This is a genomic window from Variovorax sp. IB41, assembly GCF_016405905.1.
Lineage (GTDB): Bacteria > Pseudomonadota > Gammaproteobacteria > Burkholderiales > Burkholderiaceae_C > Variovorax.
In genome coordinates this window covers 54470-110566 of the sequence record NZ_JAEFCB010000020.1, presented here as the reverse complement: position 1 = coordinate 110566, position 56097 = coordinate 54470, and the positions used below count along the sequence as shown (strand labels likewise).

Here is a 56097-nt window from a genome sequence, read left to right as displayed (position 1 = left end):
TGTCGATGAGGGCCTTCAGGCCCCTGTCCAGCTCGGCCTGCGGCGGCTGCGCGGCGGGCGCGGGCTTGCAGAGCGCCAGGAGCGGCGCGAGGTCGGTGCCCGCGTCGCGCGTGGCCGCGGCGACGTGCGCGGCGATGGTGGCTTCGGAAGGCGGCTGCTGCGCCGGTGTCTGCGCGCAGCCCTGGATGAAAGCGGCAACCGCTGCCAGGGCGGTTGTCTTCAGCAGCAGGGTGCGCGGGTTCTTGCGGAATGCCATCGGTGTCTCCATGCCGTCGTCGCGGCCCGTTGTGGAGACACCATTCTGCGACGCGAAGGCTTATTCGATGGTCGCGCCCGAGGCTTGCACGATGCCCTTCCACTTCTCGTAGTCGGTCTTCAGGAGCGTGCCGAACTGCTCGGGCGTCATGCTCTCGGGCTCCGCACCCTGGCCGATGATGGCGGCCTTCATCTCGGGCGTGGCCAGGAGCTTGTTGACCTCGGTGTTCAGCGTGGCGACGATGTCCTTGGGCGTGTTGGCCGGCACGAAGATGCCGTACCAGGTGCTCACGTCGAAGCCCTTGTAGCCGAGCTCGGCGACGGTGGGCGTCTCGGGCAGCGAGGTGCTGCGCTTGGCGGAGGTGACGGCCAGCGGACGCAGCTTGCCGGCCTTGATCTGCGCCATGGCCGAGGGCACCGACGACACCATCAGGTCGACGTTGCCCGCCAGCACGTCCATCATGGCCGCGTTGGAGCCCTTGTAGGGCACGTGGCGCATCTTGATCTTGGCGGCGCTGTTGAAAATCTCGCCGGCCAGGTGGATGGTGGTGCCGTTGCCCGGCGAGCCGTAGGTGATGGTGTCGGGCACGGCGCGCGCGGCCTTGACCACGTCGTCCAGCGTCTTGAACTTGGAGTTGGCCTGCGTGACGATCACCACCGGCGTATAGGCCACGTGGGCCACGGCCGTCAGGTCCTTCACCGGATTGTAGCTCAGGTTCTTGTAGAGCCAGGGCGCCACGACCATGTTGTCCTTCTGGCCCATCACGATGTCGTAGCCCGTGGGCGCGGCGCGTGCGGCCTCGGCGATGCCGATGGTGCCGCCGGCGCCGCCGCGGTTGTCGGGCACCACGGTCCAGTGGTTCGCCTCGGTGAGCTTCTGCGCGACCAGGCGCGCCAGGATGTCGGTGCCGCCGCCGGGTGGGAAGGGCACGATCATGCGGATGGGCTTGGTGGGATAGCTCTGCGCATGCGCGGCGGTGGCGAACGCGAGGGGGAGTGCCAGCGCAAGGGCCAGCGTGCGGGTGAGTTTGCGGATCATGGGTTTGTCTCTGTGTCTGGACGAATCGGGGTTGCAGCAGTGGCGATGGAGGTCTTTTGGCCTCACTGCACCGAGGGTGCAGTGTGCCGGAAGTGGCGCGGCGCTGTTTTCGTGGTTCGCGATGGGTCCCGTATCAGACGGCGGCGACTTGACAGGGCCTCTCGGGCGTCGAACATGAAATGTCGATCCACACACAGCAAGCAACACAGGAGACAAACCATGCTCGGAAACATCGATGCGACGGCCAACCTCGCGGTGAAAGACCTCGCGGTGGCCCGCCGCTTCTACGAAGACACGCTGGGCCTCGCGCAGGTCGATGCGGAGGGCGACGAAGTCGTCGTCTACCGCAGCGGCAACACGCGCATCAACGTGTACCGCTCCGAATTCGCCGGCACCAACCAGGCGACGGCCGTGACCTGGCAGGTCGGCGCGGACATCGGCCGCCTCGCCGCGGCGCTCAAGGCCAAGGGCGTGCGCTTCGAGCACTACGACATGCCCGATACGAAGCTGGAAGGCGACCTCCATGTCATGGGCGACATGAAGGTCGCGTGGTTCAAGGACCCCGATGGGAACATCCTGAACCTGATCAACGGCTGATCGATCAGCCGAAGTTCTTCGCGGCGAAGTCCCAGTTCGCGAGCTTGGCCAGGAAGGTCTCGACGAACTTGGGGCGCAGGTTGCGGTAGTCGATGTAGTAGGCGTGTTCCCAGACGTCGACGGTCAGCAAGGCGGTGTCCGCGGTCGTCAGCGGCGTGCCGGCGGCGCCGGTGTTCACGATGTCCACCGAACCATCGGCCTTCTTCACGAGCCACGTCCAGCCCGAGCCGAAGTTGCCCACGGCCGACTTGACGAACGCTTCCTTGAACGCGTCGTAGCTGCCCCACTTGGCATCGATGGCCTTGGCCAGCGCGCCGGTGGGAGCGCCGCCGCCCTGCGGCTTCATGCAGTTCCAGAAGAAGGTGTGGTTCCAGATCTGAGCGGCGTTGTTGTAGATGCCGCCGCTGGCCTTCTTGATGATCTCTTCGAGGGTCATCGATTCGAACTCGGTGCCCTTCTGCAGGTTGTTGAGGTTCACCACATAGGCGTTGTGATGCTTGCCGTAGTGGTACTCCAGGGTCTCTTGCGAGTACTCGGGTGCCAGCGCGTCCAGGGCGTAAGGCAGGGGTGGGAGCTTGTGTTCCATGGTGGTTCCTTTTCGGTTGTGGGTAAGAGTTTTCAGGCGCGCGGCTTGGGGCTGACCTGGTAGGCGCAGCGCCGCGCGCCCGCGAGCACATGCTCGACGCGGCTGACGGTCACTTCGGGCCCCAGCACTTCGTCGAAGAGTTGCAGTTCACTGCGGCAAAAGCCTGTGCAGGCTTGCGCCGCGGTGCAGATGGGGCAGTGGTTCTCGATGAAGAGAAAGCCGTCGCCCTCGGGCCGGAACTCGGCCATATAGCCCTCGCGGCTGCGGATTTCCGCGAGCCGCTCCAGCCGCGTCTTGAGGCTGCGCGCGCCGCGCATGGCCTCGGTGTAGGTGGCGCGCATCGCGTTCTCGCGCGCGCCGATCAGCTGGTCCATGCCCTTCTCGCCGAACACGCTGATGACGGCGCTGATCATCTGCACCGTCATCTCCGCGTGCGTGTCGGGAAAGCGCTTGTGGCCCTCGCCGGTGAGCCGCCAGATCTGCGTCGGCCGGCCGCGGCCGCTCGGGCGGCTCTCGGCATCGACCAGGCCTTCGGCCTCCAGCTTGGCCATCTGCTGGCGCACCGCTTCCACCGTGACGTTCAGCACCTTGGCGATGTCGGGAATGCCGAGCGCGCCGCGGGTCTTGAGCGTGGAGAGGATGCGGTCTGCCGGCTGGTGCGGCATCCAGGTGGGCACGGTCGGTTTCGTGGGGCGGATGTCCATGGGCGATTGCCGTTTATCAAGCAAACGCTTTGATTATTAGATGCGCGTGTCCGTGCTGTCGAGCGCGGCGCGGCAATGACCCCCGGTGCACCGAGGCCATCCGCGGCCCGCGTTTTTACGCTTTCTTTATGCGCCCCCGCCGACTCTGTTCCCCGTTTTTACGGACGTCTGCCGAGACTGAAGGCCTTGTGTTTCGCTCCAGGAGCAATTGAATGGACATCGTCTGGATGGGCGCCTTGCTGGCGCTATGGGTCGTGGTAGCGGCCATGGTCGTCGGGCTGAACAGGCTCGAGGGACCGAATCCGCCGAACGCCGGTCATGCCGGCAGCACCGGCAACAGCGCCAACAACCGCAACGGAGACGCATCGTGATCAGCCTGGAAGTCCTCTACGGATTCGGCGCGCTCATCGCCGTGATCCTGTTCGCTTATCTCGTCTTCGCGCTGATCTGCGCCGAGGAATTCTGAAATGACCGCGTCCGCCTGGGGCCTCCTGGCCCTCTTCCTCGCCGCACTCGCCGTGCTGGCCTGGCCCGTCGGCAAATTCCTCGCCGCGCTGTGCAACGAGCGCGTGCCGCGCTGGATGCAGCGCGTCGAGGCGCCGCTCTACAAGCTCGCGGGCACCGCCCCCGAGCGCTCGATGAACTGGCGCACCTATGCGCTGGCGCTGCTGGCCTTCAACCTCGTGGGCGCCGTCGTCGTCTACGCGCTGCAGCGCCTGCAGGGCGTGCTGCCGCTGAATCCGGCCGGCATGGGCGCGGTGTCGTCCGACTCGGCCTTCAACACCGCGGTGAGCTTCGTCAGCAACACCAACTGGCAGGGCTACGCCGGTGAGTCGACCATGAGCTATCTCACGCAGATGCTCGGGCTCACGGTGCAGAACTTCTTCTCGGCCGCCACCGGCATCGCGGTGGCCTTCGCGCTGGTGCGCGGCTTCGCGCGTCGCGGGAACGGGGGCGACGGCAAGGGCCTGGTGGGCAACTTCTGGGCCGACATCACCCGCGTCACGCTGTGGGTGCTGGTGCCGCTGTCGTTCGTGCTCGCGGTCTTCTTCGTGGGCCAGGGCGTGATCCAGAACTTCGATGCCTACAAGTCCGTGGACACCGTCGAGACCACCGCCTTCCAGCAGCCCAAGGCGGGCGCGGACGGCCAGGCGCTCAAGGACGAGAAGGGCGCCCCGGTGATGGAAGACGCCACCACCAAAACGCAGACCCTCGCCATGGGCCCGGTCGCCTCGCAAGAGGCCATCAAGATGCTCGGCACCAACGGTGGCGGCTTCTTCAACGCCAACTCGGCGCACCCGTACGAGAACCCGACGGCGCTCAGCAATCTGCTGCAGATGATCGCGATCTTCCTGATCCCCGCGGCGCTGTGCTTCACCTTCGGCCGAGTCGTTGGCGACATGCGCCAGGGCTGGGCTGTGCTCGCGGCGATGACGATCATGTTCGTCGTCGCGGTGATGGTGATCACGCCCGCCGAGCAGGGCGGCAACCCGCTGTTCGCGTCGCTCGGCGTCGACCAGGTGTCCAGCGCATTGCAGAGCGGCGGCAACATGGAAGGCAAGGAAGTGCGCTTCGGCATCGACGCCTCGGCCCTGTTCGCCGCCATCACCACGGCCGCCTCGTGCGGCGCGGTGAACGTCATGCACGATTCGCTCACGCCGCTCGGCGGCATGGTGCCCATGGTGCTCATGCAGCTGGGCGAGGTGGTGTTCGGCGGCGTCGGCAGCGGCCTCTACGGCATGCTGATCTTCGCGATGCTCGCGGTGTTCATCGCGGGCCTCATGATCGGCCGCACGCCCGAGTACCTGGGCAAGAAGATCGAAGTGCGCGAGATGAAGCTCATCTCCATCGCCATCCTGGTCACGCCCGTCCTGGTGCTGGCCGGCACCGCGGTGGCGGTGATCGCGGGCGCCGGCAAGGCCGGCATCGCGAATCCGGGCGCGCACGGCTTCTCGGAAATCCTCTACGCGTTGACATCGGCTGCCAACAACAACGGCAGCGCCTTCGCGGGCCTCTCGGCCAACACGCCCTTCTACAACGGCCTGCTCGCGCTGGCCATGTGGCTCGGCCGCTTCGCGATGATCGTGCCGGTGCTGGCCATCGCCGGTTCGCTGGCGGCCAAGAAGCGCCTGCCCGTCACCAGCGGCACGCTGCCCACGCACGGCCCGCTGTTCGTCTCTTTGCTGATCGGCACCGTGCTGCTGGTCGGCTTGCTCAACTACGTGCCGGCATTGGCCCTGGGGCCGATCGTCGAACACCTGGTGCTCTGGAAATAAGGAGCCCACCATGACTGCCAACACCAAAACCTCTCTCTCGCTGTTCGACGCAGCGCTGGTCAAGCCCGCCCTCTGGGGCGCCTTCGCCAAGCTGAACCCGCGCACCCAGTGGCGCAACCCGGTGATGTTCATCGTCTACATCGGGAGCATCCTCACCAGCCTGCTCTGGGTGCATGCGCTGAGCTTCCCGGGCGACACCGGCATGAAGCCCGCCTTCGTGCTCGCCGTGACCATCTGGCTGTGGTTCACCGTGCTGTTCGCGAACTTCGCGGAAGCTTTGGCTGAAGGCCGCAGCAAGGCGCAAGCCGCGTCGCTGCGCGGCCTTCGCAAGGACACCTGGGCCAAGAAGCTGCAGGAGCCGCACCACGGTGGTCAATGGCTCCCTGAACAGGCGCCCAACCTGCGCAAGGGCGACGTCGTGCTGGTCGAGACCGGCGACGTGGTCCCGCTGGACGGCGAAGTGATCGAAGGCGTGGCCTCGGTCGACGAGAGCGCCATCACCGGCGAATCGGCGCCCGTGGTGCGCGAATCGGGCGGCGACTTCTCGGCCGTGACCGGCGGCACCCGCGTGCTGTCCGACTGGCTGGTGGTGCGCATCTCGGTGAACCCGGGCGAGTCGTTCCTGGACCGCATGATCGGCATGGTCGAGGCGGCCAAGCGCCAGAAGACGCCCAACGAGATCGCGCTCACCATCCTCCTGGTCGCGCTCACGCTCGTGTTCCTGATGGTCACCGTCACGCTGCTGCCGTTCTCGGTGTTCAGCGTGGAGGCGGCCGGTGCGGGCACCGTGGTGTCGCTCACCGCGCTGGTGGCGCTGCTGGTGTGCCTGATCCCGACCACCATCGGCGGCCTGCTCTCGGCCGTCGGCGTGGCCGGCATGAGCCGCATGATGCAGGCCAACGTGATCGCCACCTCGGGCCGCGCGGTCGAAGCGGCCGGCGACGTCGATGTGCTGCTGCTGGACAAGACCGGCACCATCACGCACGGCAACCGCCAGGCCAGCGCCTTCCTGCCCGCGCCGGGCGTGCCGAAGGGCCGGCTCGCGCGCGCCGCGATGCTCGCCTCGATGGCCGACGAAACGCCCGAGGGCCGAAGCATCGTCGAGCTCGCGCGCCGCGACGGCCTGGAGGTCGCCGCCGTGGAGATCGCGCGCTACGTGCCCTTCACCGCGCAGACCCGCATGAGCGGCGTGGACCTGCCGGCCGCGCCCAACAGCCTGGACACCGACGTCGTGCTGCTGCGCAAGGGCGCGGTCGATGCGATCCGCCGGCATGTCGAATCGCTGGGCGGCAGCATGCCGGCCGAGATGCTGCGCGCCGCCGAGGAAACCGCGCGCCGCGGCAGCACGCCGCTGGCCGTGGCCGAGGGCGACCGCGTGCTCGGCGTGGTCGAACTCAAGGACATCGTCAAGACCGGCATCAAGGAGCGCTTTGCCGAACTGCGCCGCATGGGCATCAAGACGGTGATGATCACCGGCGACAACAAGCTCACCGCAGCGGCCATCGCCGCCGAGGCCGGCGTGGACGACTTCCTGGCCGAAGCCACGCCCGAGGACAAGCTCGCGCTGATCCGCAAGTACCAGTCCGAAGGCCGCCTGGTCGCGATGACCGGCGACGGCACCAACGACGCCCCCGCGCTCGCGCAGGCCGACGTGGCTGTGGCCATGGGCAGCGGCACGCAGGCCGCGAAGGAGGCCGGCAACATGGTCGACCTGGACTCCAACCCGACCAAGCTGCTCGAGGTGGTGGAGACCGGCAAGGCGCTGCTCATGACGCGCGGCTCGCTCACCACCTTCTCGATCGCGAACGACGTGGCGAAGTACTTCGCGATCATTCCGGCGATCTTCGTCTCGACCTACCCGCAGCTGGGCGCGCTCAACGTGATGCGGCTGGCGAGCCCGTCGTCGGCGATTCTCTCGGCGGTGATCTTCAACGCGCTCGTCATCGTGTTCTTGATTCCGCTCGCGCTCAAGGGCGTGCGCTACCGGCCGGTGGGCGCTGCCGCGCTGCTGCGCCGCAACCTGGCCATCTACGGCCTGGGCGGCCTCGTCGTCCCTTTCATCGGCATCAAGTTGATCGACTGGCTGCTCGTCGCAGTCCACCTGGTCTGAGGAGCATTTCTCATGAACAAGAATGGCAGCATTTTTCGTCCCGCAATCGTGCTCTTCGCACTGCTGAGCGCGCTCACCGGGCTCATCTATCCGATGGCCGTCACCGGCGCCGCGAAAGCGGTGTTTCCGAAGGAGGCGGCGGGCAGCCTGATCGTGCTGGACGGCACGACCGTCGGCTCCAAGCTCATCGGCCAGAACTTCAGCGACCCCAAGCACTTCTGGGGCCGCCCGTCGGCCACCGCGCCGCAGCCCTACAACGCGAGCGCCTCGGGCGGCGCGAACCAGGGGCCGCTCAACCCGGCGCTCACCGACGCGATCAAGGCGCGCATCGAAGCGCTTCGCGCCGCGGACCCGGGCAACACCGCGCCGGTGCCGGTCGACCTCGTCACGGCTTCGGCCAGCGGGCTCGACCCGGACATCAGCCCCGCCGCCGCGCACTACCAGGCGGCCCGCGTCGCGCGCGTGCGCGGGGTGCCGGTGGAACAGATCAACGCGCTCATCGAGAAGCACACCCAGGGCGCGCTCTGGGGCCTGCTCGGTGAATCGCGCGTCAACGTTCTCGCACTGAATCTCGCGCTCGATGCTTCGGCTGCGCGTTGAGGAGAAAAAACCATGGCCTATGCCGCTTACCGTGAACACCCCGGCACAGAACGATCTGCCCCCCGGCTTGCCACTTCGTGTGCTTCGCCACCCCCCAAGGGGGAGGCTCGGCCGCCGTGGGGCGGCCCGGCGGTGGCCGGCCGAACGCACGCGTCCATGACCGCCACCAGCCCGTTCTACGTGCTCGATGTCACCGTCTGCTGCGCCGACGCGCTGCGCGTGCGCCGCAGCATCGCGGGCTGCCCCGATGCGGGCGTGGTGCGCTGCGAGCCGCTGCTGCACGCGCTTTGCTCGCAGGAGAGCGACGCGCCCTGCGTGCGCCTCATGATCCGCCTGCCCATCGCCAGCTACGCCGAGGTGCTGCACCGCCTGATCGAGTGCGTGCCATCGGGCGAGATCGGCCGGCTCGTGAGCTGGCGCGAGCACCTGGCACGCTGCGGGCTGCGCGATGGTCACTGACCTCTTTCACGCGCTGCTGGCGCTCGCGGCGCTGTTCGTGCCGCTGGGCTTTGCCTGGTGGGTGCTCTCGCGCACCGCGCGCCGGCACGAGGCCAGGCGCCGCAAGGGCGGCCCGATGCGATAACCTGCGCAGCCATCCCACGCCGTCCATGCCCGACACCCGCCCCGACCCCGACGCCCTGATTGCGCAGCTGCGCAATGACGAGGCGCGTGCGCTGCGCGGCAAGCTGCGCATCTACTTCGGCGCCAGCGCCGGCGTCGGCAAGACCTGGGCGATGCTGAGCGCCGCCCAGCGCGAGCGCACCGCGGGGCGCGACGTGCTCATCGGCCTGGTCGAAACGCACGGCCGCAGCGAAACCGCCGCGCTGCTCGCGGGGCTCGACACGCTGCCGCTGCGCGAGCTGGCCTACCGCGGCCGCACGCTCGCCGAGTTCGACCTCGATGCGGCCCTCGCACGCAAGCCCGCCGTGCTGCTGGTCGATGAACTGGCCCACACCAACGCCCCCGGTTCCCGCCATGCCAAGCGCTGGCAGGACGTGCAGGAGCTGCTGGCCGCGGGCATCGAGGTCTGGTCGGCGCTCAACGTGCAGCACCTGGAGAGCCTGAACGGCACGGTCGGCGCGATCACCGGCGTGCGCGTGCACGAGACGGTGCCCGACACCGTGCTCGACGAAGCCGACGAGGTGGTGCTGGTCGATGTCACGCCCGACGAGCTCACCGCGCGGCTCGCGGCCGGCAAGGTGTACCTGCCGCAGCAGGCCGAGCGCGCCGCGCAGAACTTCTTTCGCAAGGGCAACCTGATCGCGCTGCGCGAGATTGCGCTGCGCCGCACCGCCGAACACGTGGAAGACGATGTGCGCGGCTGGCGCGTCGAGCAATCGGGCGCGGCCGGCAGTGGAAATGGCGGCGCGCTGCAGGCCTGGAACACCTCGGGCGCGATCCTCGCGTGCGTCGGCCCGCACGAAGGCGCAGCGCAGACGGTGCGCACCGCGGCGCGGCTCGCGGGCCAGCTCAATGTGCGCTGGCATGCGGCGTATGTCGAAACGCCGCGGCTGCAGCGCCTGGCCGCCGCGGAGCGCGACCGCATCCTCGCGGTGCTCAAGCTGGCCGAGGAACTGGGCGCCGCCACCGCGGTGCTCACGGGCTCCGACGTGGCCGAGCAGCTGTCCGAGCAGGCCCGCCGGCTCAACTGCGCGACGCTGGTGATGGGGCGTTCGGAGCCGGCGAGCGGATGGCGCCGCTGGTGGCCCGCGTCGCCGGTGCCGTTGCCACGGGCGCTCGCGCAACGCGCGCCCGCACTCGACATCCTGGAAGTCGGCCGCGCCGACAGCGCGCGGCGCCTCGCGCGCACGCCGTTCAACACCCCGCGTGCCGACGACGACGATCACGAGAAGGCGCCGATCCACTGGCCCGGCTACGCCTGGGCCACGGCCACCAGCGTGGCGCTCACGCTGGTCTGCACGCCGCTCGCGGGCGTGCTCGAACTCTCGAACATCGTGATGCTGTTCCTGCTCGGCGTGGTCGGCGTTGCGATGCGATTCGGGCGCGGGCCGTCGGCGCTCGCAGCCTTGCTCAACGTCGCGGCCTTCGACTATTTCTTCGTGCCGCCGCGCCTGTCGTTCGCGGTGAGCGATGTGCAGTACGTGCTGACCTTCGCGATCATGCTGGGCGTCGGCCTGCTGGTGGGGCAGCTCACCGCGGGGCTGCGTTTCGCGGCCGGCGTATCGACCAGCCGCGAGCGGCGCGCGCGCTCGCTGTTCGAGCTCACGCGCGAACTCTCGGCGGCGCTGGAGAGCACGCAGGTCGTCACGCTAGGCGCCGCCGCGGTGCAGGGCCACTTCGGCGGCCGTGCGCTGGTGCTGGTGACCGATGCGGCCGACCAGCTCGTGCTGCCGAAGGAGCCGCCCGAGGGCTTCGATGCGCAGGTGGCCGACTGGGCCTTTCGCCACGGCCAGCCCGCGGGCCTTGCGACCGCCACGCTCGCGGCGCAGCCGTGGCACTACGTGCCGCTGCAGGCGCCGATGCGCGTGCGCGGCGTGCTGGCGCTCGCGCCCGCGCAGCCGCGCTGGCTGCTGATCCCCGAGCAGGCGCAGCAGCTGGACACGCTCGCGCGGCAGATCGCGATCGCGCTGGAGCGCGTGCACTACGTCGAGGTGGCGCAGCAGGCCGTGGTCGAGATGGAATCGGAGCGGCTGCGCAACGCGCTGCTCGGCGCGATCTCGCACGACGTGCGCACGCCGCTCACCGCATTGATCGCATTGGCCGAATCGCTGCAGACGCTGCCGCCCGAGGAGCACGGCAACGCGGCGCGCGCCATCGTCGCGCAGGCGCACGAGCTGCATGCGCTGGTCAACAACCTGCTGGACATGGCGCGGCTGGAAAGCGGCATCGCGGGCGGCGCGGTGAACCTGCGGCGCGACTGGCAATCGGTGGAGGAGGTCGTGGGCTCGTCGATCCGCGCGGCGCGCACGTCGCTGGGCGATGCCGTCGTGCAGACCGCGCTCGATGCGGAACTGCCGCTGGTCGAGTTCGATGCGGTGCTGATCGAGCGCGTGCTCGTCAACCTGCTGGAGAACGCCACCAAATACGGCGCGCCGCCCATCGTGGTGGGCGCGCGCGCCGAGCCCGGCACGCTGGTGCTCACGGTGCGCGACCACGGCCCCGGGCTGCCCGCAGCGCTGCTGGGGCGCGAACAGAAGCTGTTCGACAAGTTCACGCGCGGAGAAGCCGAGTCGGCCACGCCGGGCGTCGGCCTGGGTCTCGCGATCTGCCGCGCGGTGGTGAGCGCGCACGGCGGCGAGATCACGGCCGCCAACGCGCGCGACGGCGGTGCAGAATTCACCGTCACCCTGCCACGCCGCGAGCCGCCCGAACCGGCCGAAGCGCAACTCTGAAGCCATGCCATCCCCCACCGCCATCGTGATCGAGGACGAGCCGCAGATCCGCCGCTTCGTGCGCGGCGCGCTCGAGGCCGAGGGCTGGCTGGTGCACGAGGCCGGCACGCTGCGCGACGGCCTCGCCGCGGCCGGCACGCGCCAGCCCGACCTGCTGGTGCTCGACCTGGGCCTGCCCGATGGCGATGGCGTCTCGTTGATCCGCGACGTGCGCGGCTGGTCGGCCGTGCCGATCATCGTGCTGTCGGCGCGCACCGACGAAGCCGACAAGATCGCCGCGCTCGACGCCGGCGCCGACGACTACCTCACCAAGCCCTTCGGCACCGGCGAACTGCTGGCCCGCGTGCGCGCCAACCTGCGCCGCCCGCGCGCGGCCGGCGGCGGCAACGACGAACCGGCCGAAGCCGTCTTCCGATTCGGCGAGATCGAACTGGACCGCGCCGCGCGCATCGTGCGCCGCGCCGGCGCCGAGGTGCACCTGACGCCGACCGAGTACCGGCTGCTCTCGGTGCTGGTCGCGAACGCAGGCCGCGTGCTCACGCAGCGCCAACTGCTGCGCGAGGTGTGGGGGCCGTCGCACACGGACCAGAACCACTACCTGCGCATCTACATGGGGCATCTGCGGCAGAAGCTGGAGGCCGATCCGGCGCAACCCAGGCATCTGCTGACCGAAACGGCGGTGGGGTATCGGCTGGTCGTCTAGGCGGACGTCCCACCCCCCCCAAGCGGGAGATCAGGCCGCAACGCCCTTGTTCGGATTCAGCAGGAACTTCTCCCCCGTCGCCTGCTTGCCATACACCCCGATCGCATCGAGCTGCAGCGCTTCGAGCAGCGAGATCTCCCGCGTGTAGTGGCTTGCGAACGTCGTCTTCAATTCGGACACGACGCGCGCCTTAAGCCGCTGCGTCCCCTCGGCCCCCAGCTTCTGCAGGAACGGAAACAGCAGCCATCCGCCCATGCCCCACGACATGCCGAAGTTGCGCACGAACTCGGTGGGATTGCGGTCCAGGCCGCCGTAGATGTAGACCTGCTTGTGCGTGGTCGAGCCGTAGCGGCTGTATTCCTTGGCGGTGCGGTTCAGTGCCGCTTCCATGCAGCCGAGAATCTGGCCCGCGAGCTTGCCGCCGCCCGTTGCATCGAAGGCCAGCGTCGCGCCGGTGTCGACCAGCGCTTGCGTCAGGTCTTCGAGGAAGGTCGGCGAGGTTGCGTTGCACACGTACTTCGCGCCGAGGCCGCGCAAGAGCGCTTCCTGCTCGGGCTTGCGCACGATGTTGACCAGGTCGATACCGTCCTTCTGGCAGATCTTGTTGAGCATCTGCCCCAGGTTCGATGCCGCGGCCGTGTGCACCAGCGCCTTGTGGCCTTCGCGCCGCATCGTCTCGACCATGCCCAGCGAGGTGAGCGGGTTGACGAAGCACGAGGCGCCTTCGGCCGGCGTCGTGCCGGCGGGCAGTTCGAGGCATTGCGCCGCGGAGATGGCGCGGTACTGCGAATACATCGCGCCGCCGATGGCCGCCACGGTCTTGCCGAGCAGCGCTTGCGCGGCCGGCGACGAGCCGGCCTTGACCACCACGCCCGCGCCTTCGTTGCCCACGGGCATCGACTGGTCGAGACGCCCCGCCATCGAAGGCCGCGCGCGTTCGGGAACGATGGCGGTGACGACCGGGCGGTCCGCGGTGCCCGATGCCTTCGCGGTGGTCATGTCGGCCGCGCCGAACAAAAGGCCCAGGTCCGACGGATTCATCGGCGACGCCTCGACGCGCACGATCACTTCATCGGCCTTGGGTTCGGGGATCGGTTCGTCGTGCAGCGAGAGTTCGAGTTCGCCGCTCGAGCGGACGAGGGAGCGCAGTTGGAGTGCCATGGAAGAAGCCTCTTTGAAGGTCGTTCGGAGATGGCCATCGGCCACGGGGCGGCCAGTATAGGAGCGGGTCGTGAAAGCTGCAGGCGCCTTCAGGACACCACCGGAATCACCGGGGCATGGGCCAGCGCATGGCGCATCCGCAGCGGATCGAGCCGCTCGATGTAGCGCGGAATGTTGCGCCACAGCGTGTGATAGCCGTAGCCGCCGCGCAGCATCTCGTGGCGTGCGCTGTCCTTGTCCCAGTCTTGCACCGCCATGCGGTAGACGGCGGCCACCACGCCGGTGCGGTCGGCGCCGTGCATGCAGTGGATCAGCACCGGCCCGTGCTTCTCGGCCTCGCGGATCGCGACCAGCGCGCGCAGCACCTTGGCATCGTCGATGGACCAGGTATTGATCGGCACGCGCACGAGGCGGATGCCGCTGCCCGCGAACACCTTCTTGTCGTCGTTGAACGACCGCAGGCTCACGATGGTGCGGATGCCCAGCGACTGCAGCGCCGCGACGTTCGCGCGCCGCGGCTGCGCGCTGCGGTACAGCGTGGGCGTGATGCGGTGCAGGTTCTCGACCTGCAACTCGTCCAGCGGATCGGCCCAGTGGCCGGGGCGCAGGTCGTCGGCCTGGGGTGTTTTCGCTGCCGTCATCGCGCGCGCCGGCGCCAGTGGCGCACCGTGAGGATCAGCGCCGCCACCGCGAGGCCGCCCCAGTAGTCCACGGGTGCGCCCCACAGCCAGTGCTTGTGCCAGAACGCATCGACCGGGTTGAAGCGCGCCCAGCCGAAGGCCGGGTTGATGATGAACCACAAAAAGTCTTCGCAGACCCAGAACACGATCAGCCCCGCGAGCGCGAGCCCCACGTCGCGCCAGGTCCAACGGCCATTGAAGGCCAGCGGCGCGAAGAACACCAGCGCCATGAAGGTGAACACCCAGGCGTGATATCCGGTCATCGCGCGGCCGCCCCAGAACAGGTCCAGCCAGATGCTGTTCTCGATGCGCCATGTCGGCAGCGACGTGGCCCAGCCCGCGCCGCCTTCGATCTGGATCTCGGCGTTGGCGAAGAAGAAAGCCATCACGACCACCCACGCGAGGTAGCCCAGCGTTCGGCCCACGCCGGTCTTTTCAGTCGCGCCGCTCACGCTGTCGCACCCAGCACGTGTTGGAGCACGGCCCGCGCCGCCTGCGGCTTGCCGAGCGCGCGGCTGCGCGCGGCCATGTCCGCGAGCTTGGCCGGGTCGGCCATCAGGCGCGCCACCTTGTAGTCCAGGCCGATCGCGTCGTAGGCCAGCCACGCGGCGCCTTCTTCCATCAGGAATCCGGCGTTGTGTTCTTCCTGCCCGGGGATGGGCGAGATCAACAGCATCGGCTTGCCGAGCGCGAGGCACTCGGACACGGTAAGCCCGCCAGGCTTGGTGACGACCAGATCGGCCGCGGCCATCATCTTGTGCATCTCGTTGGTGAAGCCCACGGCCACCACGCGGCCCGGGTGGCGCGCCGCCAGCGCCTGCAGCTTGCCGTGCGCCTCGACGTTGCGGCCCGCGACGGCGATGACCTGGAAGTTGCCCTGTTCCCCGTCATGCCCGCCGAGGCCGAGCACGCGCTCGACCATGCTCGCAAGGTCGCCCACGCCCGCACCGCCCGAGGCCATCAGCAGCACGGGCCGCGACGGATCGAGCCCGAGTTCGGCAGCGCAGGTGTTGCGCGCGAGCGCCGGCGCGTCGGGCTCGGAAAACGCCGGCATCACCGGAATGCCGGTCACGTGGATGCGGTCCGCGGGAATGCCGCGCGCGCGGAGGCGAAAGGCCACTTCCTCGGTGGCGGCCAGATAGCCCGCCATGCCGGGAATCAGCCACATGTTGTGCAGGTCGTAATCGGTGATCTGCAGCCACACCGGGTAGTCGATGCGCCCGCGGTTGCGCTCGCGCATCAGCAACTCTGCCGGCAGGAAGTGCGTGCAGATCACCGCATCGGGCTTCTCGCGCCGGATCTCGCGCACCAGCGCGCCGGTGCTCAGCCGTTCGATGCCGCGGCGCAGGCGCTGCGAGGGCGCGTGGTGCGGCGTGGTGTCGGTGCGCTGGTGCAGGTACGACCACAGCTCGGGCGCGCGGTTCACCAGCTGGATGTACCAGTCGGTGTAGACCTTGCGAAAGCCGCCGGCCACATGGGCCATGGCGTCGGTGTGGACCGCCGTGCAGGGCGGGGCGAGGGACTGGGCGGTGGCGGCGAGCGCCTGTGCTGCACGCACGTGGCCGTTGCCGGCGCTCACGCTGAGGATCAGGAGTTTGGTCATGGATTCGGCTGTCTGGGCGGATTATGGCCATGGCCTGTGGCAGTGTTTCGGGCCTGTCGATTCGGGGCGGCACACCCGCCGACGGTGGGCTCTGTTTCGCGAATGTCCCCCGGCCTGCGGCCTCCCCCTTGATTTCGCGAAACAGAGCCCACCATCGGCGGGAGCGCTTTCAGAGCAGTCGTTGATCGCCGATCACCAGCAGCGTGCCCACGTGCGCAGGGCATCGGGTGCTCCCCGCAGCGAAATCAAGGAGGAGGGCGAAGCCCGGGGGACATTCGCGGAGGGGAGTACCCGGTGGCCTGTGCACCCGCCCTGAAAAATCTTCAGAGCGGCGCCCGCGAAGTGACGAACTGATTCACCCCAATGGCCGCCCGTTCGCGAATCGCATCGAACGTGGTGTTCGAAACGATGCGCCCGTTCTCGAACACCGTCTGCAGCAGATCGGCTTGACCATCCGCAAGCGCTTCTTCGCGCAACGTCTGCACCTCTCCGCGTGCATTCCGAACCAGCGCAAGACGCCCCTTCTTCGAAGCCTTGCTCACATCCCCCACCGGCGACTTGTAGACATCGCGCCACTCGCCGTTCACCTGCATCGCCGAGCACTTCATCGCCCACTGCATGGTGTCGCGGTTGACCTGCTGCAGCAACCCGCCGCCCATGCCGAAGGAAATGTTCTCCGTCGAAAACCCGTTGTGGAAGAAGTTCGACAGGCACAGCCGCAGCGAGTCGAGGTTCACGCCATCGCCCTGGATGATCCGCACATTGTTCAGCACGCGGAAGCCCTTCGCGTTGGTCGTGGTGCCGAAACGATCGGCCAGGATCTGCGCCACCTTGAGCGTGGTCTCGGCCGGGTCGCCCGAGTCGGGCCGCACCACCAGCGTCGCGCCCGAGGCCACCACCTTGGCCTTGAGCTCGCCGCCCCAGATCCGCGCGCAGGCATTGAAGATGTCGTAGCTGTCGCTCACCACCGCGAAGGTCGCGCCGGGCTTGCCGAACTGGTCGACCATGTTGCTGTACGCGTCGGATTCATGGTCGCGGCCCCAGCCCGTGATGGTGCTGTGCTCGGCCGCGGGAATCGAGAAGCCCGCCACGTCGCAGTCGTAGTAACGGCGTGCCGCGACCAGCGCGGCCAGCGTGTCGGTGCCCATGAAGTTGACCAGGTGCGCCATGCCGCCGAGCGCCGCCGATTCGAGGCTCGACACCCCGCGCGCGCCGAAGTCGTGCAGCCTGAAGGCGATCTGGCCTTGCGGGTCGTCGCAGGTCGCTTCGAGGTACCGAAGCAGCGTCGTGCGCGCGGCCGCGGAGAGCGTGGCCACGGTGGTCGGGTACCAGATCGCGCGCAGCAATTCGGTTTCGAGAAAGCTCGTGACCCAGAAGAATTCGGGGTCGGTGTTCTCGATGGTGGCCAGCACGTTGTGCACCGGCAGCACGCTGCCCTCGGGCACCGCGCGGATGCGCACCGGCATCAGCCCGCCGTGCTTCTCGATCAGCCGCAGCCACCCTTCGCGATTGAAGGGCTCGCCGTGCACGGCCATCATGGCCGCGGCTTCGTCGACATCGGCCAGCGTCACCGGCGTCTGCAGGTATTCGCGCAGGTACGCCTGCAGGCCGAAGAAGAGCGAGTGGCTGAAGAGCCCGCCGCGCGATTCGATGTAGCTGTGCACGGTCTGCGTGCCGGGCGGATATTGCATCCAGTGCGACACCTTGTAGGAGTCGGTGCGCAGCAGCAGGTTGTTGCCCAGGGGCGAGGAGGTGAGGTTGCGGTTCATTGTGAAAGCTCCTTTCACGTGGGCCCCGTCAACCGGCGCCCGTTCTTGCTGACAAAGCCTGGTCGTTCAGTTCTTGCCCAGGCCACCCAAAAAATGATTCGCGATGAAGTAATGATCCTCGTAGATGCGGTCTGGCATACCGAGGAACTCGGCGATCGGCACCCAGCGCACCTCGGCCGCATCGTCGTCGGCGCGCACGTCCGACAGGCCCGTCCACTGGTTGTGCGCCAGTTCGAAGAAGAAGCCGTGCGTGATCGTGCGGCCGCGCTGCGAGCGGTCGGGCGCATCGAACACGTGGCTGGCCTTCATGCTGCCGTTGAGCACGGGCACGGGGACCTTCAGGCGCGTTTCTTCCTTCAGCTCGCGGATGGCCGCGTCCTGCAGCCGCTCGTGCTGGCCGACGAAGCCGCCGGGCAGCGCCCAGGTGCCCTTGCCGGGATGGAACTTGCGCTGCACCAGGAGGATGTGTCCGGCCTCGACCACGATCGCATCGACCGTGGTGTAGATCGGCGGAAAGTCGCTGCCCGCATAGCGGTACTTGTCGCGGTAGTCGACGAGGAAGGCGCGCTCCTCGCAGAGCTCGGCGTAGTCGGCCGTGTGCGTGAACTGGTCGAGAAAGGCCGCGGTGCCGTCGGGCAGGTCGGCCGGTGCGAGCTGGCCGCGGTTCTCGGGGTCGAAGTAGAGGCTGCGCACGTCGGTGGCGTTCAGGCTCTCCACGCTGTGCTGGCCGACGAACTCCCAGTGCGGAAAGAGCTTGAGGTAGTAGCTCGAGGCGTCTTTCAGGTGCCCCACCAGCGCGACCTTGGCCTGCGCGGGCACGTGGCCGTCCTGCTGGATCAGCCGCTCGACGGCCGACTGGATCGACGCGATCCAGATCTGGTCGTTGTAGGGCGAATCGCCCACGCCGACGACGCTCACGCGCATCTGCTCGGTGCCGCGCAGGCAGGCGCGCACCATGCGTTCGCGTTCGTCGAAGGTGAAGGGGTTCTTGACGCTCCGAGGCTTGCGGTCGGAGCCGACCACCACGATGACCCGATCGGCGGCGCGCAGGCCCTCTTCGATGAGTCGCTGGTGACCGAAATGGACGGGCTGGAAACGCCCGATGACGATGGCGTACTGGTACTTGCGTGTGCTCACTTGGGAATCCCCCAAAATTGGCGCAATCAACTTGCGCTTGGGTTCAGGATAGCATCGGTGCCGCACATTGATCAACCCCCGATGACCGAGCCCTCCACCTCCCCCAACGCGCCCGTGCGCCTGAACAAGCGCATGGCCGAACTCAAGATGTGCTCGCGCCGCGAGGCCGACGAGTGGATCGCCAATGGCTGGGTGAAGGTGAACGGCAAGCCAGCCGAGATGGGCGTGAAGGTCACGCCGTCGGACCGCATCGAGATCGACAAGGCCGCCAAGGGCCAGCAGGCGAACCAGGTCACCATCCTCATCAACAAGCCGATCGGCTTTGTGAGCGGGCAGGCCGAAGACGGCCACGAACCCGCAGTCACCCTCTTCACGCCGCAGAACCGCTGGGCGGACGACAACGCGCGCTTCTTCTTCAGCCCCCAGCAGCTGCGCGGGCTCGCCCCATGCGGGCGTCTGGACATCGATTCGATCGGCCTCCTGGTGATGACGCAGGACGGCCGCATCGCGCGCCAGCTGATCGGCGAAGACTCGGTGATGGAGAAGGAGTACCTGGTGCGCGTGGCGTACCACGGCCTGGGCCAGCCCGCGCCCACGGGTCAGCTCATCCGCATGGACGACGACGACCCCGTCACGCAGAACGTGCAGGCGGTCTTTCCGCCGGCGATGCTCGCGAAGCTGCGCCACGGCCTGAGCCTGGACGGCCAGGCGCTCAAGCCGGCGCGTGTCGAATGGCAGAACCCCGAGCAGCTGCGCTTCGTGCTCACCGAGGGCAAGAAGCGGCAGATCCGCCGCATGTGCGAACTGGTCGGGCTGAAGGTGGTGGGCTTGAAGCGCGTGCGCATCGGCAAGGTGATGCTGGGCAACCTGCCGGTGGGGCAGTGGCGCTACCTCGGGCCGCACGAGAAGTTCTGAGTCTTTGCCGATGGCCGCCCTGCTGAGCCGGCGTGCGCTGAACCGGGCGACGCTCGCGCGGCAGATGCTGCTGGCGCGGCGCAAGGCGACGGTCGCACAGGCCATCGAAAAACTCGCAGGGCTGCAGGCGCAGGCACCGAACCCGCCTTACATCGGCCTGTGGAGCCGGCTCGAAGGCTTTCGCCGCGAGCAACTGTCCGAGGCGCTGAAGAGGGGCCGCATCGTGCGCATGTCGACGTTGCGCGCGACCCTGCACCTGATGACGGCACGCGACGCACTGGCATGGCGTCCGCTGCTGGAGGCCGTGCATCAGCGCGGCCTGTCGGGCGAGCATTCGCGGGCCCTCGAAGACATCGACCGCGCGGCCGTGGTGAAGGCCGGCAAGGCCTTGCTCGACGAAGGCCCGCTCACCGGCACCGAGCTCGGGCAGGCGCTCGCGGCGCGCTGGAAAGACCGCGCGCCCGCGTCGCTCGCCGCACTCATCCGCAACAACATGCCGCTGGTGCACCTGCCGCCCGCGGGCAGTTGGAACTCGCATCAGAACGCACGGCTGCAGCCCATCGGGCAGTGGCTCGGCGAATCCGCCCCTGATGCCGCTTCCGCAACGCAGGACGACCTGCTGCTGCGCTACCTCGCCGCCTTCGGCCCCGCGACGCTCGCCGATGCCGGCGCATGGTCGGGCCTCACCGGCTGGAAGGCCGTGGCCGAGCGCCTGCGGCCGCAGCTGCGCGTGTTCACGGGCGAAGAGGGCCAGGAGCTGTTCGACCTGCCGCGCGCGCCGCGCCCCGACCCCGACACGCCCGCGCCGCCGCGCCTCGTCGCCGAATGGGACAACCTGCTGCTCTCCCACGCCGACCGCGGCCGCGTGCTGAGCGAGGCACATCGCGCCCGCGTGTTCACCATCAACGGCATCGTGCGCGGCACGGTGCTGCTCGACGGTTTCGTGGCGGGCACCTGGAAGATCGAGCGCGCGAAGCACGCGGCCACGGTGGTGCTGGCGCCCTTCGCGCGATGGTCGAAGGCGGACCGGCTCGGCGCGCAGGAAGAGGCGATGCGCCTGCTGGCGTTCGCGGCGGACGGCGAGGGCGAGCGGCACGACGTCCGCGTGCTGTGACCCTGGTGCCTGCTCGGCGGCTAAGGCACGCTTAAGACTTCGCCCCTACGCTGCGCCGCGGCGCAAGGCACTACCGATCATCCCGATCACGTGCTACCTTGCGGCCCAAGGAGTCGTTGCAATGCGCGTGCTTTTGGTGGAAGACGACGAAATGATCGGGCGCAGCCTGAAACAGGCGCTCGAGGGCGCGGGCTGGTCCGCGGACTGGGTGCGCGACGGCGAGCTCGCGCAGAGCGCCTTGGGCGACGGCGGCTACACCTGCGTGCTGCTCGACCTGGGACTGCCCAAGCAGGACGGCACCGACGTGCTGCGGCGCGCCCGCGAACGCGGCGATGCGACGCCGGTGCTGGTGCTCACCGCCCGCGACGGCCTGGACGACCGCATCAACAGCCTGGACCTGGGCGCCGACGACTACCTGCTCAAGCCTTTCGAGTTCCGCGAACTGCTCGCGCGCATGCGGGCCATCGTGCGGCGCCGCGATGGCGCGGCGCATTCGCTGGTGGGCAGCGGCGTGCTGCAGCTGGACCTCACGACGCGCGAGGTGCTGGTGAACGGCGCGCGCGAGGCGCTCACCGCGCGTGAGTTCGCGCTGCTGCATGCGCTGCTCGAACGGCCGGGTGCCATCCTTTCTCGCGAGCAGTTGGAAAACCGCATCTACGGCTGGGGCGAGGAAGTGACGAGCAACGCCATCGACGTGCTGATCCACGGCATGCGCCGCAAGCTCGGCGCCGAGTCGATTCGCAACGTGCGTGGCCTGGGCTGGCGCGTCGCCGCGTGATGGAGGGCGCCGCGCAGCCCGGCCGCTGGTGGCGACCGCGCTCGCTGCGCCGGCAGCTCCTGCTGTGGCTGATCACGCTGCACCTGGTCGGGGCGGTCGCGACGGCGTGGTTCTCTTTTCTGGCGTACGGCAACCTGGTCCACAACGCGCTGGACGACCAGATGCGGCTGGTGGCCGAGTCGTACACCGGCAACGATCCGCCCAAGGCGCCTCGCGCGGTCGATGGCGAGGCCGCGTTCTCGCGAGGGGCCTTCGTCGTGCAGATCTGGAGTGCCGACGGCACGACGCTGCGCGCGAGCTCGTGGCCCGCGCTGTCGGTGCCGCTGCAGTCCGGCGAGGGCTTTCGCAACGTGAACGCGGGCGCCCATGCGCATTCGAGCTGGCGCGTGTTCACCGCCGAGCCCGGCACGCGCGCGGACCAGCCGCGTGTGCAGGTGCTGCAGAACGAGGACTACCGCCGCCGCCGCGCATTGCGCCGCGCCCTGCTCGAAGGCCTGCCGATCGCGCTGCTGCTGCCGGCGGCGCTGCTGATCCTGTGGATCATCGTCTCGGCCGCCTCGCGCTCGCTGCGCGGGGTGGCGCGCGACGTGGCATCGCAGGACGAGCGCAGCCCCACGGAGCTTTCGCTCGCGCGCGTGCCCGACGAGATCGCGCCGCTGGTGGGCGCCTTCAACAACCTGCTCTCGCGCGTGCGCAGTGCCTTCGCCACTCAGCGCCGTTTCGTGCAGGACGCGGCGCACGAGCTGCGCACGCCGATGGCCGCCATCGGCCTGCAGATCGAGAACCTGCGCGCGCACGTGCCGGCCGGCGAAGCCACCGACCGCTTCAACCAGCTCGAGGCGGGCGTGACGCGCGCGCAGCACCTCATCGAGCAGTTGCTCAGCCTCTCGCGGCAGGACGCACCGCAGCGCGCCATGGTGCGCGAGGCCATCGACATCGAGGTGCTGCTGCGCGAGAGCGTGAGCCAGCTGATGGTGCTGGCCGATGCGCGGCGCGTGGACGTGGGCTTCGAGGGCAGCATCACGCCGGTGGTGTCCGCGCCCGCGGCCGAGTTGCGCAGCGTGTTCGACAACCTGATCGACAACGCGCTGCGCTATGCGCCCGAAGGCGGCGTGGTCGATGTGCGGCTGCACGAGGTCGACGGCCATGCGGTGGTCGATGTGCTGGACAACGGAGCGGGCATTCCGGAGAGCGCCATGGGGCGCGTGTTCGACCGCTTCTTTCGCGTGCCGGGCGCGGCGGCCGGCGGCAGCGGGCTCGGGTTGGCGATTGCGCGGACTGCGGCCGAGCGCAACGGGATGCGCATCGAACTGCACAACCGCGTCGACGGCCCCGGGCTCATGGCGCGCGTCCATCTGCCGTCATCGTCCCCCTAAGCCGCAGCTAACTCTTCGCTCATCCTCACCTCAGTCGGGCTGCCTAGAGTGCGTTCAGGTCCTGCCACGCGCAGTTCGCGCGATGGCTCGAGACCGGAGACAACCTGCCCTCAGGAGCACACACCATGCGCACTTCCTTCAAGCTTCTCGCCATTGGTTCCTTCGCTGCGCTCGCAGCGCTGGGCACCGTCAATGCATCGGCCGAAACCACCGATGGCTCCGACTTCCATCCGCTGCAGATGAACTCGGCCGAAAAGCCCGAGGTGCAGGCCGGCGCGATCGCCGCCGCGCATCCGAGCGGCACCGAGTCCATCGGCCAGTCGACCAGCGCGCCCGCGATGCTGTCGAAGATCTCGGACACCGAAGTGCAGGCCGGCGCCTATGCCGCCTCGCACCCCACCGGCACCGAGTCGATCGGCCAGTCGACCTCGCTGCCGCTGGTGAAGTCGGCCAACGGCAGCTGACGCGAGGCAACGGTAGCGACGACGCTCAGTCGTCGTTGCCGTTGCTGAGCAAGGCGCGGTAGATCACCGCGCCGATGATTGCGCCCGCGATGGGCGCGACCCAGAAGAGCCACAGTTCCGACACCGCATGGGACGGCCCGAAGAGGGCCGGGCCCGTGCTGCGCGCCGGGTTCACCGACGTGTTGGTCACCGGGATCGAGATCAGGTGAATCAGCGTGAGGCACAGGCCGATGGCCATGCCCGCAAAGCCGCCCGCTGCGCGCTTGGCCGTCGAGCCCAGGATCACGATGAGGAACACGGCCGTCATCACCACTTCGCACAGCGCCGCGGCGTACAGGCTGTACTTGCCGGGCGAGTGCTCGCCGTAGCCGTTGGTGGCGAAGCCGCCGATGTCCGCGCCTGGTTTGCCCGTGGCGATCAAATAGAGAATGCCGGCCGCCGCAATGGCGCCGAGCACCTGCGCCACGATGTAGCCCGCGAGCTGCGAGGCCTTGAAGCGGCCCGCGGCCGCGAGACCGATCGACACCGCCGGATTGAAGTGCCCTCCCGAAATCGGCCCCAGTGCATAGGCCCCCGTCACCACCGTGAGACCGAAGGCCAGCGACACCCCGAGCAGGCCGATGCCCACACCCGGAAAGGCCGCGGCCAGCACTGCGCTTCCGCAGCCTCCGAGCGTGAGCCAGAAAGTACCAATGAACTCGGCCGACCATTTTTTGTAGGTACTGTGTTCCATAACGCCCCATCTGAAGTTTGAAAAAGCGCGCACGACCGAGGCCAGGCGCGGGCGCATTCTGAGACGAGAAATGGAGCGCGTCGAGCATCTCGTTGCGGCGAACGGAACCTCTTCACGGATCGCGCAATTTTTGAACGCTGCTGCAACTGCGTTGCATGTGAACGGAAGGCCTCAATACTTCAGAGCGTGATGACGATCTTTCCGAATGCGCCGCGTTCCAGGTGATCGAGCGCGGCGGGCAGCGCATCGAAACCGTACTGCGCCGCGATCACCGGCTTGATCGCGTTGACGTCGATGGCGCGCACGAGATCTTCGAGCGCGCGCCGATGGCCGACGCCGATGCCCTGCACCGTCACGCGGCCGAGCACCATGGCATAGAACGACGCGCTCAGCGTCTCGCCGCCGAGCATGCCGATGATCGACACGCGCCCGCCCTGCGTTGTGGCCTGCAGCGAGCGATCCAGGTTCGGGCCGCTCGACAGTTCGAGCACGTGGTCCGCGCCGCGTCCGTGGGTGAGGCGGCGCACTTCGGCGGGCCAGTCGCCATCGCGCAGCAGCACATGCGAGGCGCCGAGCGCGAGCGTCTGCTCGCGCTTGTCTTCGCTGCCCGTCACCACGATGACCTGCGCGCCATGCAGCCGCGCCAGTTGCAGGCCGAACAGCGCGACGCCGCCGGTGCCGTGGATGAGCACCGTCTCGTCCGCGCGCAGCCCGCCGGTCTCGGCGAGCGCGAACCATGCGGTGAGGCCCGCGCAGGGCAGTGTGCTGGCTTCGGCCAGGCTCAGCGTGGCGGGCGCGGCCACGGCCCAGGCCGCATCGATCAGCACATGCGATGCGAGCATGCCCGGCCCGGGACCGCCGGCGAGCACGGCTTCGCTGTGCCATTGGCTGTCGATCCATCCGCCCCAGAAGGTGTTGACGACGCGGTCGCCCACGGCGAAGCGCTTCACCCCGGGGCCCGCCGCGATCACCGTGCCCGCCATGTCGGAGCCGGGCGTGAAGGGCATCTCGAGCGCCATGCCCATGCCGTCGCGAATCATCAGCAGGTCGCGGTAGTTGAGCGACACCGCGCCGACCCGCACGAGGATCTGGCCCGCGCCCGGCAAGGGCAGCGGCGCCTCGGCCTGTTCGAGATGGGCGCGGCCGAATCGGGAAAGCTGCCAGCGGCGCAGCGTCTGGGGTTCTTGCATCGAAAAGCTCCACGAAAAAGCGAAGCCCAGATCCTATTGACGATGAAAAATATCCGGTGGTGGATAATTTTCGCCTTGATGGCGCTTGAAAGTATCCAATGGGCCAACGCCTGCAGGGCATTGAGGAATTCGTCGCGGCGGTGGAAGCGGGCAGCTTCGCGCTCGCGGCGCAGCGGCTGCACGTCACCCGATCGGCGGTGGCCAAGAGCATCGCGCGGCTGGAGGCGCGCCTGAACACGCGGCTGTTCCTGCGCACCACGCGCAGCCAGAGCCTTACCGAAGAAGGCCACGGTTACTACGAACGCTGCCGCCGCGCGCTGGCCGAGCTCGACGCGGCCGAGGCCCACACCGACGTGGCGCGCAGCACCGCGACGGGCCTGGTGCGCCTGAGCATGCCGGCGATGCTCGGCCGGCTCAAGATCGGGCCGCTGCTGCTGGCGCTGGCACGGCGGCATCCGGGGCTCTCGCTCGAACTCGGGTTCAGCGACCGGCGCGTGGACCTGGTCGAGGAGGGCCTTGATCTCGCGATCCGCAGCGGCGAACTGCCCGACTCCTCGGACCTGGTCGCGCGGCCGGTCGGCGTGCAGTGGATGGTGCTGTGCGCCGCGCCCGCGTACCTCGCTGAGCGCGGGCATCCGCGCGGCATCGACGCGCTCCAGGCGCCGGGAACGCCGCACGAGGCCGTGCTCTATGCGCGCGACGGCCAGGTCTCGACCTGGCGCTTTCACGATGGCGATGGCCGGCTCGTCGATGTGACGCTGCCTTCGCGCCTGCGCTGCGACAGCGCCGAGGTGCTGCTCGAAGCGGCCGTCGGCGGCATGGGCCTCGTGCGCCTGCCCGCGTGGCTCGCGGCCGATGCGCTGGCCGCCGGCACGCTGGTGCGCGTGTTCGAGGAGCCCAGGCCCTTCGGCTTCGAGCTGAACGTGATCCGCTCGCGCAGCCGCTACCTGCCGTTCAAGACGCGCGTGGTGATCGACTGGCTGGCCGAGCACCTGCCGCCGCTGCTGGCCGCGCCGTGAACCGTCGTGCGGGCGCTATCCTGCGCCCCTGAACCATACAGACCACATACAGCCCGAGGAGAAGCGCATGCGCACCTTTGCCATCCGGAATATCGCGGCCAGCGCCGCCTGCCTGGCCACCGTCGCCGTCTTGGCGCTGTCGCCGCAGAACGCGGCTGCGCAGGGCACGGTCAACGCGCTGTGCAGCACCGACGCGGGCTGGTGCGAGGCGGCCGCCGCGGCCTTCACGCGCGAGACCGGCATCAAGGTGCAGCAGGCGCACAAGGGCACCGGCGAGATCGGTGCCCAGCTGCGCGCCGAAGCCGCGAACCCCAAGACCGACATCTGGTGGGGCGGCACCGGAGATCCGTTTTTGCAGGCGGCCGAGCAGGGCCTGCTGGAGCCCTATCGCCCGGCCTACATCAACGACCTGCACGACTGGGCCGTGCGCCAGTACGCGCTGTCGCAGAACATGGTGGGCGGCTTCTACACGAGCGCGATCGGCTTCGGCTTCAACACCGACGTGCTGCGCAAGAAGAAGCTGCATGAACCCAAGTGCTGGGCCGACCTGGTCAAGCCCGAATACAAGGGCGAGATCGAGATCTCGCACCCCGCCTCCAGCGGCACGGCCTACACCATCATCGCGGGGCTCGTGCAGCAGATGGGCGAGGACGCGGCCTTCGAGTACCTGAAGAAGCTGCACAGGAACGTCACCAGCTACACCCGCAGCGGCCAGGCGCAGGCGCCCAACGTGGCCAAGGGCGAGGTGGCCATCGGCGTGAGCTTCATCTTCGGCTTCGAGCGCTGGCGGTACGACAAATTTCCGGTGAAGACCGCCGCGCCCTGCGAAGGCACGGGCTACGAGATCGGCGGCATCGCGCTCGTGAAGGGCGCGCGCAACAAGGAGAACGCCAAGCGCTACTACGACTGGCTCATGAGCCCGAAGGGCCAGGCCATCGGCGGCGAGGCGGGCAGCCTGCAGTCGCCGGCCAACAAGACCTTCAAGCCCGATGCGCGCATTCCGTCGATGGCCGACGTGAAGCTCATCAAGTACGACTTCCAGAAATACGGGCAAGCGGCCGAGCGCAAGCGGTTGATCGACCGGTGGACACGCGAGGTGGAGTCGCAGCCGAGGTGAGCCCCCGCTCTCTCACACACACTCCCCCTCTCAGACGACGGCTTGTTGTTTTTCAGAACATGAACCCCAGCTCACAAAATTGGTAATAGCCCGGCCGCCGCCGGCGGCTCGGCTTAGAATTTTTTCGATCGATCTCTCTTTTCTCTATGGCTGATTCCTCCAACACCAAACTCCCGTTCCAGGCCGAAGTCGCGCAACTGCTGCACCTCGTCACGCATGCGCTCTACTCCAACAAAGAAATCTTCCTGCGCGAGCTGATCTCGAACGCGTCCGACGCGTGCGACAAGCTGCGTTTCGAGGCGCTCGACCACCCCGAGCTCTATGAAGACCAGCCCGACCTGGACGTGCGCCTCACGTTCGACAAGGCCGCGCGGACCCTCACCATCACCGACAAGGGCATCGGCCTGTCGCGCCAGGAAGCCATCGACAACCTCGGCACGATCGCCAAGAGCGGCACCAAGGACTTCATGAGCAAGCTGAGCGGCGACCAGAAGGCCGATGCTCAATTGATCGGCCAGTTCGGCGTGGGCTTCTATTCGGGCTTCATCGTGGCCGACAAGATCAGCGTCGAATCGCGCCGCGCCGGCCTTCCGGCCGAGCAGGGCGTGCGCTGGGTCAGCGGCGGCGCCGGCGACTTCGAGGTGGCCGACATCACGCGCGCCGAGCGCGGCACCCGCATCACGCTGCACCTGCGCGACGACGCGGACGAATACCTCAACGCCTGGAAGTTGAAGCAGATCGTCGGCAAGTACTCCGACCACATCTCGCTCCCGATCCTCATGGAAAAGGAAGAGTGGAAGGAAGGCGAGAACGACCAGCCCGGCGACATGGTGAAGACTGGCGAATGGGAAACCGTCAACAAGGCCAACGCCCTCTGGAGCCGCCCCAAGAAGGACATCACGCCCGAGCAGTACGAGGAGTTCTACAAGAGCATCAGCCACGACTACGAGGCGCCGCTCGCCTGGAGCCACAACCGCGTGGAAGGCAGCACCGAGTACACGCAGCTGCTCTACATCCCGGCCAAGGCGCCGTTCGATCTGTGGAACCGCGACAAGAGCGCGGGCGTGAAGCTCTACGTCAAGCGCGTCTTCATCATGGACGACGCCGAGGCGCTGTTGCCCAGCTACCTGCGCTTCGTCAAGGGCGTGATCGACTCGGCCGACCTGCCGCTGAACGTGAGCCGCGAGCTGCTGCAGGAAAGCCGCGACGTGAAGGCGATCCGCGAAGGCAGCACCAAGCGCGTGCTCTCCATGCTCGAAGACCTGGCGAAAAAGCAGAAGACCGCGCCCGAGAGCGGCGAGGGCAAGATCGACGTGGGCTCGGGCGAATCGGTGCCGGCCCCCGAGCCGACCGAAGCGGTGACGGATGTGGTCGACAAGAACGCACCGACCGCTGCCGAAGCCGCTGCCGCTGCGGCCGATGAATCGGGCAAGTACGCCAGGTTCTACGCCGAGTTCGGCGCGGTGCTCAAAGAGGGCCTGGGCGAAGACATGGGCAACCGCGACCGCATCGCCAAGCTGCTGCGCTTCGCATCGAGCACCACCGACGCCGTGACCGTGAGCCTGGCCGACTACAAGGCGCGCATGAAGGACGGCCAGGACGCGATCTACTACATCACGGCCGACACCCTGGCCGGCGCCAAGAACAGTCCGCAGCTCGAGGTCTTCAAGAAGAAGGGCATCGAAGTGCTGCTCATGACCGACCGCGTTGACGAGTGGGCGCTCAACTACCTCACCGAGTTCGACGGCACGCCGCTGCAGAGCGTGGCCAAGGGCGCGGTCGACCTGGGCAAGCTGCAGGACGAGGCCGAGAAGAAGGCCGCCGAGGAAGCCGCCGAATCCTTCAAGCCGCTGCTCGAGCGCCTGAAGGAAGCGCTCAAGGACAAGGCCGACGACGTGCGCGTGACCACCCGCCTGGTCGATTCGCCCGCCTGCCTCGTGGTGCAGGACGGCGGCATGAGCACGCAGCTCGCGCGCATGTTGAAGCAAGCCGGCCAGCCCGCGCCGGACTTGAAGCCGGTGCTCGAAGTCAACGCCGAGCACCCGCTCGTGAAGAAGCTGGAGAGCTCCGCGCACTTCGACGACCTCGCCAACATCCTGTTCGACCAGGCGCTGCTCGCCGAAGGGGGCCTTCCGGCCGACCCCGCCGCCTACGTGAGGCGCGTCAACGCGCTCCTGGTGTGAACGCCCGGCCGCGCACCCTTCGCGCAGCAGCCGCCGTTCCGGCGGCGCTGCTGATGCTCCTGGTGAGCGGCTGTTCGCATTATCACATCGGCATTCCGCTGGTGCCCGGGCTCTCGCTCGGGCTCGGTGCCACCAAGGACGGGGCCTTCTCCGTCGGCCTGAACACCGGCTGGGGCCCGCTCGGCGCGGGCGTCTCGGTCAACAACACCGGCGTGGTGGCCGGCACCGCGGGCGTGGGGGTCGGCGTCGGCATCGGGCCGATCGGCACCGGCGTCGGCGTGGGCAAGAGCGTGGTGCTGCACGACCCGAACGCCGGCAAGCCCGGGTACGCGCCCGCGGGCGGCGCCGCGCCGGTCACGACGGCGGCGATCGGCGCCACGGTGCCGGTTTCGGGCACGTCCGGCGTCACCGCCGTGGCGCCTGTGGCGACCTTGCCAGCGATCGCACCGGCTGCGCCGATGACCGTCACCAAGGGTGGCGTGACCAGGCCGGTCACTGCCGCCGCGTCGCAGCCTTCCCCGGTGCGCGTTTCCTATCGCCCGCCCGCCGATGCCGCCGCCGCTCCGGCCGGCAGCCTTGGCACGCCGGCCAATCCCGTCGCGCCCTGATGGCCGCGTCCTTCCAATCATCCGCGCCGCGGAGCGGCGCGAGGGTGCCCCGATGACTCTCAGCACAGAAGCCGTCCTGGCGCTCGCGCCCGACGATGCGTCGGCCAAGGCCGCCAAGGGCCTGCTCGCGCCGGCCAAGTGGCCCACGCTCGGGTTTTCCGACGAGGCCGTCTGGGGCGAATGCCAGGGCAGCGGCAGCAAGCCGTACCAGACGCAGGTCGACCTCGCGGGCCCGGTGTTCCGCTGCTCGTGCCCGAGCCGCAAGTTCCCCTGCAAGCACGGCCTCGCGCTGATGCTGCTGCGCGCGCAGAGCGGCGCCAGCTTCACCGCCGCCGCGCCGCCGCCGTGGGTGGCCGAGTGGATCGCCTCGCGCCGCGACAAGGCCGAGAAGAAAGAAGCGCGCGCCGCCGAACCTGTGGCCGCGCCCGACCCGGCCGCGGCCGCCAAGCGCGACGCGCAGCGCTGGAAGCGCATCGAGGCCGGCGTGCAGGAGCTCGCGCGCTGGCTCGACGACCAGACCCAGCGCGGCCTCGCCGCGCTCGGCGCCGAGCAGCAGCAGGCCTGGGGCGCGATGGCCGCGCGCATGGTCGATGCGCAGGCGCCGGGGCTCGGCCAGCGCATCACGCAGGCGGCCGAGCTCATCGGCGCGGGCGAGGGCTGGCCGGCGCGATTGCTCGACCGGCTGGGGCGTCTTCAGCTGATTGCCGATGCGGTGCCGCGCCGCGAATCCCTCTCGCCCGCCACGCTGGCCGACCTGCGCACCGCGCTCGGCTGGCCGCAGGACCGCGAAGGCCTGCTCGCTGACGGCGAACGCATCAGCGACCACTGGCTCGTGCTGGGACAGTGCACCGACGAACGCGACGCGAAGCTGGTCGAGCGCCATGTGTGGCTGCAGGGCCGCGCGAGCGGGCGGCGCGCGCTGCTGCTCGATTACTCGCATGGCGGACGCGGTTTCGAAACCGGCTGGGTCAGCGGCAGTGAGCGCGCTGCGGTGCTGTGCTTCTATCCCGGCCACGCTTCGCAGCGCGCGCTGGTGGCCGAGCTGCTGGCCGAACTGCAGGCGGATGCGCCCGCATCGCCGGCGCCCGCAGCCGATGCCCTCGACGAATGGCACCGCATGGCGCAACAGATCGCCGCCAATCCCTGGCAGCCACTGCTGCCGATGGTGTGGGCCGAAGCCGTGCCCGCGCGCCATGGCGACCAATGGTGGCTGCGCCTCGACGCCGCACCGAAGGCCTTGCCGATGCAACTGGCAACGCAAGAGGCCTGGCAGTTGCTCGCGCACTCGGGCGGCGCGCCGCTGCGCGTCTTCGGCGAATGGGACGGCGAGCAGTTCGCGCCGCTCACCGCCTGGGCCTCGGGTGCCGCCGCCGGCAGCGCGCCGGTCTGGACCTTGGCCGGAGTGCGCACATGAGCCACTGGAATACCTTGCTGCAAAGCGCGCTGGTCGGCACCGCCCGGCAACCCGTACCGGCCGCCGAAGGCATGGCCGGCGAATTCGGCGGATTGCTGCAGGCGATCCAGGCCGGCGAAGCGCAAGGCCAGCTGCTGCGCGTCGCAGGCGCCGTCGCCATCGGCCGCCGCGCCGGCTTCGTGGCGCCGGGCCTCTCGCCTTCCGACGCACCGCTTGCCACTGCCGACGAGCGCCCCGTGCTGGACGATCCCGCGCTGCAGGCGGCCATCGCCGATGCACTCGCGAACGGCCCGCTGCGGCTGCAGCACGAAGGCCTCGCCGCGGTGACCGCCGCGGGCCTGCGCCTGCCCCACAACCTGCTGCCCACCGCGCTCGACGCCGGCCGCCGCGCGATCGACCTGCGCAGTGCCGTGATCCCCGCGCTCGGCGAGCGCGGCCTCTGGCTCGCCGCGCGCAACGACGACTGGCGCTACGCCGTCGGCGCCAGCGAGCAGGCCGATGCCCAGACGCGCTGGGACGAAGGCAGCCTCGAACAGCGCCGCGCGGTGCTCGCCGAGCAACGCCGCAGCGACCCCGCCGCCGCGCGCGAGCGCCTCGCCGCGGAGCTGCCGCAACTCCCCGCCAAGGAGCGCGCCGTGCTGCTCGGCGCGCTGGCCGAGAACATCGGCCCCGACGACGAAGCGCTCATCGACGCGCAGCTCAAGGACCGCGCCCGCGACGTGCGCCAGGCCGCGGTCGAACTGCTGCAGCGCCTGCCCACGAGCGCCCACGTGCAGCGCATCGAAGCCTTCCTCGCGCCGCTGCTCTCGCAGGTGGGCGGCGCATGGCAGCTGAACACCCCCGAGGCCGCCGATCCGCGCTGGAAGGACGACGCCATCGATCCCGTGCGCCCCACCCACGACAGCCTCGGCGAGCGCGCCTGGTGGCTCTATCAGCTCGTGCGGCAGGCGCCGCTCTCGTGGTGGACCGCGCGCACCGGCATGACACCCGCCGCGCTGCTCGGCTGGGCCGCCAGGAGCGATTGGAGAGACGCCCTTTTTCGTGGCTGGAACGAAGCCATCCTCGCCGTGTCCGACGTCGACTGGGCCGACGCGATGCTGGACCAACACCACACCCAGTACAGCCAGCGCGCCTGGGTCGGCCAGTTGCTGGCGCTGCTGCCCCGCGAACGGCGCGAGCGCCACTGGTTGATCGAACTGGGCCTGGCGGGCGTCGGCGTGCAGAACGTGATCGCCTTCGCCGACCAGGCCTGTGCGCCCGGCGAAACGCCATCGGCCGAACTCTCGCTCCAGCTCGCGGCCGCGCTGCGAACCCGCGTGGAGCGCGGCGACCTCGTCAACGACTACGTGCTGCGCCAGGTGCTCGGCAATGCGGCTGCGCTGCTGCACGCCGATGCGCTGCACCTGCTGGCCGAGCTGCCGCGTGCGGCCGAGGAAAGCCCCGGCCTCGCGAGCGCATTGAGCGACACCGCGCGCATCGTGCGCGCGCGCCAACTCTTTTCGACCCTTCGTCCTTCTTCGTCCACTTCTTCTTCCTCTTCTTCATCCCAAGGCCGCCCATGAGCAATGTCCTGCGCCAGCATGCCGAACAGCAATTCGCCGAAGAACTCGATGCGCTCCAGAAGGTCGACGACCGCCAGCGCCCGGGCAACTGGAAACTCTCGCCCTGGGCCGTGCTCACCTACCTGATGGGCGGCAAGCTCGCCAACGGCTTCGAGGTCAGCCCCAAGTACATCGGCAACAGCCGGTTGATGGAAATCGCCGTCTCCACGCTCGCGACCGACCGCGCGCTGCTGCTCTACGGCGTGCCGGGCACCGCCAAGTCGTGGGTGTCCGAGCACCTGGCCGCGGCCGTGAGCGGCGACTCGACCATGCTGATCCAGGGCACCGCCGGCACCAGCGAAGAGCAGCTGCGCTACGGCTGGAACTACGCCGAGCTGCTGGCCCACGGCCCGTCGGAAAAGGCGCTCGTGCCCAGCCCGCTGGTGCACGCGATGCGCCTCGGAAAGATCGCGCGCGTCGAGGAGCTCACGCGCATCCCGGCCGATGTGCAGGACACGCTCATCACCGTGCTGTCGGAAAAGACGCTGCCCATTCCCGAACTCGGCAGCGAGGTGCAGGCCGTGCGCGGCTTCTCGGTGATCGCCACTGCCAACAACCGCGACAAGGGCGTGAACGAACTCTCCAGCGCGCTCAAGCGCCGCTTCAACACCGTGGTGCTGCCGGTGCCCGCGAGCGAAGCCGAGGAAGTGCAGATCGTGGTCAAGCGCGTGTCCGAGCTGGGCCGCGCGCTGGCGCTGCCGGCCGAGCCGCCCGCGCTGCAGGAAGTGCGCCGCGTGGTGCAGATCTTCCGCGAGCTGCGCAACGGCCAGACCGAGGACGGCAAGACGCGCATCAAGTCGCCCACCTCCACGCTCTCCACCGCCGAGGCCATCTCCGTCATCAACAGCGGCATGGCGCTGGCCGGCCACTTCGGCGACGGCGTGCTGCGCTCGGCCGACGTGGCCTCGGGACTCATCGGCGCGGTCATCAAGGACCCGGTGCAGGACCACGTGGTGTGGAAGGAATACCTGGAGACGGTGGTGAAGGAGCGCACCGACTGGAAGGACCTGTACCGCGCCTGCCGCGAACAGCTCTGAGCCCTGCGCCACGCGACTGCACATGGCTTCACCGCTGCACTACTTCGGCATCCGCCACCACGGCCCCGGCTGCGCGCGCAGCCTGCTGCGCGCCTTCGAGTCGCTGCAGCCCGACTGCATCCTGGTCGAAGGGCCGCCCGAGGCCGAAGGCCTGCTCTCGTTCATGGCGCATGCGGACCTGCGCCCGCCGGTCGCGATGCTGGTGCATGCGAACGACGACACGCGCCTGGCCGCCTTCTACCCGTTCGCCGAGTTCTCGCCCGAGTGGCAGGCGCTGCAGTGGGGCGTGAAGCACCAGCTGCCCACGCGATTCATCGACTTGCCACAGGCGCATCGCATGGCCATCGAGCAGGCGGCGCGCGCGGCGGATGAGGCCAAGGCCGAAGCATCGGCAGAAACACCACTCGACGATGACGAGACCGACAAGGTGCCCGTCTCCGAAACCGTCGAAGACCCCGAACAAGCGCAGGCCGCCAACGCGCTGCCCGACGATCCCTTCGACTGGCTCGCCCACGCTGCCGGCTACGCCGACGGCGAGAGCTGGTGGAACCACATGGTCGAGGAGCGCGGCGATGGCGAAGACCTCTTCGGTGCCATCGCCGAAGCGATGACCGCCGTGCGCGCCGAAACGCCCGAAGACCGCCGCGGCCAGCGCGCGATGGAGCGCGAGCAACTGCGCGAAGCCTTCATGCGCCAGTCGATCCGCGAAGCCGTGAAGGCCGGCCACCAGCGCATCGCGGTCGTCTGCGGCGCGTGGCACGTGCCCGCGCTGCAGGGCGCGGTCACCGCGAAGGCCGATGCGGCATTGCTCAAGGGCCTGCCCAAGCTCAAGGTGCTCGCGACCTGGGTGCCGTGGACCTACCGGCATCTGACGAGCGCCAGCGGCTACGGCGCCGGCATCGATTCGCCCGGCTGGTACGAGCACCTGTGGCAGCAAGGCCAGCAGGTCGCGGGCCGCACGACCGGCTGGCTCGCGCGCGTCGCGCGGCTGCTGCGCGAGCATGACCTCGATTGCTCCTCCGCCCACCTGATCGAAGCCACGCGCCTGGCCGAAACGCTCGCCGCGCTGCGCGAGCGCCCCGCGCCCGGCCTGCCCGAGCTCGACGAGGCCGTGCGCAGCGTGATCTGCATGGGCGAGCAGGCGCCGCTCACGCTGATCCGCGAGCGCCTCACTGTCGGCGACCGCATGGGCCAGGTGCCCGCCGAAGTGCCGACCGTGCCGCTGCAGCGCGACATCGAGCAGGCGCAAAAGAGCCTGCGCCTCAAGCCCGAGGCGACCGCGAAAACGCTCGACCTCGACCTGCGCCAGCCCAACGATCTCGCGCGCAGCCACCTGTTGCACCGCTTGCGGCTGCTCGATTTGCCGTGGGGCGAAATCACCGCCGGCCAGCGTGCGAGCCGCGGCACTTTTCATGAAGTGTGGCAACTGCAATGGCAGCCCGAATTCGCGCTGCGCATCATCGAGGCCAGCCGCTTCGGCGCGACCGTGGCCCATGCCGCGAGCGCGCGCGTGATGGAAGCGTTGGCGGCAGAGACCTCGCTCACGGCCCTCGCCGAGCAGGTCGACATCGTGTTGCTGGCCGACCTGCCGGTCGCGGTGCAGGCCGTGACCCGCGCGCTCGAAGACCGCGCAGCCCTTACCGGCGATGCAGTGCAGCTCATTGGCGCGGTGCCGCCGCTGGCCAACGTGTTCCGCTACGGCAGCGTGCGCCAGACCGACAGCGCGCTGCTCTCGCACGTGCTCGACAGCCTGATCGTGCGCGGCGCCATCGGCCTGCCGATCGCCTGCGGCGCACTCGATGCCGAAGCCGCCGAAGCGCTGCGCACCCGGCTCATCGCCACGCACGATGCGGTGCGCCTGCGCGACGGCGAAGAAACCACCGCTGCCTGGCGCGCCGCGCTGCGGTCCATCGCCTTCGGCGAAACCGGCGCGCCGCTGCTGCGCGGCGTGAGCTGCCGGCTGCTGCTGGACGATGCGCAGATCGACAGCGACGGCGCCTCGCAGCAGCTCGGGCGCAACCTCTCGGCCGGCGCACCGCCGACCGAGGCGGCCGCGTGGCTCGAAGGTTTTCTCAACCGCAATGCGATGGTGCTGCTGCACGACGAGGCCGTCTGGTCGCTGGTCGACCGCTGGCTCTCGGGGCTCGGCGAAGAACACTTCGTGCAGGTGCTGCCGCTGGTGCGCCGCAGCTTCGCGGACTTCTCCGGCGCCGACCGGCGCGCGCTCGGCGAGCGTGCGAAGCGCGGCGCGGTCGGCGGCACACTGCCGTCCGCCGTGGCCGCCGCCGACTGGGACAACACACGCGCGGTGCTCGCGCTGCCGCTGCTGCGGGAACTGCTGGGAGTGAAAGCATGAGCGCGAATCTTCAGGACCCCGCAGACGCTGACGAAGCACTGCCGCCCACCGACCGCCTGCAGCGCTGGCGCCTCGTGCTCGGCAGCGAAGCCAACGCCAGCTGCGGCGCCGTCGAAGGCCGTGTGCGCGAGATCGACCAGGCGCTCGCCGCGCTCTACGAAGCCGACGGCCGGCGCGGCCTTGGCCAGGGCGGCCAGCGCGGCGGCCGCGGCGATTCGGCGCCCAGCGTGGCGCGCTGGCTCGGCGACATCCGCAAGTACTTTCCGAGCCAGGTGGTGCAGGTGATGCAGCGCGACGCGATGGAGCGGCTGAACCTGCGCCAGATGCTGCTGCAGCCCGAGATGCTGGAGAACGCACAGCCCGACGTGCACCTGGTCGCCAACCTCGTCGCGCTCGCGAGCGTGATTCCGGCCGGCACCAAGGACACCGCGCGCGCCGTGGTGCGCAAGGTGGTCGACGAGCTCATGAAGAAGCTGGAGGAGCCGATGCGCAGCGCCGTGAGCGGGGCGCTCAACCGCAGCCAGCGCAACCGCCGCCCGCGCCATTCGGAGATCGACTGGAACCGCACCATCCGCGCCAACCTGCGCCACTGGCAGCCGGCATACCGCACCGTGGTGCCGCAGACGCTGGTCGGCTACGGCCGCAAGGCCCGCCAGCCGCAACGCGAGGTGATCCTGTGCATCGACCAGAGCGGCTCGATGGCGGCCTCGGTCGTCTACTCGAGCATCTTCGGCGCGGTGATGGCGAGCCTGCCCGCGGTGGCGACCAAGCTGGTGGTGTTCGACACCGCCGTGGTCGACATGACCGAGCAGCTGCAGGACCCGGTGGACCTGCTGTTCGGCGTGCAGCTGGGCGGCGGCACCGACATCAACGGCGCGGTCGGCTACTGCCAGAGCCTGGTGCGCGAGCCGCGCAACACCATCCTCATCCTGATCTCCGACCTCTACGAAGGCGGCGTGGAAGGCAACCTGCTGCGCCGCGCCAACGAGCTGGTCGAGGCCGGCGTGCAGTTCATCGCGCTGCTCGCGCTCAGCGACGAGGGCGCGCCCGCCTACGACCGCGATCTCGCCGCCAAGCTGGCCGCGCTCGGCGTGCCGTCGTTCGCATGCACGCCCGATGCGTTCCCGGGGCTCATGGCTGCCGCCATCAAGCGCGAAGACGTCGCGGCGTGGGCTGCGGGCCAGGGCCTGAAGACCAGCCGCGCGGCGTGAGGTGATGCCCGGCCTGTCCCGACGCAAGCTCGCGGCACTGGCCCTCGCGGCCGTGTCGGGCGGGTTGGCGAGGGCGGCGCACGCGCAGCGCGACTTCCCGGCCCGGCCGATCCGCTGGATCGTGCCGTACCCCGCGGGCGCCATCGCCGACATCGTTGCGCGCACCATCGGCACGCAGATGGCCATCGACACCGGCCAGCCGGTGCAGATCGAGAACCGCGCGGGCGGCAACACGGCGCTCGGGGCCATCGAGGCCGCACGCGCGCCGGCCGACGGCTACACCGTGCTCTCGGCCGACAACGGCACGCTGGTGTTCAACCCGGCGCTCTACCGCAACCTCAGCTACAACCCGGCGCGCGATTTCGCGCCGGTCACGCTGCTGGGGCGCTTGCCGATGGTGCTCTTGGTCGGCCCGGCCAGCGGCGTGAAGGACGCGCGCGCCTTCATCGCGGATGCGCGGGCCTTTCCCGGCAAGGTCAGCTTCGCGTCCGCGGGCACCGGCACGCCGCAGCACCTGGCGATGGAGCTGCTCCAGCGGCAGGCCGGGCTGCGCATGGTGCATGTGCCCTACCGCGGCGCCGCGCCCGCGCTGGCCGATCTGGCAGGCGGCCAGCTGCCCGCGATGATGAGCGACCTGGCAGCGGCCAACCGCTTCATCCAGAGCGGCAAGGCGCGCGCGCTGGCGGTCGCCAATGCCACGCGCCTGCCGCAACTGCCCGCGGTGCCCACCTTCGCGGAACTGGGCATGCCGCAGGTCGAGGCGGCCGCGCTCCTGGGCCTGGCGGTGCCGGACGGCACCCCGCCCGAGCTGGTGGCCCGGCTGCAGCAGTCGGTGGCCAGCGCGATCCACAACCCGGCGGTGCTGCGCAAGTTCGCCGAGGCCGGCGTCGAGCCGGTGGGCAGCACGCCGGCGCAGTTCGAGGCGCTCATCGGCGACGAAACGGCGCGCTGGCATCCGCTGATCAAGAGCCTGAACCTGTCGCTCGACTGATTAAAAAATAGGCAATGTTTCAGCCCCCTTTACGGGGCCTTTGCAGGAACTTTGCGCGCGCGGGCCTCCGTTCTCACGCTGGACTAAGAGTGGCTGCCTAGATTGGCGCATCGCACATGGAAGGTCGCGCGGACGGGTTGCACAGGCAGGCCGGCTCGCACCCAGTCAATGACAACCCGCCGGTTCAATCACGTCATCTTCGCGGACGATTTCTTTCGCTCCGCCGCCAACGGTCTTCCGTACCACGCCGCGAACCGGCGATTCCTGCGAGGCTTCTTCGACGCCACGCTCGGCCGCCTGGGCCTGCCGGTGCGCGAGGTGGCGCCGCTGTCCGAAGGCGGCCGCATCGACGTTGCCCGCCTCATGGCCCGGCTCGACCTGCCCGCAACGCCCGCCGGCTGGGCGCGCGCCTGCATCGCCGACCTGCTGCCGGTGCACGGCCGCGACGGCATGCCGGCCTTCGACCCCGGCTGCCTGGTGATCGGCTGGGGCCTCACGCCGGCGCTGCAGCACTGCATCGCGCGCAGCGGCGCGAGCTACCTGGACATCGAGATCGATCCGCGCCGCTTCACCGAGCACCTGCACTTCTGCGCGCGCACGAACGATGCGGTCATCGCCGCGGCGCTGCAGGCGCGCCGTGTCGATGACGAGGTGTTCTGGAACCACGCGGCCGCGCTCAAGGGCCACTTCGCGCGGCATGGCGCACCGGCGCTGTTCGATCCGCGGCTTCGCATCGGGCTCTTCTTCGGCCAGAGCCTGGTCGACCTGTCGCTCGTGAGCGGCGGGCGCACGATGCACCCGGCGAGCGTGGTCGCGCCGCTGCGCGAACTGGCGCGCAGCGTCGACCTGCTGGTGATCAAGCCGCATCCCTACGAGCCCGCGCTGCACGACCTCGCGCCGGTCGCGCGGGCCATTCCCAATGTGGCGTGGACCGAGGAGAACACCTACGCGCTGCTGTCGGCCGCGAACGTGCACTTCGCGGCCAGCCTGTCGTCCAGCGTGCTCACCGAGGCGCGCTATTTCCGCAAGCCCGCGCACGCGCTGATCCGCGCCGACCGCAACGCCGCGGGGCAACTGCCGGTGGCGTGCTCGGCGTGGATACCCGTCGGGCCCGAACTCGGCGCGATGGATTTCATGACCGCCATCAGCGGCGTCGCCGTCACGGCCGATGCGGCGCCGCGCCACTTCGCCGCCTGGCCCGCCGCCACCATCGACCGCGCCTTCATGACCCGCTGGGGCTTCGACGACCAGAGCCACGGCCTGCGCGACGTGGCCGAGCTGCAGTTGAGCCGCACCTACCTGTTCCACCCCGGCAGCCCCGCGGCCGGCTGGCTGAGCCAGGGATGGGCGCCGCCCGAGGCCGAGGGCGTGAAGAGTGCCGGTGAGCTCGCGTGCCTGGTGATCCCCCTGCCGTCGCTGTCGGACTCGCCGTCGCATCAGCAGCACCAGCCGCCGCACCAGCAGCCGCACCGCCTCGAAGTGCGCATCGATTTCCGCAGCAACCTGAAGACCACGAGCGTGCACGCGATGTTCGACGGCGTGGTGCTGCCCGCATCCTGCACCACAGGCGCGAAGCGGCGCAGCCTGGTGTTCGAGGTGCAGCCCACGGCCGGCAGGAAGTGCCTGGTGCTGCAGTTCGTCGTGGCCGATGCGGGCCGCGGCAACGGGCGCCGCGCGCTCGTGAAGCCGGGCTTCACGCTCAGGAAACTGCAGGTGTCGCTGCGCACGGCGCGGGGCGTGGTCGCGATGCCGCCGCCGCAGGTGTCGTCGGCATCGTCGATCCAGTGGTCCGAAATGCGGCCGGTGCGCGCGCTCGCCCGCGTGTTCCGCGCGCTGCGCGATTCGGCGCGCGGCGCTGCCGGTTAGTTATCGCAGGGGCGGCGCTGCGGACGCGAGGCTGTAGAGCAGCACCGTCCAGTGCTGCAGGCGCGCGATGGCGGCTTCGCGCCCCTTCTGCGCCGCCTGCGGGCCGCTGCCGTTGTCGGCCAGCGCAAGCAGTTCGCTCGCGGCCGTCGTCACGGCGCGCGCGAAATCCCCCGTGCGGCCCTGCCATACCACGGTGCGGTGGTGCAGGCCCAGCTGCGCCGCGCGCTGCGCGTTGATCGCCTGCTCGGGCTGGTCGGTCAGGAGCAAGAGGATGGGCTTGCGGTACACCGCCGCGATCGACAGCGCCGCCATGCCGGGCGCCGAGACGATGAAGGCGCTGCGCGCGGCCATCTCGATCCAGTGCTCGTCCTGCGCGTGCCAGCCCGCGCGCTGCGCATAGCCCTCACCGACGAGGTGCGCCGGCACGCGTGCATCGGCCAGCCCGCGCTCCAGGCCGTCGGCCAGCGCGGCTTCTTCGAAATGCGGATTGAGATAGACCGCGGCCTGCGGCGCGAGGTCGTCGTGCGCTTCGGTGTCGGCGCCCATCACGGCCACGGGCGTGGCGAGCCGGTGCCCGCCGCGGCCGTCGTTCTGCGGCTCGCCGTAGGCGAAGTCGTGCGCGATGCGCGCGCGGCTGCGGTCGATCTGCCAGGCGACGATGCGGCCGAAGATGCCCGCCATCCACGCGGGCATGCGCCCGCTGAAGTTGGTCTGGAGCGCATGCCGCAGGCTCGCGCCGTACACATGCACCACCTTGCGCCGCCAGCCCGGCATCCAGCCCATGAACAGCAGCGCGGGGTGGAAGGAATCGTTCACCACCAGGTCTGCATCGCGGAGCCACGCGCGCAGCCGGAGGATGTCGCGCAGCATGCGCCCCGGGCGGAACATGTAGTGCGCCACGTTGCGGTCGGTCTCGCGGCGCAGCATGTTCTGCTCGCGATCGAACTGCACCGCGTAGTGGCGCGAGAGCACCGGCGCCTCGATGCCGAAGCCCGCGAGAAAGCGCGCGCCCTCGTCGGAGGTGGTGAGCACCTGCACGCTGGCGCCCGCCGCGCGCAGCGAATGCGCGATGAGCTGCGCGCGCATCAGGTGGCCGCGCGCGTCCGCAGTCGCGAGGTAGACGATGCGCGGCGGCATCGATCGGCTCAGGCGGCCACCGGCCGTGCGCCGCCGGGGCGCAGGCGCAGGGCCAGGCCGGCCGCGTACATGCCCAGCGCGCCGGTGATGCCGAAGCCGCGCTCGGTGTCGCGCACCTCGTGCATCAGCTGCGCGAGCCGCGCCTCTTCGTGCGGCGCCACGCAGCGCTGCAGCGTGCGGCTGCACAGGCGGATGTGGCGGTCTTCGTCGGCCAGCACGCGCGTGAGCAGCGGATGCAGCGCATGCCGCGGGCCGATCAGCGCGCAGTGGCGCTGCAGAATGCGCGAGGCCATCTGCTCGGCGGCCAGGCCGATCGCATAGGCCGGCACGAGGCCGCCGTGCGCGAAGTGCGGCGCATGGCGCTGGATGAGGCGCTGCCAGCGCGCGAGCTTGCGCCGGCTCAGCCAGTCGGGCTGCGGCGCTTCTTCGGGCGATGCGGCCGCCTGTGCGATGGCGCCGCGCTCGACGATGGCCTCGGCGAAGAGCCGCGCATGCAACTGCTCGTCGGCCAGGTGCTGGTCGAGCTGGCGCGTGAGCCACTCGGGGGCGCTCGTGCGCAGCTCGCGCTGCAGCGCCTGCTCGGACGATTCCTCGCCGACCAGGTACAGGCGCAACAGCATCACTTCACCGGCGCGGCTCGCATGCATCTGGCGCAGGGCGGCGCGCTTGATGTGGTGTACCAGCCGTGCCTGCAGCGCCGGCCAGCCGCGCAGTTGCGGCGGCGCGAGGCAGCCGAACGCGGTGGTCGGCGAGGCGGCGTCAGCGTCCATCGGCCTTGGCCATCGGGGGCTGTGGTCGTGGCTGCTGTTGCTGCCAGCCGAGCACGAGGCCGATGAAGCTGTCCTGCAGGAACGCGCGCGCCGACGCATCGGCGCCGGCGAGCTCGCGCTGCTGGCCGTCGTAGCGCACGTAGCCCTTGCCGCCCGCGGCGCCCAGCACGAGCTTCTCGTTCTTGCGGAAGCCGCGCTGCATCAACGGCTGCAGCAGCGATTGCGATTCGAGCCCGTAGAGGAACAGGTCGCGCTGCACCACCTGGCGCGGGATCTGCCCGCTCAGCGCCTGCAGCTCGAGCGACCAGTTGCCTTGCCGCATCGCTTCGGAAAGCTCGCCGCCCTTGGCCGCAGGCGCGCGAAAACGCGCGCGCGCCACCGACTTGGAGGCGCGACTCAGGCCCAGGCCCACGGTGATGTCCGCATCGGTGGCGCCGCCCGTGCGGTTGTCCTGCACCTGCACGATCTCGTTGGCGAGCCGCGCGGCGATCGATGGCTTGGAGAGCGTCTCGCCGATCTGCGCCGGCGTGAACACCACGCGCTCGGCGCTGCCCTCGATCACCACGACCTGGTACGGATCGATCCGGATGTCGCTGAACTCGCCGCCGACGGGCGAGTGCGCATGGCTGCTCACCGACCACTCGTTGCCCGAGCGGCTCAGGAGCGCGTGGAAGGTCAGCGGCACGCGCTGGCCATTTCCTTGTGAACTGCGCGATTGGCCCGAGCCCTGCAGCAGCACATCGCCCACGATGGTCTTCTCGCCGTAGATGCGCGGGTTCGCGAAGCGGATGGTGTGCGCGGCGCTGTCGAGCGCGGCGCGCGTGTCGGCATCGTCGAGTGCGAGGCGGTTGCATTCGTTGGCGGGGCCCGCGAGCGCGGAGAAGGGGCAGCCGCTGTCGGACTTGAAGTTGAAGACGCCGCGGCCGGTGAAGTCGGCGGCGCCTGCCGTGGCGCATGCGCCAGCGAGCACGAGAAGGCCAAGGATGTTTTTCTTGTTCATGTCGGGCGATGGTAGGAAAGCGCCTGGGCATCCGCGTTGGTGCGGCCCGTCGTGTGCAGGCCGATGCCGCGCGCGAAGGCGCCCAGCATGTCGATGGCCGAGAAGCCGACGATCAGCGCCACGCCCGCGAGCCAGCGCAGGCCTCGCAGCGGCGGCAGGTCCTGGTGGTTGAGCGCGCGCACGCTGAAGCCCAGCCGCGTGAACAGCACGCACAGCGGCCCGATCGGCCCGCTCCTGGCAAGCCACTGCCAGCGCGACGACACGTAGCTGCGCAAGAGGTGCGGCGTGAGCGAGTAGGTGTCCTGCCCGCGCATCCAGCGCAGCTTGAGCGCCTCGGCGCGCGTGTCGGGCAGGCGGTGCTCGGTGTGGGCCGCGGCCGCGTAGTGGATGGGCACGTCGGCCGCCTTCAGGCGCATGCCCAGCACCTGGCAGTGCGCGCGGTACACGCCGTCGAGCGCCTGGTAGCTGTGCTGCTCGAACACGTCGCGCCGGAAGGCCACGTTGTTCGCGTAGAAGTTGCTCGTGGCGCCCGCGTGGTCGGCGTTGGGGAAGTACATGAAGTCGATGGTCGTGAGCGCGGTGCCCACGATGCTGTCCGCGTAGCTCGTGCGGCCGGCGACCACGGCAGGCGCATCGGCGCGCGTGAACGGCGTGAGCATCTGCAGCAGCCAGTCGTCGTCGGGCAGGCAGTCGGCGTCGGCGAACACCACGTGGTCGCAGCGCGCCGCATCGGTGGCCGCGAAGCCGACGTTCTTGGCGTCGTAGTAGCCGGTGGCGGCGTCGATGCGCACGAAGTCGATGGGGCGGCCCGCCAATGCCGCGACGGCCTCGCACGATGCGGCGCTCAAGCCGTCGTGCGTGATGACCACCTGGGCCAGGGCCGTGAGCGGCACCTGCTGCTTGGCCAGCAGCGCGACCAGGCGCTGCAGGCTGGTGCTCGCGGCTGCCTCGGCATCCGCTCCGCCGCGCAGGTTGTTGGTCTCCAGGACCAGTGCGCAACGCGCGGCAACTTGATCGGGCATCATCGAATTTTCCTGTCCGGACATTGTTTTGAAGGCTTGCATCCTGCTTTTATCTCACAACCGCCGCCGCTGCCAGTGCCTTAAGGGAGGGGCGCGCGCATGAAGTTGAGCATCTTCGGCGCCGGTTATGTGGGCCTCACCTTCGCCGCATGCCTGGCCGAAGCGGGGCACGACGTGCTGTGCGCCGACGCCGATGCGGGCCGCATCGAAGGCTTGCAACAAGGGCGGATGCCATTGCACGAGCCCGGGCTGGAGGCGCTGGTGGCAGAGGGCCTCGCCGCGGGGACGCTGCGGTTCACGGCCGACGAGCGCGCGGCCAGCCTGCATGGCGACGTGCTCTTCATCGTGGTCAACACACCGGCCGATGCCGAGGGCGACGTCGATCTGCGGCATGTGATGGCCGTGGCGCGCAGCATCGGGCAGCACCGCGACCGGGGCGCCGTGGTCGTCTGTAAGTCCACCGCGCCGGTGGGCACCGCGGAGCAGGTCGAGGCCGTGCTGCAGGCGGCGCTTTCGCAACGCGGTGCGGCACATCGCATCGCGGTGGCCGTGAACCCCGAGTTCCTGCGCGAAGGCTCGGCCGTGCGCGATTGCCGGCAGCCCGACCGCGTGGTGATCGGTGCCACCGACGCCGCGGCCATCGACCTGCTCACGAGGTTCTACGAACCCTTCGTGCGCGACCCCGCAAAGCAACTGCTGGTGATGGACCGGCGCTCGGCCGAGCTCACCAAGTACGCCGCCAACGCGATGCTCGCGACCCGCATCAGCTTCATGAACGAGATGGCACGCGTGGCCGCGCATGCGGGCGCCGACATCGAGATGGTGCGCCGCGGCATCGGCTCAGACCGGCGCATCGGCCCCGACTTCCTGCAGGCGGGCGCGGGCTACGGCGGCTCGTGCCTGGCCAAGGACGTGCGGGCGCTGCGGCATGCGGCCGATCGCGAGGGGTATCCGCTGCGCATCCTCTCGGCCGTCGAGGCGGCGAACCATGAGCAGAAGGGGCGCCTCTTCGACCTGATGACGCACCACTTCGAAGGCAACATCGCCAACAAGACCATCGCGCTCTGGGGCCTGGCCTTCAAGCCCGACACCGACGACATGCGCGACGCGCCGAGTCTCGTGCTGCTGGAGCGCCTGTGGGCGGCCGGTGCGCGCGTGCAGGTGCACGACCCGGCGGCGATGCCGAATGCGCGCGCCATCGTCGGTGGGCGCGTCGAGCGCGGCGATGTGCTGTGGTGCGACACGCCCGACGACGCGTTGCAGGGCGCCGATGTGCTGGCGCTCGTGACCGAATGGCCCGCGTTCCGCCGCCCCGATTTCGCGCGCATCGCGGGTGCGCTGAAGACGCCCGCGATCTTCGACGGCCGCAACGTCTACGACGCCGCCGAGGTCGAAGCGGCCGGCATCGCGTACTACGGCATCGGCCGCGGCCGCTCAGTGCTGCGCTGAATCGTCCGAGGGCAGGAACGCGCTGCCCGGCGTCAGCGGCGCATGGCGGTAGCTTGCCGGCGTGCGGCTCAGCTTCACCGGCGCGCCGATGCCGCGGTAGCCGCCGGGCATCTCCACCACCATCTCGCGGTGCAGCGTGTGCGGATGCTGCAGCGCATCGGCCACGGGCAGCACGGGAGCGGCGGGCACACCGGCGGCCATCAGTCGATCGACCAGCGCGCGCCCGTCGAAAGCCGCCATCGCCGCCTCGAGCCGCTGCTTGAGCCCGTCGCGGTGCACCGAGCGCGCCCCGGCCGTGCGGTAGAGCGGATCGTCCGCGAGTTCGGGCAGGCCGATGCAGCGGCACAGGCTCGCGAACTGCCGGTCGTTGCCCACCGCGACGAACACCGGGTCGGTGCCCGTGGCCAGTGCGTCGTAGGGGTAGATGTTGGGGTGCGCGTTGCCCGTGCGGCGCGGCGCCGTGCCGTCCATGAACCAGTTGGCCGCATGCGGATGCAGCAGCGAGAGGCCGCTGTCGTAGAGCGCCGCTTCCACGAACTGCCCGCGCCCGCTGCGATGGCGCTCCTGCAGCGCGAGCAACACGCCGATCACCGCGTTGAGCCCCGTCACCATGTCGACCACCGGCAGGCCCACGCGCAGCGGGCCGCCATCGGCCTCGCCGTTGATGCTCATGATGCCGGTCATGGCCTGCACCGCGGCGTCGTAGCCGGGCAGCGCGCCCAGCGGCCCATCGGCGCCGAAGCCCGAGACGCGGCACCACACGAGGCGCGGAAAGCGCTGCGACAGCGCCTCGTAGCCGATGCCCCAGCGCTCCATCGTGCCGGTCTTGAAGTTCTCGATCAGCACGTCGGCCTCGGCCACCAGCGCGAGCAGTGCCTCGCGCCCTTCTTCGGTCGAGAAGTCCAGGTGCTGCACGCGCTTGTTGCGGTTCAGGCCGTGGTAGTACGAGGCCACGCCTTCCTTGAAGGGCGGGCCCCAGGTGCGCGTGTCGTCGCCCTGCGGCGGCTCGACCTTGAGCACGTCGGCGCCGTGGTCGCCCAGGATCTGGCCGCAGTACGGGCCGCCCAGGATGCGCGAGATGTCCAGCACGCGGATGCCCGCGAGGGCGCCTTGGGGGGATGTCATTTCAGTACGGTGCCTTCGCAATCCATCATTCGGTCAATCGAGCTGCGCGCCGGACTTCTTCACGACGTCCTTCCACTTGGCCGATTCGCTCACGATGAACTGGCCGAGCTTCTGCGGCGACGTATCGGCCGAGGCTTCGAGCCCTTGCGCCGCGAACATCTGCTTGACCTTGGGCGAATTCAGCACTTCGGCGAACGCGTGGTTGAGCTTGGCCACGCGGTCCGCGGGCGTGCCGGCCGGCGCGACGATGCCGAAGAACACACTCACGTCGTAGCCCTTGTAGCCCTGCTCCGAAATCGTCGGCACCTCGGGCAGCGCCTGCGAGCGCGCGAGTGTCGCCACGCCCAGCGGACGCAGCTTGCCGGCCTTCACGTAGGGCAGCGCGGTGAGGATGTCGGTGAAGGTCATGCTCACCTGGTTGCCCAGGAGGTCGTTGAGCGCCGGGCCCGTGCCCTTGTAGGGGATGTGCTGCAGGTCGGTGCCGGCCACCGAGTTGAAGAGCACGCCCGCCAGGTGCGACGAGGCGCCGTTGCCCGACGAGGCATAGCTCAGCTTGCCCGGGTTGGCCTTGGCGTAGGCGACGAGTTCCGGCACGGTCTTCACCGGCAGCGCCGGGTTCACCACGAGGATGTTCGGCAGGTAGCCGACCTGGATCACCGGCGCGTAGCTCTTGACAGGGTCGTAGTTGATCTTGCGATAGAGGCTCGCGTTGATGGCCAGAGGCCCCGAGGTGCCGAACAGCAGCGTGTGGCCGTCGGCCTCGGCGCGCGCCACGTACTCGGCGCCGATGTTGCCGCCCGCGCCCGCGCGGTTCTCCACGATCATGGGCTGGCCGAGGCGGTCTTTCATCTCGGCGGCCAGCGTGCGGGCCATCGCGTCGGTCGGGCCACCCGGTGGGAAGGGCACGACCAGCGTCAGGGGCTTGGAAGGGAAAGGGCCTTGGGCTTGCGCGGCGGGGGATGCGCCGAGCAGCGCGGCGCAGGTAGTGACCGCGGCAAAGAGGTGAGTGAGGTGTCGCAAGAGATGTCTCCGTTTTTTATGAATCAGGCAGTGATTTCCGCGGCACGCGCCGCAGTGGTGTTCCAGTCCGCGGGCATCGCATCGGGCGCGAGCGGATCGCGCGGCAGCACGCGGTGCAGCAGCACCAGCTGAGCCCAGCGCAGGCGCGGTGCCGAGCCGCTGTTCGCAGCCTCCCACGCCATCGCGATGCTGCTCGTGCAGTGGTAGAGCGCCGATGCGGCCTGGCGCGCGAGCACGTCGCCGCCTTCGCGCGCCGCGGTCTCGGCCAGCGCCGAGGCGCGTGCCAGCGCATCGCGCAGGGCCTTGGCGAAAGCGGGCGCGAGGGCCGCATCGGCGAGCAGCTTCTCGCAGTGCGCGCGCAGCACCGGGAGCGACCCTTCGCGCTTGACCGCGCGGATCACGTCCAGCGCCACGATGTTGCTCGTGCCTTCCCAGATCGAGCCCAGGTGCGCATCGCGCACGAGGCGCGGATCGCTCCACTCCTCGATGTAGCCGCAGCCGCCGCGCACTTCCATCGCATCGCCCGTCACCTTGCGCGCATCGCGGCAGGCGCGGAACTTGATGAGCGGCGTGAGGATGCGCAGCAGCGCATACGCATCGGGCTCGCCGGCGTCGGAGCGCGCGAGCGCGAGCGCGGTCTGGCACACCATCGTGCGCGCCTGCTCGGCGGGCAGGCGCAGCTTGTCGAGCTGGCGCTGCATGAGCGGCATCTGGTCGAGCGTGCGGCCGAAGGCGCGGCGCTCGGCGGCGATGTATTCGGCCTCGGCCACCGCGCGGCGCATGAGGCCCGCGGCGCGCACGCCGTTCGACAGGCGCGAGTTGTTCACCATGTCGGCCATCTGCACGAAGCCGCGGCCTTCTTCGCCGACGAGGTACGCGACCGCGCCTTCGAGCCGGATCTCGCCGCTGGCCATCGAGCGCGTGCCCAGCTTGTCCTTCAGGCGAATGATCCGGTAGTGGTTGAGGCTGCCGTCCTCCAGCCGCCGCGGCAGCAGGAACAGCGACACGCCCTTCATGCCCGCCGCGCCATCCTCGGCGCGCGCGAGCACCATCGCGAAATCGGCATCGGGGTTCGAGCAGAACCACTTGTCGCCGGTGATGCGCCAGCTGCCGTCGTCTTTGCGCCGTGCCATCGTCGCGGTGGCCGCGATGTCCGAGCCGGCGGCCTGCTCGGTCATGAACATCGCGCCTTGCGCGAGCTCGTCGAAGTCGAGCGAGGTCAGGCGTGGAAGGAAGCGCGCGACCAGTTCGGGCTCGCCGAATTTCTTCAGCGTGCGCGTGAGCGAATCGGTCATCGAGACCGGGCAGCACAGCCCGAACTCGGCCTGCACGAAGAGGTAGGTCAGCACGTACTTGACCAGCGGCGGCATCTTGCCCTTCCAGCCCAGCGTTTCGTCGCGGTGCGAGATCGCGGCCAGGCCGAATTCGCTGAGCGCGAGGCGCTCCATCTCCACATAGGCCGGGTGCTTGACGACCGTCTGCTCGTCCAGGCCGGTGCGGGTGCGCTGCTTCAGTGTGGGCGGGTTGCGGTCGGCGGTGCTGGCCAGCTCGTCGAGCAGGCCGCCGGCGAGGCCGCCCAGGCGCTCGAAGTGCGGCTGCATGTGGGTGCGCAGATCGTCGGGCAGGTAGAGCGCGAGCAGGCCGTGCAGCTCGGTGTCGGCGGTGAACAGGTTCTGGCCGTGACGGTCGGGAATCGGATGGGCGTGCGCGGTTTGCGGCGCGGCGTGTGCGGCGTTTTCAGGCATGCATTTGTCTCCTGGGTTCGCCGCATTGTTGAAGCTGCGACGATCCGTGTCTAATATCGAATTGGTCTTGTTCGATTCGATCTGCCTATGGATGGAGCTGCATGGAACTGCGACACCTGCGCTATTTCTCCGTGCTGGCCGAAGAGCTGCACTTCGGCCGCGCGGCGCGGCGCCTGTCGATCTCGCAGCCGCCGCTGTCGGTCGCGATCCGCCAGCTCGAAGAGTCGGTGGGCGCGCGGCTCTTCGAGCGCAACAGCAAGGAGGTGCGGCTTACGCACGCGGGCGAGGCGTTGCGCGTCTCTGCGCGGCGCTTGCTGCAGCAGGCGCAAGAGGCGGCGACGGAAGCACGCGATGTGGCGAGCGGCTCGGCAGGTCGGCTGCGCATCGGCTTCGTCGGCGCGATGCTCTACCGCGGCTTGCCGCCGGCACTGCGCGCGTTCCAGGCCAAGCACCCTGCGGTGCGCATCACGCTGAACGAACTCAACTCGGGCGTGCAGATCGCCGAGCTGCTGCACGACCGGCTGGACCTGGGCTTCGTCCACACGAGCCGCATGCCGCCTGAACTGCATCACCGCCTGCTGTTGACCGAGCCCTTCGTGTGCTGCCTGCCCGCGGGGCATTCGCTGGCGCGCAAGCGGGTGCTGGCCCCGGCCGATCTGCGCAACCAGCCTTTCGTGCTGTTCTCGCGCGAGGCCTCACCCGACTATCACGAGCGCATCCTGTCGATCTGCGCCGATGCGGGTTTCCTGCCGGAGGTGCGGCATGAGGTGCGTCACTGGCTGGCCGTCGTGTCGCTGGTGTCGCAGGGCATGGGCGTCGCGCTGGTGCCGCAGGCGATGCGCAACTCGGCGCTGCGTGGCGCGGTGTTCAGGCCGCTCGACCGGCCAGTGGTGCAGTCGGAGTCCTATGGCGTGTGGCGCGCCGGGCCGCCCAACGTGCTGGTCGAGCGGCTGCTGCAGGGCGTCGCGGACACGGCGGCTCAAGCGTAGAGGGGCTCCTCTGCCATCTGCTCGCACTGGTCTTCCAATACGAGGATCTGCCCCTTCCAGTAGTCGCTGGAGCCGAACCACGGAAAGTTGATCGGGAAGATCGGGTCTTCCCAGCGGCGCGCGAGCCAGGCGCTGTAGTGGATGAGCCGCAGCGTGCGCAGCGGCTCGATCAGCGCGAGCTCGCGGCGGTCGAATTCGCGGAACTGCTCGTAGCCGTCCAGCAGGCCCGAGAGCTGCGAAGTGCGCTGCGCGCGGTCGCCCGAGAGCAGCATCCACAGGTCCTGCACCGCATAGCCGGTGCGCGCGTCGTCCAGGTCCACGAAGTGCGGGCCGCCGCCGGGGCGATCGGTGGGCGTCCACAGGATGTTGCCGGGGTGCACGTCGCCGTGCAGGCGGAGCTTGCGCGGCTTGAAATCGGAGGCCGGCGGCTGCAGCGCGAGGGCGGTCGCGCGCACCATGTCCAGCGCCTCATTGCACATCTTTTCCCAGTCGCGCTGCATGTCGAGCGGGATCTTGTCGTTCTCCAGCAGCCAGTCGCGCGAATCGAGGCCGAAGGTCTGCAGGTCGAGCGCGGGGCGGGCCTCGAAAGGCCTGGCGCTGCCCACGGTGTGGATGCGCGCGAGGAACCGGCCGACCCATTCGAGCACCTCGAAGTTGTCGAGCTCGGGCGCGCGGCCGCCGCGGTAGGGGCTCACGCTGAACGCGAAGCCGGCGTGGTGGTGCAGGGTCTTGCCGTCGAAAGCCAACGGCGGCACGGCGGGCACTTCGCCGGCGGCCAGTTCGAGCGAGAAGCCGTGCTCCTCGAGGATCTCGGTTTCGCTCCAACGGCCGGGGCGGTAGAACTTCACCACCACGGCCGGATGCGGGTTCGGGTCTTCCAGGAACACTTGGTAGACCCGGTTTTCGTAAGAGTTCAGGCCTGTGAGCCGGCCATCGCCGTGCAGGCCGAGCGTCGCGAGCGCGTCGAGCACCACGTCGGGCGTGAGGCTCTCGTAGGGATGGGTGTTGGCGGGCGCTGCGGGGGAAGGGGTCATGCAGCGATTGTCGCTACCCCGCAGCGGCGGCGTCACAGCCCGCCGGGTTGTTTGTAAAGCGAAAGGATATGGCCCGTGCGCGGGTCGCCCTTGCCGCCCAGCACCTGCGCGTAGGCGGCCTGCACCGCCTCGCCGCCGCGGTGCTGCTCGGCGTGCAGCCAGGGGTTGCTCGCATCGGTCACCGTCGCGAGGAAGTTGCGCCAGGCGCCCACCATGCGCCGGCCGAATTCGTCCGCGCCCCATTCGGTGGTGCGCTTCTTGATCTGCGCCGGCGCGAAGAACAGCGTGGCGCGCGGACCCGCGAGCTCCTTGCCCGCACCCCTGGAGGCGAGCTGCTCCACGTGCGTGCCGCCGATCGAGCAGCTGTACCGGAGGTTCGCGAAACGATCGTGGATCGCGTTGCGCAGCCCGCCGTTGCCCGCGAAGTCGATGTACACGCTGGGCGTGTCGGCCGCGACGCTGCCGAGCGCGTCGTACGTCACCACGCGGTGGTAGCAGCCCAGGCTCTCGCAGAAGGCGACATTCCCTGGCGAGGTGAGGCCGACGACCTCGATGCCCTTTCGCTGGTGCAGCTGGAACGCCGTGCCGTAGGCCGTCTTGCTCGATGCGCTCGACAGCAGCATGGTGCTGGCGCCGAAGAAGTCGTTGTCGGCCATGAAGTCGTCGATCAGCCACGAGGTGATGAAGAGGGGCCGCAGCAGCGCCTGCAGGTCTTCGGTGTCGGTGGTGTAGAGCGGATCGGCGTTGCAGCGGAAGTACTGGTTGTAGACCGCGGGCAGCGCGGCGCGGTGCGCGGCCGCATCGGTGAAGCGCCCGGGCGAGAGCCGGTCGGGGCTCAGCACCGCGCTCGATGCCATCGGCCAGTAGCCGTAGAGCCGCTCGCCCACCGCCACGCCGGGGTGCAGCGACTGCGTGACGCTTGCGAAGCCCCACACGGGGATGCTGCCCCAGCCCTCTTCCTCGGAGGGAAAGAACTGCCAGTAGCTCATCGCGTCGCCGAAGGCGGCGTAGGTGATGTTGTTGGAGGTGAGCGCAAAGCTGTCGATGCGCACGCGCACCTGGCCGTCGGCCAAGGGCTGGTCGGTGGCGGTGTGCAGGCGCGTGGTGGGCAGGCTGTCCTTGCGGACGAGAAGGCTGGTGGTGCTCATGGTGTCGATCTCCACGGTGCGTTGAAGGGCGTGCGGCCACATTAGCCAAGCTTGATGAAAGGCGCTATCGCGTTGTCCCTTTGCGGGTCACGCGTGAGACAACGCCGGCCATGAAAAAAGCGCCCCGGCTTGTGGCCGGGGCGCTTGTTACTTCGCTGACGCCGGGATCAGACGATCACGAGTTCGACGTCGATATTGCCGCGCGTTGCGTTCGAGTACGGGCAGACCTGGTGCGCCGTGTCGACCAGCTTTTGCTTCTGCTCAGCATCGAGGCCAGGCAGCGTGATCGACAGTTGCACCGAGATGCCGTAGGCAGCGCCGCCGTTCGTCGGGCCGAGGGACACCTTCGAGTCGATGGCCACGTCGTCGGGCACCTTCACGCTGATCTTCGGGCCGACGGCCTTCATCGCACCGATGAAGCAGGCGGCGTAGCCGACCGCGAACAGCTGCTCGGGGTTGGTGCCGGGCTTGCCCGAACCGGGCGAGCTGAGCTTGACGTCGATCGCGCCGTCGCTGGACTTGCCTGCGCCGTCACGGCCGCCGACGGTGTGGGCTTCTGCGGTGTAGAGCACTTTGTCGAGCTTGGTGGTCATGGTGATTCCTTTGATGATGGAGGGAGGGGGGTGAAAAAAAGCTTCTCTCGTGGTTCGATCGAAGCGGGGAGAAAAACGTTGTGCGTCAGGCCGCTTTCTTGACGCGGTCGCGCAGGGTCTGGATCTGCTGGGTGAGCGCGATGAGTTCGGGCACCGAGCATTCGGTGGCGGCCATGAGGCAGCCCGGCACACTGGCCGCGCGGGCCTTGAGCTTGCGGCCCGCGGCGGTGAGCGTGATGTGCACGCGGCGCTCGTCGGCCACGTCGCGCACCCGGGCCACGTAGCCGTTGGCTTCGAGCCGCTTGAGCAGCGGAGTGAGCGTGCCGGAGTCGAGCGAGAGGCGTTCGCCGAGTTCGGAAACCATCGGGCCGTCCTGCTCCCAGAGGGCCAGCATGACGAGGTATTGGGGGTAGGTGAGCTGCAGCTTTTCCAGCACCGGCTTGTAGAGCCGGGTCATCGCCAGCGAGGCGGAATACACGGCGAAGCACAGCTGGTTGTCCAGCTTGAGCATTTCGTCGGCGGAGATGGGGGCGGAGCGCATGGGCTGAATTCTAGCGAGCAATTAAATTGTGTGCAATCTAATTTGAAAGCATCCGTTTCGGAATGCCTTCAGCCGGAGCGCCTAAGCCTTGAAGCGCTTGCGCGTCAGCGCGAGTGCGATCCAGAACGCCACCACCGCATACACCGCCAGCACGCCGGCATGCAGCCACCAGTCGGCCGGCCACTGGTCCATGAAGAGCGGCCGCACCAGCGCCACCGCATTGGTCAGCGGGAGCCACGCGGCCACCGCCTTCACGGCCGAGGGCAGTTGCTCCAGCGGAAAGAACACGCCGCTCAGGAACATCATCGGCGTCATGAACAGCGTGAAGTAATAGGTGAAGAAGTCGTATCCCTTGGCCAGCGCATTGAAGATCAGCGCGATCGACGAGAACGTGATGCCCGCGCCGATCAGCACCAGCCACGCGACGATCAACTTCGGGCTGTGGCTGATGCCCAGGCCGAGCATCACGAACAGGATCGCGGTGACGGTGAAGATCGACTTGAACGCGGCCCACAGCATCTCGGCCATCACGATGTCGTCGAGGCCGACGGGCGCATTCATGATGCCGTCCCACGTCTTCTGCACATGCATGCGCGAGAACGCCGAATACAGCGCCTCGAAGCTCGCCGCGTTCATCGCGCTCATGCAGATCGAGCCGCTTGCCAGGAACAGGATGTAGGGCACCTTCACGCCGTCCACCGCCACCTGCCCCACCAGCGCCCCCATGCCGTAGCCGAAGGCCACGAGCCAGATCAGCGGCTCGGCGATGTTGCCGATGAGGCTCGGGATCGCGAGCTTGCGCCACACCAGCAGGTTGCGCAGGAACACGGGCCACCAGCGCAGCGAGATCTCGGGGGCGCGCCACACGGAGGGCGGGGGCGGCGCGGGGTTCGCCGTTGTCGTTGCAGTTGTCGTGTTCATGGTCTAGCCGTCCTCGCGGATCTGGCGCCCGGTGAGCTTGAGAAAAAGGTCTTCCAGGTTCGCGGGGCGATGGAAGGTGCGCAGGCCGCTGTGCCGCGTGAGCGCATCGAGCAGCCGCCGCGCGTCCTGCGTGTAGAAGAACACCGTCTCCCCGCTCACCTCGACGCGCGCCGCCATCGCCTTGAGTTCGGGCGATTCGGCCAGCGACAGCGCACCGTTGCCGTACACCTCCACCACGTCGGGCTCCAGGTGCTCGGCGATCAGGTCGCGCGGCTTGCCTTCGGCGATCTTGCGGCCATGGTCGAGCACCAGGAGGCGCGAGCACAGGCGCTCGGCCTCGTCCATGAAGTGCGTGGTCAGGAGGATCGATTTGCCCTGCTGCAGCAGCACCTGCAGCCGCTCCCACATCAGGTGGCGCGCCTGCGGATCGAGCCCGGTGGTCGGCTCGTCGAGCAGCAGCAGCTTGGGGTCGTTCACCAGCGCGCGCGCGAGCGACAGCCGCCGGCGCATGCCGCCCGAGAGCTCGCCCGGCTTCGCATCGGCCTTGTGCGAGAGCGCCGCGAACTCCAGCAACTGCGGCACGCGGGCGCGCACCTGCGCCTTGCCGAAGCCGAAGTAGCGGCCGTACACCACGAGGTTCTCGGCGCAGCTGAAGTCGGGGTCCAGCGTGTCGAACTGCGTGACCACGCCCAGCTGCGCCTTGATGGCGAGCGCATCGCGCGGCATCTGCAGGCCCAGCGCCGAGATCTCGCCGCCGTCGGGCGCGGTGAGGCCCAGGCACATGCGGATGGTGGTGGTCTTGCCGGCGCCGTTGGGGCCGATCACGCCGAGGCACTCGCCCGGGGCGATCTCGAACGACAGGTCGTCCACGACCGTGGTGTCGCCATAGCGCTTGCGCAGGTGGCTGGCGTGGAAGAGGGGGGAGGTGGGGGAGGAAGAGGGCACGCGGTCATTCTGACGCAGGCTCCAGGCGGATGCCGCCATCGCTTGAACCGATGGACAACTCGCGCTTCTTCGTCGCAACTCCCGGCACAATCGACGCCCAATCGAACACCGC

Annotated in this window: 53 protein-coding genes (1 of these 53 running past the window's edge); 28 read left to right on the top strand and 25 right to left on the bottom strand. The window is 69.3% G+C overall.

Annotated features, from left to right (window positions below; all coding sequences use genetic code 11):
• Positions 1-256 carry the 5' portion of an MBL fold metallo-hydrolase gene (locus JC881_RS26890; protein WP_198788761.1) on the bottom strand. 779 nt of this gene lie to the left of the window's left edge, so 256 of the gene's 1035 nt are visible here — the first part of the coding sequence; it begins with the start codon at positions 254-256; the stop codon falls past the left edge of the window.
• A gap of 60 nt (positions 257-316) precedes the next feature.
• On the bottom strand, positions 317-1294 hold the full coding sequence (locus tag JC881_RS26885) for a Bug family tripartite tricarboxylate transporter substrate binding protein (protein ID WP_198788760.1): 978 nt from the start codon (positions 1292-1294) through the stop codon (positions 317-319).
• Between the two features lie 219 nt (positions 1295-1513).
• On the opposite strand from JC881_RS26885, the gene JC881_RS26880 reads away from it, so the two are divergent.
• The gene (locus tag JC881_RS26880) at positions 1514-1891 is read left to right on the top strand and encodes a VOC family protein (RefSeq protein WP_198788759.1); all 378 of its coding nucleotides are present in this window, start codon (positions 1514-1516) and stop codon (positions 1889-1891) included.
• A 4-nt stretch (positions 1892-1895) separates the two neighbouring features.
• Here the strand turns inward: JC881_RS26880 and JC881_RS26875 are convergent, their stop codons facing one another.
• Positions 1896-2477, bottom strand: a complete 582-nt coding sequence (locus JC881_RS26875) for a superoxide dismutase (protein ID WP_198788758.1) — start codon at positions 2475-2477, stop codon at positions 1896-1898.
• Positions 2478-2509: 32 nt separating this feature from the next.
• Entirely contained in the window at positions 2510-3181 is a 672-nt protein-coding gene (locus tag JC881_RS26870; RefSeq protein WP_198788757.1) for a helix-turn-helix transcriptional regulator, read from the bottom strand.
• A gap of 212 nt (positions 3182-3393) precedes the next feature.
• On the opposite strand from JC881_RS26870, the gene JC881_RS26865 reads away from it, so the two are divergent.
• From JC881_RS26865 to kdpE, 9 genes are all read left to right on the top strand, one after another.
• On the top strand, positions 3394-3552 hold the full coding sequence (locus JC881_RS26865) for a hypothetical protein (protein WP_198788756.1): 159 nt from the start codon (positions 3394-3396) through the stop codon (positions 3550-3552).
• Positions 3549-3647, top strand: coding sequence for a K(+)-transporting ATPase subunit F (gene kdpF / locus JC881_RS26860; protein WP_093243136.1), 99 nt, complete (start codon positions 3549-3551; stop codon positions 3645-3647). Before JC881_RS26865 ends, kdpF begins: the two co-directional genes overlap by 4 nt.
• A 1-nt stretch (position 3648) precedes the next feature.
• Positions 3649-5457 carry a potassium-transporting ATPase subunit KdpA gene (gene kdpA / locus JC881_RS26855; RefSeq protein WP_198788755.1) on the top strand — a complete coding sequence of 603 codons (1809 nt, stop codon included), beginning with the start codon at positions 3649-3651 and terminating at the stop codon, positions 5455-5457.
• A gap of 10 nt (positions 5458-5467) precedes the next feature.
• Entirely contained in the window at positions 5468-7567 is a 2100-nt protein-coding gene (gene kdpB, locus JC881_RS26850; protein ID WP_198788754.1) for a potassium-transporting ATPase subunit KdpB, read from the top strand.
• A 12-nt stretch (positions 7568-7579) separates the two neighbouring features.
• Positions 7580-8167 carry a potassium-transporting ATPase subunit KdpC gene (gene kdpC / locus JC881_RS26845; protein ID WP_198788753.1) on the top strand — a complete coding sequence of 196 codons (588 nt, stop codon included), beginning with the start codon at positions 7580-7582 and terminating at the stop codon, positions 8165-8167.
• Positions 8168-8323: 156 nt separating this feature from the next.
• Complete coding sequence (locus tag JC881_RS26840; RefSeq protein ID WP_233102062.1) at positions 8324-8626, top strand: hypothetical protein; 303 nt, start codon at positions 8324-8326, stop codon at positions 8624-8626.
• Complete coding sequence (locus tag JC881_RS32635; RefSeq protein WP_256219249.1) at positions 8616-8750, top strand: hypothetical protein; 135 nt, start codon at positions 8616-8618, stop codon at positions 8748-8750. Before JC881_RS26840 ends, JC881_RS32635 begins: the two co-directional genes overlap by 11 nt.
• 25 nt (positions 8751-8775) lie before the next feature.
• Entirely contained in the window at positions 8776-11520 is a 2745-nt protein-coding gene (locus JC881_RS26835) for a DUF4118 domain-containing protein (RefSeq protein WP_198788751.1), read from the top strand.
• Positions 11521-11524: 4 nt separating this feature from the next.
• The gene (gene kdpE / locus JC881_RS26830) at positions 11525-12223 is read left to right on the top strand and encodes a two-component system response regulator KdpE (RefSeq protein ID WP_198788750.1); all 699 of its coding nucleotides are present in this window, start codon (positions 11525-11527) and stop codon (positions 12221-12223) included.
• Positions 12224-12253: 30 nt separating this feature from the next.
• On the opposite strand, the gene JC881_RS26825 is transcribed toward kdpE, so the two are convergent.
• The 6 genes from JC881_RS26825 to JC881_RS26800 all read right to left on the bottom strand — a co-directional run bounded on the left by JC881_RS26825 (position 12254) and on the right by JC881_RS26800 (position 18573).
• Complete coding sequence (locus JC881_RS26825; RefSeq protein WP_198788749.1) at positions 12254-13384, bottom strand: zinc-binding dehydrogenase; 1131 nt, start codon at positions 13382-13384, stop codon at positions 12254-12256.
• Positions 13385-13473: 89 nt separating this feature from the next.
• Positions 13474-14025: a dual specificity protein phosphatase family protein gene (locus JC881_RS26820; protein ID WP_198788748.1), complete on the bottom strand. Its 552-nt coding sequence runs from the start codon at positions 14023-14025 to the stop codon at positions 13474-13476.
• Positions 14022-14516, bottom strand: coding sequence for a hypothetical protein (locus JC881_RS26815; RefSeq protein ID WP_198788747.1), 495 nt, complete (start codon positions 14514-14516; stop codon positions 14022-14024). Before JC881_RS26815 ends, JC881_RS26820 begins: the two co-directional genes overlap by 4 nt.
• Positions 14513-15667 (bottom strand): MGDG synthase family glycosyltransferase, encoded by a 1155-nt coding sequence (locus JC881_RS26810; RefSeq protein WP_198788746.1) that lies wholly within the window; start codon positions 15665-15667, stop codon positions 14513-14515. The genes JC881_RS26815 and JC881_RS26810 overlap by 4 nt, the downstream gene beginning before the upstream one ends.
• A 323-nt stretch (positions 15668-15990) precedes the next feature.
• Positions 15991-17436 carry a nicotinate phosphoribosyltransferase gene (locus JC881_RS26805; RefSeq protein WP_198788745.1) on the bottom strand — a complete coding sequence of 482 codons (1446 nt, stop codon included), beginning with the start codon at positions 17434-17436 and terminating at the stop codon, positions 15991-15993.
• A gap of 66 nt (positions 17437-17502) precedes the next feature.
• The gene (locus JC881_RS26800; protein WP_198788744.1) at positions 17503-18573 is read right to left on the bottom strand and encodes a bifunctional nicotinamide-nucleotide adenylyltransferase/Nudix hydroxylase; all 1071 of its coding nucleotides are present in this window, start codon (positions 18571-18573) and stop codon (positions 17503-17505) included.
• A gap of 81 nt (positions 18574-18654) precedes the next feature.
• On the opposite strand from JC881_RS26800, the gene JC881_RS26795 reads away from it, so the two are divergent.
• From JC881_RS26795 to JC881_RS26775, 5 genes are all read left to right on the top strand, one after another.
• The gene (locus JC881_RS26795; protein ID WP_198788743.1) at positions 18655-19488 is read left to right on the top strand and encodes a pseudouridine synthase; all 834 of its coding nucleotides are present in this window, start codon (positions 18655-18657) and stop codon (positions 19486-19488) included.
• A 10-nt stretch (positions 19489-19498) separates the two neighbouring features.
• A complete protein-coding gene (locus JC881_RS26790) occupies positions 19499-20602 on the top strand; it encodes a winged helix DNA-binding domain-containing protein (protein ID WP_198788742.1) in 1104 nt (367 codons plus the stop codon).
• A gap of 121 nt (positions 20603-20723) precedes the next feature.
• The gene (locus JC881_RS26785) at positions 20724-21380 is read left to right on the top strand and encodes a response regulator (RefSeq protein ID WP_013544025.1); all 657 of its coding nucleotides are present in this window, start codon (positions 20724-20726) and stop codon (positions 21378-21380) included.
• Positions 21380-22756: a sensor histidine kinase gene (locus tag JC881_RS26780; RefSeq protein ID WP_198788774.1), complete on the top strand. Its 1377-nt coding sequence runs from the start codon at positions 21380-21382 to the stop codon at positions 22754-22756. The genes JC881_RS26785 and JC881_RS26780 overlap by 1 nt, the downstream gene beginning before the upstream one ends.
• Positions 22757-22881: 125 nt before the next feature.
• Positions 22882-23220 carry a hypothetical protein gene (locus JC881_RS26775; RefSeq protein ID WP_198788741.1) on the top strand — a complete coding sequence of 113 codons (339 nt, stop codon included), beginning with the start codon at positions 22882-22884 and terminating at the stop codon, positions 23218-23220.
• 25 nt (positions 23221-23245) lie between these two features.
• On the opposite strand, the gene aqpZ is transcribed toward JC881_RS26775, so the two are convergent.
• Positions 23246-23953 (bottom strand): aquaporin Z, encoded by a 708-nt coding sequence (gene aqpZ / locus JC881_RS26770; RefSeq protein WP_198788740.1) that lies wholly within the window; start codon positions 23951-23953, stop codon positions 23246-23248.
• Positions 23954-24132: 179 nt separating this feature from the next.
• A complete protein-coding gene (locus JC881_RS26765; protein ID WP_198788739.1) occupies positions 24133-25143 on the bottom strand; it encodes a zinc-dependent alcohol dehydrogenase family protein in 1011 nt (336 codons plus the stop codon).
• A gap of 98 nt (positions 25144-25241) precedes the next feature.
• Here JC881_RS26765 and JC881_RS26760 point away from each other — a divergent pair, with 98 nt between their 5' ends.
• From JC881_RS26760 to JC881_RS26710, 11 genes are all read left to right on the top strand, one after another.
• The gene (locus JC881_RS26760) at positions 25242-26162 is read left to right on the top strand and encodes a LysR substrate-binding domain-containing protein (protein ID WP_198788738.1); all 921 of its coding nucleotides are present in this window, start codon (positions 25242-25244) and stop codon (positions 26160-26162) included.
• A 67-nt stretch (positions 26163-26229) separates the two neighbouring features.
• Positions 26230-27279 (top strand): ABC transporter substrate-binding protein, encoded by a 1050-nt coding sequence (locus JC881_RS26755; RefSeq protein WP_198788737.1) that lies wholly within the window; start codon positions 26230-26232, stop codon positions 27277-27279.
• A 146-nt stretch (positions 27280-27425) separates the two neighbouring features.
• Positions 27426-29462: a molecular chaperone HtpG gene (gene htpG / locus JC881_RS26750; RefSeq protein WP_198788736.1), complete on the top strand. Its 2037-nt coding sequence runs from the start codon at positions 27426-27428 to the stop codon at positions 29460-29462.
• A complete protein-coding gene (locus JC881_RS26745) occupies positions 29459-30070 on the top strand; it encodes a hypothetical protein (RefSeq protein ID WP_198788735.1) in 612 nt (203 codons plus the stop codon). The genes htpG and JC881_RS26745 overlap by 4 nt, the downstream gene beginning before the upstream one ends.
• 52 nt (positions 30071-30122) lie before the next feature.
• The gene (locus JC881_RS26740; protein ID WP_198788734.1) at positions 30123-31484 is read left to right on the top strand and encodes an SWIM zinc finger family protein; all 1362 of its coding nucleotides are present in this window, start codon (positions 30123-30125) and stop codon (positions 31482-31484) included.
• On the top strand, positions 31481-33046 hold the full coding sequence (locus JC881_RS26735) for a DUF5691 domain-containing protein (protein ID WP_198788733.1): 1566 nt from the start codon (positions 31481-31483) through the stop codon (positions 33044-33046). The genes JC881_RS26740 and JC881_RS26735 overlap by 4 nt, the downstream gene beginning before the upstream one ends.
• The gene (locus tag JC881_RS26730) at positions 33043-34122 is read left to right on the top strand and encodes an ATP-binding protein (protein WP_198788732.1); all 1080 of its coding nucleotides are present in this window, start codon (positions 33043-33045) and stop codon (positions 34120-34122) included. Before JC881_RS26735 ends, JC881_RS26730 begins: the two co-directional genes overlap by 4 nt.
• 22 nt (positions 34123-34144) lie before the next feature.
• Complete coding sequence (locus tag JC881_RS26725; RefSeq protein ID WP_198788731.1) at positions 34145-36478, top strand: DUF5682 family protein; 2334 nt, start codon at positions 34145-34147, stop codon at positions 36476-36478.
• Entirely contained in the window at positions 36475-37689 is a 1215-nt protein-coding gene (locus JC881_RS26720) for a VWA domain-containing protein (RefSeq protein ID WP_198788730.1), read from the top strand. The genes JC881_RS26725 and JC881_RS26720 overlap by 4 nt, the downstream gene beginning before the upstream one ends.
• A gap of 4 nt (positions 37690-37693) precedes the next feature.
• The gene (locus tag JC881_RS26715) at positions 37694-38680 is read left to right on the top strand and encodes a Bug family tripartite tricarboxylate transporter substrate binding protein (RefSeq protein ID WP_198788729.1); all 987 of its coding nucleotides are present in this window, start codon (positions 37694-37696) and stop codon (positions 38678-38680) included.
• Between the two features lie 168 nt (positions 38681-38848).
• The gene (locus JC881_RS26710) at positions 38849-40546 is read left to right on the top strand and encodes a hypothetical protein (RefSeq protein WP_198788728.1); all 1698 of its coding nucleotides are present in this window, start codon (positions 38849-38851) and stop codon (positions 40544-40546) included.
• Here the strand turns inward: JC881_RS26710 and JC881_RS26705 are convergent, their stop codons facing one another.
• Genes JC881_RS26705 through JC881_RS26690 form a run of 4 tightly spaced genes read right to left on the bottom strand, consistent with a single transcriptional unit; the run spans position 40547 to position 44478 of the window.
• Positions 40547-41683: a hypothetical protein gene (locus JC881_RS26705; protein ID WP_198788727.1), complete on the bottom strand. Its 1137-nt coding sequence runs from the start codon at positions 41681-41683 to the stop codon at positions 40547-40549.
• Positions 41684-41691: 8 nt separating this feature from the next.
• On the bottom strand, positions 41692-42453 hold the full coding sequence (locus tag JC881_RS26700; RefSeq protein WP_198788726.1) for a hypothetical protein: 762 nt from the start codon (positions 42451-42453) through the stop codon (positions 41692-41694).
• Entirely contained in the window at positions 42443-43453 is a 1011-nt protein-coding gene (locus JC881_RS26695; protein ID WP_198788725.1) for a hypothetical protein, read from the bottom strand. The genes JC881_RS26700 and JC881_RS26695 overlap by 11 nt, the downstream gene beginning before the upstream one ends.
• Positions 43450-44478: a glycosyltransferase gene (locus tag JC881_RS26690; RefSeq protein WP_198788724.1), complete on the bottom strand. Its 1029-nt coding sequence runs from the start codon at positions 44476-44478 to the stop codon at positions 43450-43452. The genes JC881_RS26695 and JC881_RS26690 overlap by 4 nt, the downstream gene beginning before the upstream one ends.
• A gap of 96 nt (positions 44479-44574) precedes the next feature.
• On the opposite strand from JC881_RS26690, the gene JC881_RS26685 reads away from it, so the two are divergent.
• On the top strand, positions 44575-45924 hold the full coding sequence (locus tag JC881_RS26685; RefSeq protein WP_198788723.1) for a UDP-glucose dehydrogenase family protein: 1350 nt from the start codon (positions 44575-44577) through the stop codon (positions 45922-45924).
• On the opposite strand, the gene JC881_RS26680 is transcribed toward JC881_RS26685, so the two are convergent.
• From JC881_RS26680 to JC881_RS26670, 3 genes are read right to left on the bottom strand one after another with little or no spacing between them, the layout of a single operon-like run.
• Complete coding sequence (locus JC881_RS26680; protein WP_198788722.1) at positions 45910-47049, bottom strand: CaiB/BaiF CoA transferase family protein; 1140 nt, start codon at positions 47047-47049, stop codon at positions 45910-45912. The genes JC881_RS26685 and JC881_RS26680 overlap by 15 nt on opposite strands.
• A gap of 33 nt (positions 47050-47082) precedes the next feature.
• The gene (locus JC881_RS26675; protein ID WP_198788721.1) at positions 47083-48069 is read right to left on the bottom strand and encodes a tripartite tricarboxylate transporter substrate binding protein; all 987 of its coding nucleotides are present in this window, start codon (positions 48067-48069) and stop codon (positions 47083-47085) included.
• A gap of 23 nt (positions 48070-48092) precedes the next feature.
• Entirely contained in the window at positions 48093-49814 is a 1722-nt protein-coding gene (locus tag JC881_RS26670; RefSeq protein WP_198788720.1) for an acyl-CoA dehydrogenase family protein, read from the bottom strand.
• A gap of 101 nt (positions 49815-49915) precedes the next feature.
• Here JC881_RS26670 and JC881_RS26665 point away from each other — a divergent pair, with 101 nt between their 5' ends.
• Positions 49916-50803, top strand: a complete 888-nt coding sequence (locus JC881_RS26665) for a LysR family transcriptional regulator (RefSeq protein WP_198788719.1) — start codon at positions 49916-49918, stop codon at positions 50801-50803.
• On the opposite strand, the gene JC881_RS26660 is transcribed toward JC881_RS26665, so the two are convergent.
• The 6 genes from JC881_RS26660 to JC881_RS26635 form a co-directional block, all read right to left on the bottom strand.
• Entirely contained in the window at positions 50794-51837 is a 1044-nt protein-coding gene (locus JC881_RS26660) for a serine/threonine protein kinase (protein WP_198788718.1), read from the bottom strand. The two genes, JC881_RS26665 and JC881_RS26660, sit on opposite strands and share 10 nt — an antisense overlap.
• 32 nt (positions 51838-51869) lie before the next feature.
• Complete coding sequence (locus tag JC881_RS26655; RefSeq protein WP_198788717.1) at positions 51870-52985, bottom strand: DUF2855 family protein; 1116 nt, start codon at positions 52983-52985, stop codon at positions 51870-51872.
• Between the two features lie 167 nt (positions 52986-53152).
• Positions 53153-53578 (bottom strand): organic hydroperoxide resistance protein, encoded by a 426-nt coding sequence (locus tag JC881_RS26650; RefSeq protein WP_093440537.1) that lies wholly within the window; start codon positions 53576-53578, stop codon positions 53153-53155.
• An 85-nt stretch (positions 53579-53663) separates the two neighbouring features.
• Positions 53664-54119 carry a MarR family winged helix-turn-helix transcriptional regulator gene (locus JC881_RS26645; protein ID WP_198788716.1) on the bottom strand — a complete coding sequence of 152 codons (456 nt, stop codon included), beginning with the start codon at positions 54117-54119 and terminating at the stop codon, positions 53664-53666.
• An 81-nt stretch (positions 54120-54200) separates the two neighbouring features.
• A complete protein-coding gene (locus tag JC881_RS26640) occupies positions 54201-55040 on the bottom strand; it encodes an ABC transporter permease (RefSeq protein WP_198788715.1) in 840 nt (279 codons plus the stop codon).
• A gap of 3 nt (positions 55041-55043) precedes the next feature.
• Positions 55044-56024, bottom strand: a complete 981-nt coding sequence (locus JC881_RS26635; RefSeq protein WP_233102060.1) for an ATP-binding cassette domain-containing protein — start codon at positions 56022-56024, stop codon at positions 55044-55046.
• Positions 56025-56097 lie beyond the last annotated feature (73 nt).

Coding starts and splice junctions, on each gene's coding strand:
- JC881_RS26655 (WP_198788717.1), bottom strand. CDS start 52,985: ATGAGCACCACCAGCCTTCTCGTCCGCAAGGACAGCCTGCCCACCACG.
- JC881_RS26810 (WP_198788746.1), bottom strand. CDS start 15,667: ATGACCAAACTCCTGATCCTCAGCGTGAGCGCCGGCAACGGCCACGTG.
- aqpZ (WP_198788740.1), bottom strand. CDS start 23,953: ATGGAACACAGTACCTACAAAAAATGGTCGGCCGAGTTCATTGGTACT.
- JC881_RS26865 (WP_198788756.1), top strand. CDS start 3,394: ATGGACATCGTCTGGATGGGCGCCTTGCTGGCGCTATGGGTCGTGGTA.
- JC881_RS26650 (WP_093440537.1), bottom strand. CDS start 53,578: ATGACCACCAAGCTCGACAAAGTGCTCTACACCGCAGAAGCCCACACC.
- JC881_RS32635 (WP_256219249.1), top strand. CDS start 8,616: ATGGTCACTGACCTCTTTCACGCGCTGCTGGCGCTCGCGGCGCTGTTC.
- JC881_RS26670 (WP_198788720.1), bottom strand. CDS start 49,814: ATGCCTGAAAACGCCGCACACGCCGCGCCGCAAACCGCGCACGCCCAT.
- JC881_RS26780 (WP_198788774.1), top strand. CDS start 21,380: ATGGAGGGCGCCGCGCAGCCCGGCCGCTGGTGGCGACCGCGCTCGCTG.
- htpG (WP_198788736.1), top strand. CDS start 27,426: ATGGCTGATTCCTCCAACACCAAACTCCCGTTCCAGGCCGAAGTCGCG.
- JC881_RS26795 (WP_198788743.1), top strand. CDS start 18,655: ATGACCGAGCCCTCCACCTCCCCCAACGCGCCCGTGCGCCTGAACAAG.
- JC881_RS26760 (WP_198788738.1), top strand. CDS start 25,242: ATGGGCCAACGCCTGCAGGGCATTGAGGAATTCGTCGCGGCGGTGGAA.
- JC881_RS26680 (WP_198788722.1), bottom strand. CDS start 47,049: ATGACATCCCCCCAAGGCGCCCTCGCGGGCATCCGCGTGCTGGACATC.
- JC881_RS26835 (WP_198788751.1), top strand. CDS start 8,776: ATGCCCGACACCCGCCCCGACCCCGACGCCCTGATTGCGCAGCTGCGC.
- kdpA (WP_198788755.1), top strand. CDS start 3,649: ATGACCGCGTCCGCCTGGGGCCTCCTGGCCCTCTTCCTCGCCGCACTC.
- JC881_RS26840 (WP_233102062.1), top strand. CDS start 8,324: ATGACCGCCACCAGCCCGTTCTACGTGCTCGATGTCACCGTCTGCTGC.
- JC881_RS26705 (WP_198788727.1), bottom strand. CDS start 41,683: ATGCCGCCGCGCATCGTCTACCTCGCGACTGCGGACGCGCGCGGCCAC.
- JC881_RS26775 (WP_198788741.1), top strand. CDS start 22,882: ATGCGCACTTCCTTCAAGCTTCTCGCCATTGGTTCCTTCGCTGCGCTC.
- JC881_RS26820 (WP_198788748.1), bottom strand. CDS start 14,025: ATGACGGCAGCGAAAACACCCCAGGCCGACGACCTGCGCCCCGGCCAC.
- JC881_RS26765 (WP_198788739.1), bottom strand. CDS start 25,143: ATGCAAGAACCCCAGACGCTGCGCCGCTGGCAGCTTTCCCGATTCGGC.
- JC881_RS26660 (WP_198788718.1), bottom strand. CDS start 51,837: ATGACCCCTTCCCCCGCAGCGCCCGCCAACACCCATCCCTACGAGAGC.
- JC881_RS26885 (WP_198788760.1), bottom strand. CDS start 1,294: ATGATCCGCAAACTCACCCGCACGCTGGCCCTTGCGCTGGCACTCCCC.
- JC881_RS26740 (WP_198788734.1), top strand. CDS start 30,123: ATGACTCTCAGCACAGAAGCCGTCCTGGCGCTCGCGCCCGACGATGCG.
- JC881_RS26720 (WP_198788730.1), top strand. CDS start 36,475: ATGAGCGCGAATCTTCAGGACCCCGCAGACGCTGACGAAGCACTGCCG.
- JC881_RS26735 (WP_198788733.1), top strand. CDS start 31,481: ATGAGCCACTGGAATACCTTGCTGCAAAGCGCGCTGGTCGGCACCGCC.
- JC881_RS26785 (WP_013544025.1), top strand. CDS start 20,724: ATGCGCGTGCTTTTGGTGGAAGACGACGAAATGATCGGGCGCAGCCTG.
- JC881_RS26755 (WP_198788737.1), top strand. CDS start 26,230: ATGCGCACCTTTGCCATCCGGAATATCGCGGCCAGCGCCGCCTGCCTG.
- JC881_RS26640 (WP_198788715.1), bottom strand. CDS start 55,040: ATGAACACGACAACTGCAACGACAACGGCGAACCCCGCGCCGCCCCCG.
- JC881_RS26805 (WP_198788745.1), bottom strand. CDS start 17,436: ATGAACCGCAACCTCACCTCCTCGCCCCTGGGCAACAACCTGCTGCTG.
- JC881_RS26645 (WP_198788716.1), bottom strand. CDS start 54,119: ATGCGCTCCGCCCCCATCTCCGCCGACGAAATGCTCAAGCTGGACAAC.
- kdpC (WP_198788753.1), top strand. CDS start 7,580: ATGAACAAGAATGGCAGCATTTTTCGTCCCGCAATCGTGCTCTTCGCA.
- JC881_RS26725 (WP_198788731.1), top strand. CDS start 34,145: ATGGCTTCACCGCTGCACTACTTCGGCATCCGCCACCACGGCCCCGGC.
- JC881_RS26665 (WP_198788719.1), top strand. CDS start 49,916: ATGGAACTGCGACACCTGCGCTATTTCTCCGTGCTGGCCGAAGAGCTG.
- kdpB (WP_198788754.1), top strand. CDS start 5,468: ATGACTGCCAACACCAAAACCTCTCTCTCGCTGTTCGACGCAGCGCTG.
- JC881_RS26790 (WP_198788742.1), top strand. CDS start 19,499: ATGGCCGCCCTGCTGAGCCGGCGTGCGCTGAACCGGGCGACGCTCGCG.
- JC881_RS26635 (WP_233102060.1), bottom strand. CDS start 56,024: ATGGCGGCATCCGCCTGGAGCCTGCGTCAGAATGACCGCGTGCCCTCT.
- JC881_RS26870 (WP_198788757.1), bottom strand. CDS start 3,181: ATGGACATCCGCCCCACGAAACCGACCGTGCCCACCTGGATGCCGCAC.
- JC881_RS26880 (WP_198788759.1), top strand. CDS start 1,514: ATGCTCGGAAACATCGATGCGACGGCCAACCTCGCGGTGAAAGACCTC.
- JC881_RS26730 (WP_198788732.1), top strand. CDS start 33,043: ATGAGCAATGTCCTGCGCCAGCATGCCGAACAGCAATTCGCCGAAGAA.
- kdpE (WP_198788750.1), top strand. CDS start 11,525: ATGCCATCCCCCACCGCCATCGTGATCGAGGACGAGCCGCAGATCCGC.
- JC881_RS26690 (WP_198788724.1), bottom strand. CDS start 44,478: ATGATGCCCGATCAAGTTGCCGCGCGTTGCGCACTGGTCCTGGAGACC.
- JC881_RS26695 (WP_198788725.1), bottom strand. CDS start 43,453: ATGAACAAGAAAAACATCCTTGGCCTTCTCGTGCTCGCTGGCGCATGC.
- JC881_RS26875 (WP_198788758.1), bottom strand. CDS start 2,477: ATGGAACACAAGCTCCCACCCCTGCCTTACGCCCTGGACGCGCTGGCA.
- JC881_RS26700 (WP_198788726.1), bottom strand. CDS start 42,453: ATGGACGCTGACGCCGCCTCGCCGACCACCGCGTTCGGCTGCCTCGCG.
- JC881_RS26685 (WP_198788723.1), top strand. CDS start 44,575: ATGAAGTTGAGCATCTTCGGCGCCGGTTATGTGGGCCTCACCTTCGCC.
- JC881_RS26715 (WP_198788729.1), top strand. CDS start 37,694: ATGCCCGGCCTGTCCCGACGCAAGCTCGCGGCACTGGCCCTCGCGGCC.
- JC881_RS26825 (WP_198788749.1), bottom strand. CDS start 13,384: ATGGCACTCCAACTGCGCTCCCTCGTCCGCTCGAGCGGCGAACTCGAA.
- JC881_RS26710 (WP_198788728.1), top strand. CDS start 38,849: ATGACAACCCGCCGGTTCAATCACGTCATCTTCGCGGACGATTTCTTT.